We start from the raw sequence: 57671 nt of genomic DNA on the forward strand, positions 1-57671 counted from the left end.
ATGGCTTCTTCAATATTTCCGCTTCCTACTTGACTGCAAGAGCATACCAATTTCCCTATTACAGGTTTGGCTTGAGAGCCACTACCACGCAGTAACATCTCCCGTTTGTCAGACAATTCGATTTTGCTTTCGATCATGGTTTTAAACTCGGCAAATTCATTTTTATCACCCATCAAAATAGCACCAACGAGTAGGTCATTTCGAACCACACATTTTTTATAATATCGTTTTTTCAAATCGGTAAAAACAATTTCTTCATAAGAATCATCGTTTTCTGGAAAGTCAATTTGCCCAATACTACATAAATTGATATCTTCTAGTTTTAAAATATTCATCAGTACAGATCCTTTGTAAAAACTGCTAATATCTCCTGCTATAAAGTTAGCCAAAATATCAGCTTGTTCTTCTGCAGCAGAGGTAATACCAAATAATTGATTATTGAATTCAGCAATTTCGCCAATAGCAAATATATTTGGTTGCGATGATTGAAGGTATTGATTGACTTTTACACCACGTCCGCAGGCTACACCTGTCTCTTTTGCAATCTCGATATTCGGAATAGTACCAATAGTGTAAACGATGGCATTTGCTGTTAATATTCGACCACTTTTAAGACCAATTTCTAGTTCGTTATCATTATCAGTTTCAAAAACAGTACTTACTTCGTTATCAAAATAGATTTGTATATCTCTTAATTGCACTTCTTCGGCCAGTAGTTTACAAGAAATACGGTCGAGTTGACGTTCCATCAATCGGGAAGCACGCTGAATTATAGTAATTTTTACTTTTTTATGTTTTAAAGCTGCTGCTAATTCTAGCCCCAATAATCCACCTCCCACGATAACTACGTGCTGGTCTTGTGATTTTAAATTGGTTCCGTCTAAGTAATTTTTTAAACGGTCTGCATCTTCTTTTCTACGCATAGTAAAGCGTCCTGGTAAATGCAATTGTGCATTTTCTGGTACGAATGGTCTACTACCGGTAGCGAGAATTAAGGAGTCATACGAATGTATAATTCCTTTACTATCAGTAATTAAGTTTTCGTTTTTATTAATGTTGTCAATAGCAACACCAGATTTCATAGTGATATTCAATTTACTAAGAGAATCTGCCTTTATTTTCTGCAAACTATCCCAAGAAAGTTCATCCGTCACGTACTCGGGTAATAAGACGCGGTTGTAAAACGGATTTTCCTCGTTTGAGAATACGATGATTTCATCGGTGGTATTGATCTCGCGATAATTTTGTATGAATCGAAAAGCCGCCGCTCCAGCACCAACAACAGCAATTTTCTCGAAAGCTTTTTCATATTTCACGACAGAAACAGTAGTGAATTTGAAGTCAGGCTCTTTAGAAATTGGATCAACCACTGTATTGGTCAAATTGTTAGCTCTATTTAAATCATTGTCCAATTGCTTCCCCCAGTGCATAGGTAAGAAAACAACACCTTCCTTTATCGTGTCGATTACCTTGGCTTTGACTCGAACTTCTCCATTTTTGCTTTTTACGATAGTGATATCACCATCTTCAATACCCGCCTTAAAGGCATCGATAGGATTTATTTCGAGTAGAGGACTAGGAATATGAGATAAGAGTCGGGATACTTTTCCTGTTTTGGTCATCGTATGCCATTGATCTCTTATACGTCCTGTGGTTAGAATAAACGGAAATTTATCGGTTGGTTGTTCTGAGGTGTTTTCTATAGAAACGGGAAGATTAAAAATCGCCCTTTGCGAAGGTGTATGAAATTTTTTATCGGTAAACAATCGAGGCGTACCTGGATGTCCAAAATCTGGAACAGGCCACTGAAAGGTTCCTTCATTTTTTAAACGGTTGTAGTTTAAGAACGAAATATCTATCGACGTATTTTTTGTTAATGCACAGTATTCTTTGTAAATGTCTTCGGCTGAATTATAATCAAAGCCAGCGAAATTCATTTTTTTTGCAAATCGAATTAATATCTCAATATCCGAAAGAGCTTCTCCAGGAGCATTAATACCTTTTGGTAAATAGGAAATACGTCTTTCAGAATTTGTCATTGTTCCCTCTTTTTCTAACCATCCTGCAGCAGGTAGCAATAAATCGGCAAACTTAGCGGTATCTGATTTATGTGAGATTTCTTGAACGACAACAAATTTTGCATTTGCTAATGCCTTTTCGACCCTACGCGCGTCTGGCATACTCACTAGTGGATTGGTACAAATAATCCAAACAGCTTTCATTTTTCCAGATTCCAATGCATCAAACATTTCGGTAGCAGTTAGACCTGGTTTTTCAGAAATAGAGTCTACTCCCCAAAAATCAGCAACCTCTTGTCGGTGAACCGGATTGGCTAATTCTTTGTGTACAGCTAGTAAATTGGCCATACCACCTACTTCACGGCCGCCCATTGCATTGGGTTGTCCTGTAAGTGAGAAAGGTCCTGAGCCAGGTTTACCTACATGACCTGTTAACAAGGAAAGATTAAGTAGTGCAGTGTTTTTGTCGACTCCAATAGCACTTTGATTTAATCCCATAGCCCATAATGATAGAAAACCTTTGGCTTTGGCGATCATTTCTGCAGCTTGTTTGATTTCGCTAATAGGAATTCCACACAATTGCGAAGCTTTCTCCAATGAAGTAGCAACAACTAGATTTTTATAGGCATTATAGTTCTCTGTGTGGTTCTTGATAAAATCATTGTCGACATAGCCTTTGTCAATCAGACATTTTGCGATCGCATGGTATAAATAAATATCAGTTCCAGGAAGTATTTGCAAATGCAAATCTGCCGTAAGTGCTGAGTCAGTTTTTCTAGGGTCAACAACAATAATTTTTGTTTTAGGATTCTTTTCCTTGTGCTGCTCAATTCTTCTGAAGAGGATTGGGTGGCACCAAGCTGGATTTGCTCCAGTGATCAAAAAAGTATCTGCCAACTCGATATCATCATAAGCAATAGGAACGGAGTCTTCACCAAAAGTTTTTTTATACCCTACTACAGCTGAGCTCATGCAAAGCCGGGAGTTGGTGTCTATATTATTGGTTTTCAAAAAACCTTTCACTAGTTTGTTTACAAGATAATATTCTTCGGTCAAACACTGTCCAGAGACATAAAAACCAACACTATCAGGTCCGTATTTTTTTATAAGCGAAGTAAAGACTGCCGCAGCGCGGTCTAAACCTTCATCCCAGCTCACTCTCTCTTTGGGGTGTGATTTACTCCATCTCATTTCGGGATACAGAATTCTGTCTGAAGTGTCGTTGGCAACATAATGTAAATTCATTCCTTTAGAACAAAGCATCCCTCTATTTACAGGGTGGTCTTTATCTCCTTTTACGCTTACTCCATTATTAGAATCATTGGTTACAATTATTCCACACCCTACACCGCAATAGGAGCAGGTCGTTTTTATTTCTGAATTTTGCATTGATACACTACTTTGTTGTTACTAAAACTTCTTCATTTCTTTCTGATGTTGTAAAAATACGTATTTTTACGTATAAATACGTATATCGATTCGGATTTTTTAAGTTTTTGGAGATAATTGGTATTTTGAGCTGATTATTATAAGTATTGCTTATTATTTCACCTTAGATAATTTATATGGTAATTAAAGCTGCAACAACTTGATAAAATAGATTCTAAATATTCCGTTAGTTCAAAATAAAAGTTCAATGACTAGCAAATTGCTTAAACTGCAGTAAAAAAGTAAATACTTTTTTACTATAGAGTTATTCTCTTTTTCTTGTAGAGTTTAAGTAAAAATACTTAATATATGATTTTTATAGTTGCTTTAATTTTGTATTTACGCTTATTAATCTTTGCCAAAAGACAGTTTTAGCAATGGTTTTGCTACAGTAGAAATTTTGTAACAGAAGCGTATATTTAGTTTCATAAATAACAGCATTAATTGAATACTTGGTATTCACAAAAGCATTGTTCATGAATGAAAATATATTTGACTTTATAGGAGGGAAAACAGGAGATTGGAAAATAACAAAAGCAACAACTCTGATAGGTGATTCTTTACCAAAGGTGACTCACGTTGATAAAATACAAAGTTGTTTGATCAATCGTTTTGAAGGTGATTGGTCTTTAAAAGGGGTAATTAGCAATATGCGCTATACCGATAAATATGAGAAAGAAAAAATGGACGCCAAACAAGAAAAATTGGGCAGAAAAAAAGCAACTCATGCCGCATTTATACCGATTCGAAAAAGTCAAGCTTGGTGGGACCTTGCTCAGGATGAACGTCGACATATTATAGAAAATCAATCCAAACACATGCAACATGGTATGAAGTACTTACCAGCAATTGCCCGACAACTCTATCATTCGAGAGATATAAATGAGCCATTTGACTTTTTAACCTGGTTTGAATTTGCACCCGAAGACGAGCCAGCATTTAACGAGCTACTTAGCATTATGCGCAAATCGGAAGAATGGAAATATGTAGAAAGAGAAATTGACATAAGGATGGTAAGGGTGTAGTGTAACATCCTTTCTACATGCTAATAAGTCTCACTGCTTTTGAAACTAATTTTATGAATATGCAGAAGAGCTGAATAAGCAATGCTTTTTTAATATATCGACATCGAGATCGTAAGTAAGAGCAATTTTTGCACGACCAAAAGCTTCTTTTGAATAATGTAAGCTCGCCTCTTTAATTTCGTTATTATCAATAGTTGCCAATGATGTAAATGCCTTTTGTAAACGCAGCATCACTTCAATAGTACTAGCGCCGTCTCTACAGATAGGTCTAAAAGCATCATCAAACAAATCATCGATTGTAATATTTGGAACTTCAATGCGATCGTATAGTGGTTTAATATTCTTATCGTTTTCCGTTTTTCTATTCCATAAAAAAAGTAATCGTTCCTGACTCCCGATAATTTGTATGGCTGTACCCGGGTCATTGATACCAGGTGATAGTGCCCTGCTAGCAATTTCTGTAAGAGCAATTAATCCAAACCTCGGATCTTCTTCAAACAATCGGGTTGCATCAATTTGTATGGCTTTGTTAACTATTTCACTAATTTTAGAAATGTTCAATTCGTTTTCTGGACTTATGTATGCCAATGGAAAGTTTTCGTGCACAAACTTACCGGGTAGGCAATTGAGTCGCACATTTAGTTTGTTATCTAATGCTAATAATTGCAACGTCTTCATGTCAATCCGTTGCACATAACCAACGGTTGTTGCTAGTACTGGTATTCCATTTGCAAACCCACCCTTGATAGGTAACGCTTGTAAAAATGGATGTTTGATGTAACTTGCTAAAGAGGCAGCTGCCTCTGTTTCGATTTGTTTGATGGTGTGTTCCAACCTTCCTAATCTAGATATACGATCGACCCATCTTAGAAATGTGAGGATTACGACTGTAAATAGTAAAATAGTAGATAGAAAGAGGATGAACCTTCCAGCTTTGCCATAATAACCATTGTTAAGTGCAATAGTGGCAACAATACTAAATATAAAAGCACCAATAAAGGCAGAAAGCGCATTTTGAGATACATCATCTGCAATAATGATTTTAAAAGACCTAGGTGTAGCAATATTACTTGCCGATGTAAAAGCTGATAGCATTGATCCCACAGCAAAGATGGCAATAACTAGCATACTCCCAGAGATGGTGTCAAGTAAACCTTCGATGGAATCCTCCTTGATATCGGGTACGAATTCTTTTAACCCAGTTCCATCAACAAGGTGTGCAATAAGTGCACCACCCACAGATAAGACGCAAAACAGAAGAGGTCTGAACCACAGTTTATTACTAAATTGATCGTAATATTTGAGGAGAGTCTGTTTCATGTACTGCTATTTTTGAAATAATTATTTTCTTAAAAATAGTCAATTAATTCTGTAAAAAATAATTCGAAATAGCTTATATAGCTGAAAAAGTATTTAATACGAAGCAAATTGAACGTTCTTAGCACATAATTAACCTCTTGTTGTTTGGGAAATTCAACCATAATCAGTTAACATACAACTGATTTAATATATACATTCGAATTTTTAGCTAATATCACATTTTGAATAATCGACTCCTAAAACAGAATTTTAAAATTTTAATTTTCAAACAGCGGTATAAAGATTACGATGACATTTTGAAATTCTATATGCTATAAAAATTTTAATTTCTCAGACTGTAATAAGCTTTCTATGGAATTAATTCCGCGATTTTTCGACTTTGTTTATGATGTTTGTTTAACATTCTTGATGACAAAAAATAATCCGATAATGATAAACGGAATACTTAGTAATTGCCCCATGTTCAATAGCATTCCATCTTCAAATTCCGATTGGTTGATTTTTAAGAATTCGATTAATATTCGCATGATAAAGATCAAAGTAATACACAATCCAAAGTAAAATCCTTTACCCAGCTCGTATCTTTTACTTTTATAGATCGAATAAATGACAATAAAAATGATGAAGTACGATATGGCTTCGTATAGTTGCGTAGGGTGTCTTGGAACATTGTCAATTTGTCTAAAAACAAAAGCCCAAGGCATAGTCGTTGGGTTACCAATCATTTCAGAATTCATCAAATTGGCCAGTCTGATAAAAGTAGCTCCCAATGGTGCTACAATTGCAATCAAATCGAGAATCATGATATATTTGATATTAAATTTTTTCGAATACAGGTAGAGCGCAAATAATAGTCCCACCGCACCACCATGACTCGCCAATCCAGCATAGCCTATAAACTGGTAGGTACCAGAACTGTCTTTTTGTATGGGCAGAAAAATTTCGAGAATGTGCTGTGAGAAATAATCAAAATCGTAGAATAGGCAATGTCCCAATCGAGCACCCACAAATATACCTACAATCCCGTAAAGAAATAAAGATTCATGTGCATCCTCACTTAATTTTTGGGTTTTAAAGATTCCTTTGAGTAAGAACATGCATAAAACCAAACCCGAGGCAAATAAGAGACCGTAATACTTTAAAGGGAAACCGTAGAGATTAATTATTTCTGAGTTTACATCCCAGTTGATATATAATGATGTCATATTTTTTACTTTTTTATCGCTTTCAAAAATAGCCAAAATGTTTCAACCACAAAATGTTTTATTAGCATAGCTCAAAATAGCACTACTACTATTAATTTGACAGCAAATAAAAAAGCACATAAAACAAAATGCCGAAATAGAAATACATCTTTTTCGGCTTTTTATGAATTAATAATATGTATGTTAATGCTCTAAGAAATTAATCAAATGTTCTCTGTTGCTATAATAGGTTTCGTGCTCTAAAATTGCTTTACGATTACGAGGACGGTCGTAGGTAATGTCTAATATGTCACCAATTTGTGCACGTGGGCCAGAGGTCATCATTATTACTCGATCTGCCAAGAAAATAGATTCATCAACGTCATGTGTAATCATAATTCCCGTGGTTTTTTCTTTATCCAAAACTTCTAGTAATACATCTTGCAGTTCGCCTCGGGTTAAGGAATCTAACATCCCGAAAGGTTCATCTAATAGTAGAACTTGTGGTTTTAAAGCCAAGGCTCTTGCAATCCCGACACGCTGTTTCATTCCTTGCGATAAATCTTTGGCTTTTTTATCAAATGCTCCATCAAGACCTACTTTGCTTAGATAGTATTTGCAAATATCTTCCCGTTGTTTTTTGGTAGCATTGGCAAATACTTTATCGACACCCAGTTGCACGTTTTCCATAGCGCTCATCCAAGGTAATAAACTTGGCGATTGAAAAATTACGCCACGGTCGGGACCAGGACCTTTTATAGGTGTTCCGTCTAGAATGATTTCACCACTGGTAATGGGATTCAATCCAGCTATCATCGACAATAAAGTTGTTTTTCCGCATCCAGAATGACCGATTATAGAAACAAATTCACCTTCTTTAATTTTTAAATTTAAATTTTCTAATACTACGAAATCTCCTTTTGGAGTAGGGTAGACCTTTGTGATGTTTGACAATTCAAGCATGTACTTTTCAAAACCTTGCAAGTCATGATCGATGGTATTGGTATGTGTGAGTGTTTGTGACATTTTTTTTAATTTTAAAAGAGGGAATAATGCATTTAATAATCATTAATCAATTCTTATCTGCTAATCAAATTTCATTGGAACCAGATCGGGTAGTTCATAATTGGGTAGTTCTATTCCGGCGGTTCTTTCTTTTCCTATTTGCATTAAATATTCGATAATACCATTTCGAAGTGTTTTAAAATTATCATTGTGATTTAGTGCAATTTTATTTCGAGGACGATCAATATTGATATTAAATTCTGGACCTAAAGTCGCTTTGGGACCCGGTCGCAGGGGTATGACTCTGTCTGCCATAAAAACGCCTTCGTCGACATCATTGGTAATCAGTAATGCGGTGCGTTTATCTTCGCTCCAGATAGAGAGAATTTCTTCTTGTAAATTCCCACGTGTCAAGGCATCCAAAGCACCTAGAGGCTCATCCATCAAAATCAGTTCGGGTTTCATGGCCAAAGCTCTCGCAACCGCTACACGCTGGCGCATTCCTCCAGATAGCTCTTTCGGTTTTTTGTTTATGGCATGTGTTAAGTTTACTTTTTCGATAAAACTTCTTACTTGTTCATCTACTTGTTTGCTCGTCCAATCTTTGAATACTGCTCTTACGGCCATGGCTATATTTTCGTACACACTTAACCAAGGGAGTAAGGAGTAGTTTTGAAAAATAATACCACGCTCGTGACTTGTTCCAGAAATGGGTTGCCCTTTGAATAAAATTTCGCCCGAGTCAGGTTCAATTAATCCTGCTAGTAAATTGACCAAAGTTGTTTTTCCGCTTCCAGTAAAACCTACGATGGCTACAAATTCACCTTCTTCTATTTTTAAATTGATATTTGTCAATACTTCGGTTTTATTCTTTCCTTCACCGTAGGATTTACAAACATTTTTTAGTTCTAAATAAGCCATTTTTTTTAGTTTTAAAGTTCTGGTTAAGAAGTTTTTAATTTCTTATTGACTTAGCTTTTTTGCTGTTATTTTCGAAATTAATCTGTAAACGTAAGTAGCTTTTGAAAGATCATCATAATACGATCTAGCATGAATCCGATTATACCAATTACAAACATGGCTACAATAATCTTGGAGTTGGAGTCACTAGAACCATTTTGAAATTCTTCCCAAACAAAAGAACCTAATCCCGGACTTTGGGCTAATAATTCGATAGCAATTAATACCATCCAGGCTACAGAAAGTGTGATACGCAATCCTGTAAAGATCATTGGAAAAGAGGATGGCAGTATGATTTTAAATATTTTTTTGATAGTACCAAGCTGCAATACTTTTGCAACATTCATAAAATCTTTGTCTACAGAGGAAACTCCAACGCTGGTGTTTACCAAAGTGGCCCACATCGAACATAAACCAACACTAATAAAAGAGATCACAAATGATTTCTCTACATCAACATCTGTCAGTACTGTTTTCACAATCATAGAAACCAACAGTAACCAAACGACAGGAGAAACAGGTTTTAAAATCTGTATCAACCAGTTAAAAGAAGTTCGCAAAGTATCACTCAGTCCTAGCACAATTCCGAGTGGAACAGCAATTATGATTGACAATAGAAAACCTGCAAATACCGTTTTTAAACTCGTTTTAATTTGATCGACAAAAGAAGGACGGCCAGTGTATACAATCTCGATTTCGCCATTAGCGGCTCTTTCTTCATTGATGGTTTCATATTTATCAATGAAATCTTGTTTCTTGGTAGCCATAATCTTGTGGTCATCCCACAGTTTGCCCAAAGCCGTTGCTACCATTGCTGGTGAAGGTAGGGAGTTTGGTCTGCAGCTAATATCTCCAGAAGCAATACAATCTTCTAATTTTTTAGCAGCCTCAGGACCTTGATTTTTTAATGTTTTTTCTATTTTCAGGGTAGATTCAACATTATTTAAATAATTTGAAAACGAATGCCATAAAAGAATAAACACCACTACTGATAAAAGAGGGAAAAGAATTCGTTTGAATGCATCTTTAGAATTTTTTCTCACTTCTTCGCCAGTTATTAATCGAATGAGAGGTTCAAGGTATCCCAATCCCATAAATTTTACGGCTTTTATAATTTTAGTTTTCATGTTTCTTAATTTTATAATGTTGGTCTTCAAATAGGTGCTACCAGATCGTAATATAGTAGCCTGCTATTGGTGAAAAAAAATAGGTCTTGATTTAGTTTTATAAAATTGAGGGCGCCGTTGCAACACCCTCAATTATAAAATGTTTGTTAGTTTTTATTACCGATCTTCATACTTTTAATGTATTCTAACGGTTTTTTACCATCATACTGAATGCCATCAATAAAGTCTGAAGAAGCTTCTTTGTAACCGTCTGTGGTTGGAATATCATCTTGAGATAAGTTTCCTTCTTTAACCAACATTTCTGCTGCTTTGGTCCAGATCTCAGGCATATACACTTCCTTGATTTTAGAGGCATACCAATCTGCAGGTTGCGCTTCTGTAATTTGTCCCCAACGTCTCATTTGTGTCATATACCAAACTCCATCAGAGTAGAACGGGTAGGTAGCGTTGTATTTGAAGAATACATTAAAATCTGCTGCATCACGTTTATCTCCTTTTTCATATTCGAAAGTTCCTGTCATAGAGTTTTTTAGTACCGCTTCGTCTGCACCTACATAAGCTGGGCTAGATAAAATTTTGACTGCTTCGTTTCTGTTTTTAGGATCATCCAACCATTTACCAGCTCTAATAAGTGCTTTAGTAATTGCAATTGCTGTATTTGGATTTTTTTCTACGAAAGCTTTTGTCATAACAAACACTTTTTCAGGATGATTTTTCCAAATGTCGCGAGAGGTGATTACTGGAACTCCGATTCCTTTGCTTACTGCTTGTTGGTTCCAAGGCTCTCCTACACAATAACCATTGATTGTTCCAGCTTCAAGCGTTGCAGGCATTTGTGGTGGTGGTGTTACAGACAAAAGTGCTTCGGCATTAATCATACCTTGTACGTTATCTTTGGTATACATACCAGGATTAATTCCTCCTGCTGCCAACCAATAACGCAATTGATAATTATGAGTTGATACAGGGAAAACCATTCCCATCTTAAATGATTTATTACTGTTTTTATATTCCTTAATAACTGGCAGCAAGGCACTAGCACTAATAGGGTGTACAGGTTTACCATCTTTCATGGGTAATGATGGTTTCATTTTTGACCAGACATCGTTTGAAACTGTAATAGCATTACCATTTAAGTCCATTGAAAATGTGGTTACTAACTTAGCTTGTCTTCCAAAACCAACAGCTGCCGCAATTGGTTGTCCTGCCAACATATGAGATCCATCAATTTGTTCGTCGATTACACGGTCCAAAACATTTTTCCAATTCGATTGTGCTTCCAACGTTACAAACAAGCCTTCGTCTTCAAAAAAGCCTTTTTCCTTTGCGATAGCTAAGGGTGCCATATCAGTAAGCTTTATGAAACCCAAAGTAACTTGAGGTTTTTCTAATTTTAATTTTTCAGTAGTTGAGGTGCTCGTTTCTTCTGCAGCTCCTCCTTTTTTTGCTTCATTTTTACAGCTCATAATACTTAAAGCAGTTACAGCAAGTAATGAGATTCTGAATACTAGTTTTTTCATCGTATCTATTTTTTTGTTCTTTATAACTTGATTATTTTTTACTTGAGAAAATCTGCGGGTTGATGTTAACCATTACCCAAGCCCAATTGTTTGTTGTATCTGCATTACCACCTTTTAGTGCTTCCATAGTGCTTGACCCAAACATTTGTGAATATCCTGCGACCACCACTACATCTTTATAAACTTTGTAGGCGGCAGTCAAATCTACTTCTGTACCTAGATAAGAATCTTGTTCAACTGTACCAGCAAAAACTTTATTTGGTGCATAAAATAGGTGAGGAGTCAAAGAAAGATTTACTTTCTTGATTGGGAAATCTAGTTTTAAAGAGATATCCTGTAATCCTACTGAACCAGCATGATTTCCTACGTAGAAGTAATCCATAAAACCATTGAAGGCGTGATTGGTACCAAATAAAGGATTAAATGATTTAACGATTGTACTTGTGCTATTTTGATCTTTACCAGATAAAAATTCATAACCTACTGTTGCCTTTAATTTTGAACTTAGGGCAAATGAAGCATTTGCAGCAGCATTCCAGGCAGAAACTTTATTAGCGCCAATTTTTCCAGTTTGTCCATAAAGACTGAAATCCAAGGCTGCTTTTTTACCCTTATATGTAACATAAGTACCTATAGTCTGATTGTAATTCGTTTCAAGTTCTGCAACTGATTTCAAATATTCTCTTCCAACATTTAATGCCAGGAAGCTAATTCCAACTTTTTCAATATTGGTATGGTACCAAGCGTATTGTAAATTTTTGTGATCTGTTGTATAAGGTGTAGCAGTTGCGACTTTATTTTCGTTATCTGCATTCAATGCAAATCCTAGGTCCAGTTGATTTTTACTGTCTTTGTAAGTGATTAAAGCAGCGTCATGGCTACGACCTTGATTGGCCCAGTCCAATCCTCCAAAAATACGTTGGTTGTCATAAGATATAACTTGGCGCCCAATTTTGGTACTCCAATTTTCGTCAAAACTATATTGTGCCCACCCTTCAAATAAGGCTACACCGTTTACATCACTTTTTGGAATTGTATTACGATCACCCCAAGTACGTAGATTTTGCAAAGCAACCTTCACTTTTAATTTTGAATCGCTGTAATTCAAGTTAACTCTAGAACGCTGACCGACAAAAGAGGTGTGTGTTTCTCCAGCTTTCAATAAACTTCCAAAACCATTTGTGTATTCATAACGGGGTCTGATTTGAATATCGGCATTAAATTCCTGTGCGTAGGTGCTTGCGCTGATTAATCCTAAGACGGAGAATGAAATTGTTTTTAGTAGCTTCATAATACTTGCTTTTAAATGATGTTTGATTTACTTATTTGTTTTTACAAACATACGTACGTATTTATACTTATACGTATTGTAAAATGCAATTAATAAAAGTCTTTTTTACAGCTTTATATGTTGTAAAGCACAATATAAAATAGGCTAAAAAGCAGGTTTTTGATTTAAAGCACTATTTATTAATCATTTAAGTAATTAATTATTGAGAAGTTTCACCATTAAAATTCAAGTAGTTGTACGTAAGTAGATGAATTTTTAATTTTTTGGCAAAAAAAATAGCCCATCAAAGGATGGACTATAGTAAGTAAGTATGGAATTGTTTTAAAAGTGCTTGTGCTCCATAATTTCTACTTGGAGTTTATTAATCTGAGTGATACAGATTTTTTTCCCAACCGTATTGATCAAGGATTCTTTTTTTAAGCTCGAAAAAATTCGAGTAACTTGTTCGTCTGTAGTTCCAGCAAAGTCCGCTATTTCTTTACGGGATAAACTAACATTGATGAGGTTGTTAGTATGTCCAAATTTTTTGAACAGATGTAGTAAGGTGTCGATTACCCTTTCTCGAACGTTCATTTGTGCTATCTTCTTAACTTTGTTTTCGCTCTTATTTAATTCTTCTGCATAAAAAAGCATCATGTCGTAAGTGAATTCCGGAATCGTCTTTAATATTTCCTGCATGATGTCGTTGCTAAAATTGCAAAGAAGACTGTCCTCAATAGCGGCTGCACCAATTAAATAGCGATTTCGTGTTCCAAAACCTCTAAAGCCTACTGTATCACCTTCTACTGCTAGTCTCACAATTTGCTCTTTGCCATAAATACCTGTCTTCAAGATTTTTACTTTTCCTTTATAGAGGAAATACAAACCCTGAATAGGAGCGCCTTCAATCATAAACTGCTGTCCTTTCTTACATGCAAAGGTGTTTTTTTGCAATACAAAATCTTGCATCTTTTCTAGGTGTAAATGTTTTTTAATAAAACAACTAGAATTTTCACAAGTAGCACAGTCAGCATTTAATCGTTTCATTGCGTGATAATTTTTGAAGTTAGGCATGGTTCTATAACAAATTTAATTAAAATTAAGTAGTTGTACTTAAGATGTAATCAATAGATTCTTTTTTAAAAGTCGTTTTGAATATCAGGTAATTATCCTTTCTATTTTTGGCTATCTGTCAAAATAGATTGCTTAATTTTAGTAGATTGATAATTAGCATGTAAAATTGATAGTTTGAAATAATTAGATATAAGATCTATTTCTTATCATTTTCGAATACAAAAGCGCTAAAAAAGTTTATAATATGAATATAAAAAAGCTGGCAGAAATGTAATCCTGCCAGCCTCCATAATTATTATGCTAAATTAAATTATTCGTTCTTTCTATCGATCTGCTTGGCAATTCCGGGTTGGTTTTCATTCATCATTTTGGTGATTGTTATATGCATCCAGATTAGACAGATAGCAGAGAACAACATTACAAAAATCCATGAGCTTGACCATATCCCTGTTACAGTTAATAGGTAACTAAAGATAATCGGACAAAAGAATCCACCCAAGCCTCCTAACAAACCGACCATACCACCAACAACCCCTATTTCGTTAGGAAAATATTCGGGTATGTGTTTGTAAACTGCTGCTTTACCAATACCCCAAGAAACACCAATTAAAATAACCAAAACAAGAAACACCCACATATTAGCATCAAAGTTGATACGAGTTACCCCTTTAGCAATCAATTCCTTTTTGTTTACCGTTTGATTTTGCTCCACAATAATTTTCTGCCAAGATGATTTGGTTGGAAAAATATTTCCTTCTTCTAATTTTTCTGGTTTCGAATCAATCACATATTCTTTGTCATCAATCTTAATACTTTCAGGAGAAATTGCCGTCACCGTACCCTGTTTACCCGCCATGACTCCTGGTCCTGCAGTGGTGATTTCCATTTTAGGAATCATTAATAAACCACTAAGTATTACAGAAGATATTAGTACCCAGTACATAACAGTTCGAGCTCCAAATTTATCAGATAAGTATCCTCCAAAAGCGCGTATTACTCCTGATGGTAAACTAAACATGGTAGCAAACATACCTCCCATAACCAGACTTGTAGAATAGACATTCATAAAATTGGGCAGTAACCATTGTGAGTATGCTACAAAACATCCAAATACTAAGAAGTAGTAGGCTCCAAATCTCCAAACTCTAGGACTTTTTAAAGTGGTAAGCATTTGAGGGACTGTGCGGTTTGATTTTTCTAATTTTTTATTCTCAGCAAAAAACAAGAATAGTAGTCCAATAATTAGTAAAACAGCACCATATACTATAGGTAACATTTTCCATCCATTTGTAGGATCGGCAATTGAGAATTGATTTAATAAAGATGGTGCTACAAATGTAGTAATAGCAGCACCTGCATTCCCCATACCAAAAATCCCTAATGCTCTACCTTGCCATTCTTTTGGATAAAATATAGAAGTGTATCCAATTCCAACAGCAAAGCTGGTTCCCACTAGTCCAAACAAAAAGCTTAAAATAGCAAACATGAAAAAGCTATCGGCCAATGGTAATAGAAAAAGGGGTATAGAGCACAAGAGAAGTAAGGAAGCGAAAACATATTTCCCGCCATATATATCGGTTAGTATTCCAATTGGTAAACGCATAATAGAACCGGTTAAAATTGGTATTCCCAATAACCATCCGACTTGGACTACACTCCAATTAAAAATACCTTTGTCTACTAAGAAGGTTACTAATACACCATTTAATGTCCAGCAAGCAAAACATATAGTGAATGCAAGTGTATTAAGGAATAACATTCGATGCGATTTTGATAGAGAGGTTTTATTTTCCATATGTACTTATATTTTTCATCAAAGATAAGTAGTAAACACTAGTTAAAACCTGCTAAAACGCAGATTACTATTAATTAATACGTATTTTTACGTATAAGTACGTAGACGGTTGTGCTTTTTGAAGTTTTGATAATAATGCAGCCATATTTTGCAATTACTGCAGTAAATTAGGTAGAAACAGGATTGATAGTTTGCAGAAGGAAGTTAAAAGGCTTTATTTAAGCTAAAAATTACCGGATTAGATATAAAAAAGTAGCGCAAACTAGTAGTGGATGGAAAATGTAAAATTACACAAGGAATTCTACTGTTTTAACTTTACTGAATAAAGTTGAGTTATAAAATAAAAAATCCGTCATTTCAAAATCGAAAATTAGTTCAATTTTAAAATGACGGATAGTATATAGTATTGAAAGAGAATTATTTAAAGTAAAGAGTATTCTGTAGCTTTGTTGGATAATTCCATTAAATTTTTAACCTTTAATTTTTTCATTAAGTTGAAACGGTGCACTTCTGCAGTACGTTTCGATATCTCTAGTACCTCTGCGATTTCCTTGTTCCCTTTACCAGATAGTAGCAACTTTAATATTTCTTTTTCTCTTTTGGTAATTGTCAACTCCTCTGCCAAAGGATTTTTCTGTTCGATAGTCCCACCATTAGATAACTGATTGATCAGTATCGACGATATATCACCGGTAAAATATTTACCACCGTTACTTACAGTGTGCAATGCTTTCAAAAATTCTTCTTTACTTGATCCTTTTAGTAAGTACCCGTCAGCTCCTGCATTAATTGCCTTCAATACATATTCTTCAGAATCGTGCATAGAAAGGACTATTGTTTTGACTTGATTACCTGCCTTACGTAGTTTGTCTACGGCTTCTATACCAGTCATATTGGGCATTCGAATATCGATAATTAATAAATCGGGTTTAGTCTCTTCCACAACAGTAAGTGCTTCAAGACCATCGGTTGCTTCACCTACTACTATTATATTTTGTTCTGATTCTAACAAGGATTTTACTCCATCACGCACAAAAACATGGTCGTCTGCCAGAACTACTCGTATAATATCACTCATAATGTACTTAAGTTTAAAATAGAAAGTGTTACGTAGTAAACACTAAAATAAGTCGCAATATACGTAATTATTGATAATACTTGTAGAAAAGTAACACATTGATTCATGATTTGCTTACAGTGAACCTACCATTTATAAGGGAGTAGTTCAAAATTTTTTACTTTTTAGAATAAGATAAAGCGAAGTAATAGAAAACGGTTATCGATATTCATAAGTTATTAGAATACCACAATTAAATAGGGATATTAAAAGTGATACGGGTTCCTTCACCAATAATTGAGTTAAAAAACACTCTTCCATTGATGTACTGTATTCTCTCTTTCATAAATAATAATCCCATCCCAGACTCACTTGTTTTCTTTTGATCAACAGTACTTAGGTCAAAACCGTTACCATTGTCATCGATTGTGATACTTAGTAAATTACTACTGTGTGATAATTGTACTATAATATGCGATGAATCTGCATATTTTATGGCATTGTTAATTGCTTCTTGAGTAAGACGGTACAAATTAATTTCGATCAAGGAATCTAAACGTTGGTCAAAGTCACTTTTATTATAAAAAAGGATATTTTTTCCTGTCAATTTAGAAAGTTCCAATGTTAATTTAGCAAGAGAAGGTACAATACCGTGGTCGCTTAATTCGGGAGGCATTAAGTTGAAAGTTGCCGTTCGAACTCCTTTAATAATGTCGAGGGATAGCTTTTTTAAGTATTCAATTTTCTGAGCCGATTTCTCCCTATCGTCTAGATTAATACTTTCGAGACTGAACTTTAAACCAGTTAACATTTGACCAATACCGTCGTGAATTTCGCGCGCAATGCGATTTTGTTCGTTTTCTTGATTTTCGACAATTCTACTCGAAATAATTTTCTGCTGATTGATTTTTTCCGCAATGTTTTCGGCATTCAAGCGTTCTACTTCTTGCTCTGCATTCTTTCTAACAGTGATGTCAAAACAGATAATCAACAACTCCGATTCTTGTTTTCGAATGGTAACCGGAATAATGGATAAATCAAGCCAAACCGATTCATTACTGTGATTGGTCAAGTTAATTTCGCCGTTCCAACCGCTTTTTTGCTTTTCGGTAATAATTTTATTCAGAAACAGCTGTTCCTTTTCAACAGGAGTTAACACTTCAGAAAATTTCTTTTCGATTTGAAAGGCAGTATAATTGATGAGTTTTGCAAATTTTTCGCCAATGTGTATAATGGTGCCGTCGTTGGCTACGCGGCAATACAACAAAGTATTTTCCATGGCGTAATTAAGTGACTTCAATTCTTTTACTGAATTCTCTTTTGATTCGCTTAATATTTCGGTATTGTAAGCAAGCTTGATTGCTTTTTTTTCAGAGGTTAGTAATTTCGAAATAAGCTCTTCGATATTTTTGTTGGTTGGCTTAAATATGAAATGAAATTCGAGTAACAAAACCATTAAGGTGAACCCCAAAATACCGTACTCTGTATTGCGCTGTAAAGTTACTTTGTGAAAAGCTTCGCGCTCATACTGCCCTACGATCTGGTTCATTTTCTTTAAAAAAACTACCTGATTGTCTAGAACCGTTTTTATTAAAGTTTGATTGTCGTCAGCACTCTTTCCCGACCTTCTGTTTTCGAGTATCCGTTCTGTATTTTGTATGATACTTTTAAAATTGGGATTTATAATTTTATATAAATCCGTCATTTTAGGACTATGTGTTTTAGGCAACTGCAAACTATCGTTACCATAATACAGCCCTATTTGAGTGGACTTCCAAAGGGATAGTGTTTGATTAATGTTGTCAACTTGCTCTTGCGTATTGACAGAATCACTAACTGCGTGAAGTATCAGAATCTCTTTTACTAATTTTTGGCTTAGCATTCTTTGTCTACCCGAAATATTGATTAATCGGGAGTCATCCAATTGCGTATTAATGTTGTACTGAATCAATAACTGACTCAACATTACCGTTATGGCAATCGTTATTAAGGCAAAAATGTAGCGTTGCTTTAATTTTTTAAAATTAATGCTTTTTGTAGATTCAGATTGACTTTTCTTCATAAGCTTATAGTCCTAGAGCCTCTTTGATCAATGCGAAATTATCACTCGTATAATCAATCTTTAATGCGGCAGCATGTCCCTCTTCCGACATTTTATTCCACGTTTTTAGAATAATATTTTTTAATTTTTCCTTATCGTGTTTGGCTACAAAGGGTTCTAAATAAAACTCCAAAAACACCAAGCAAATTACATCTTCAAGTAATTGTGTTTCAGCATCCTTTTTAAGTAATTTTTTTTCTATTAAGAAAGTGACTCTAGCAATGAACTCGTCATCATAACCTGCTTTTTTAAGAATTTCAGCAGTAGTTTGAGCATGGAATTTTTTTAAATCTTCTCTCCATTTTAAGTAACCCACACGATCCATTGGGTAAGAATCACGAGCTATCTTCCAACGACAAATATGTTGCGCTTTGGAGGCTATTTGAACTTCTTCAGAGGCAGAAGGGCAAAAATCCATAAGTCTTGCAAACATTCTATTAGAGTATAATAGTTCTTTTGGAAAACTTATGGATTCGTGTATTTCTATGTTAGGATCTTGTGCATTTTCAGCATCGATCCACTGGCTTGCTTGTTGGAAGGGTGTTGTCATTTGGAGTATTTTTATGATACTTCAAAGATACATATTTAATCGATAAACCCAATCAATACTTCCCCTTCAACAATTTTCACGGGATAAGTAGCAATCGAATAATCGTTTCCGCTCAAGTTTGAACCGTCTACTAGCGAAAAGTTGTTTTTATGCAATGGACAAGCAATTTTAGGAGTGTTGTCGCTAGAACCAATCATTCCCCTAGATAGTACCATTTCCATCTTGTGAGGACATACATTTTGACAAGCGTACCATTCATTTCTTCTTTCGAAATTTATAATAGCAATTTGTTTTCCCTTGTATTTTATGCAACTTCCACCATCTGTTGGGAAATCACTTATTTTTCCAGCTTTGAACCAAAATTTGACATCGTCTAAAGCTACTGTTTCGTATTGGTTTAGTATTTCTTCCATGCTGTTGTATTTTTTTATATGAGTTTTAAGATTTCTTGCTATCATTTAGATGATGCTAGAAAACTTTTTTGAACTATCGTCGGTATTTTTTTTCTAAAATATTTGAAAATCGGATAGAATAGGAGTAGACCGTTGTCAAACTATTTCTAATATTGGGATTTGCTACATTACCAAGCTTTAGGCATTTTTTGATCTCTTAAAACAACGTATTCAATAGTATCGTCACGATCTTCAGAGTTTGAGAAATGACTAAAACGTTTCATCATTTCCGGGTCTTCGATAGCTTGTTTCCATTCGCATTCAAAAGTATCTACTAATGTTTGCATTTCATTTTCAAGTGTTTCGTTGATTCCTAAACTGTCTTCTATAACTACTTTTTTCAGATAATCAAGTCCCCCTTCTAGTTTGTCCAGCCATGTCGCAGTTCGAACCAAAGGTCCTGCTGTACGGATGTAGAACATTAAAAAACGATCCATATATTTGAAAACAGTTTCTTTGTCGATTTGTTCTGCCAAAAGAACGGCATGTTTTGGATTTGCTCCCCCGTTTCCGCAGATGTATAAATTCCATCCACCTTCGACAGCGATTACACCAAAATCTTTTCCTCTAGCTTCGGCACATTCTCTAATACAAGCAGATACACCACCTTTTAATTTATGAGGAGAACGTATTCCTCTGTAACGATTTTCTAGTTCGATTGCAAATGTCGTACTGTCATCCATACCATAGCGACACCAAGCATTCCCCACACAGCTTTTAACAGCTCTTAATGATTTTCCGTACGCATGTCCGCTTTCGAAACCATTATCAATTAATTTTTTCCAAATTGCAGGTAGATCATTAAGTTCAGCACCAAATAAATCTACACGTTGTGCTCCTGTAATTTTGGTATACAAATTGTATTCTTTTGCGACTTCACCAATTACAATCAGTTTCTCTGCAGTGACTTCACCACCAGCCATTCGTGGAACTACAGAATAGGTTCCGTTACGTTGAATATTGGCCAAAAATCGGTCATTTGTATCTTGAGAGGTAATATGTTTGTTGGCAGTATCATTGTAAATACTAGAAAAAATAGATGATAATACAGGACGGCAAACTTCGCAACCATCACCTTTCCCTACTGTTCCTAATACTTCATTATGATTGGTAAACTTGTTGATTTTTACAATATCGAATAACTCTTGTCGGCTGTAAGCAAAATGTTCGCAAACGACATCTTTTACTTCTTTACCAAGTGATTTTTGAGTTTCTTTGACCAAATCGACAACCATAGGTTTGCAACCACCACAACCAGAAGTAGCTTTGGTCGCCTTGATAACATCTCCCAAAGTTTCGCAACTTCCGTCAGTAATAGAACAGCAGATTGCACCTTTGGTAACATTTTCGCAAGAACAAATTACAGCAGTATCCGGTAAGTCCATTGCGCTACCCATCGTAGAACTTTCTCCACCTCGAGATCCTAAAATCAAATCTTCAGGGTTATCAGGAAGTTTCATTCCGTTGCTGTAAATCTGAAATAAAGTATTGTAATCACTAGAATCACCTACCAAAATTCCACCTAATAGTAATTTACCGTCATGAGAAACATTGATTCTTTTATATATACCGTTAAACTTATTTTCATAAACAATTGGAATTCCGTCTTGGTGCTCAATAAAGGGATCTCCAAAACTAGCGACTTCTACACCAATTAATTTTAATTGCGTAGACATATCAATAGTTTCTCTCATGACTTTCTCAGATCCTAAAATCTGATCCGCTACAACTTCAGCCATTTCATATCCAGGAGCTACCAAACCGTAAATCATTTGGTTGTACAAAGCGACTTCCCCAATAGCATAAATACTGCTGTCTGAGGTAAGCATCTTGTTGTCAACAACTATTCCGCCACGAGTACCTACTTCTAGACCTGCGCCTCTTCCTAGTTCATCTCTAGGCTTGATACCAGCTGAGATTACCAGCATGTCTACTTTTAACAGTTCTTCTTTTTCGAACATCATCCCGGTGATACAATCGGTACCATCGATAAATTGAGTCGATTTTTGTAAATGTATTTTTATATTTAATTCTTCTATTTTTGACTGTAGCATGTCGCTGGCTCCTTTGTCTAATTGCCTTGGCATTAAACGGGGTGCAAATTCAACTACATGAGGATTTAATCCCAAATCGCGAACTGCTTTGGCAGCTTCTAGACCTAATAGTCCACCACCAAGTACAGCAGCTTCTGTAGCTCCTTTTTGTTTTATCTTTTTTGCATATGTCATTATTGCATCAAGATCTTCAATTGTTCTATAAACAAATACTCCTTCTTTTTCTACTCCTTGAATAGGGGGTACAAAAGCAGAGGAACCGGTAGCAAGAACTAGATAGTCATAAAAATGTGTTTTTTCTAAATGAGTAGTGATGGTTTTATCTTCCCTGTGAATATCTGTTATTAATTCTGAAGTGTTAAGTATGATATTATTTTCTTCGTACCAATTTGCAGTAGACATCGATAAATCATCAGCTGTTTTTCCTGCAAAATATTCACTTAGATGAACACGGTCGTACGCACGTCTAGGTTCTTCACCGAATACGGTAATTTGATATTTTTCATGTCCATTTTTAGATATAAATTTTTCGCAAAATTTGTATCCTACCATTCCGTTTCCTACTACTATTATTTTCATCATAATATCATTATTAAGTATTACGTAGCAAATATACGTAGTTATACTTAATTAAAATACTAGTATTGCGTATTTGTGTTATTTATTCAGAATTCGCTAATAAAGAGATTGTAAAATGCATTTTTACTATTATTTAAAGCTTTAACTACCGATAATTAGAGTATTATGAGCGCGTTTGAACTAAATTTTAAGCTTATTTAATGCTTTTCCGTATTAAGAGCGTTTTGTTTTTATGAAAATTTAGTCCAAAAAAAATACGTACTTCCCTTTCGATTAAAAGGAAATACGTAGTTTTTATTTTTCGAATAATGTAATAAAAGTCGAAATCGAACCAATTTAAACTATTTATTTTAAGGAATTACTTTTTAATTCCACTGCAATTGTTTTCTTTCTGACCAGTATTTTGAAGGTTTGACTTTAAACGTGTAAAGTGTTTCAAGATCTTCCTGAGATAATTCAAAGTTATTGGCTTTATTATTGTCTTTTACATGTTGCACACTTGATGCACCACTAAGTACGATAAAGGGATCGACTGATTGGATACAAAAGCGCAATGCTATCGCATCAACACCAACTTCATATTTTTTGGCAAGTGCTTCTAGCGTAGTGTACATTTTATAGTAGTGGGGATAATTAGCGTTCGGAAGTAGTCTACCATTTGCCAATGCCTCCTTAATAATAACACGATTTTGATTTTTCTTAATTGTATCAATAATTTCCAATAGACTTTGGTCTAAAATGTTGTAAGTAACTTGAAAAACTTCAAACAAGGGTTTGTTATTATATTCAATTTCTAGTGCTCTTTTTAATATGGCTACTTGATTGTCTCCTGAAACACTTAAGCCGATATGGATGTTTTGTTTTAGTTTAAGTTGTGCCATCTTTTGCAAAACTGCTTCGTCTTCGAGTACACCCGATTCAAAAGTTGCCGAATGAATCTGCAGTGTCGTAAGATTTGGGAATAAAATTTTGGAATCTTCCCACTGCTTAATGAGTTGGTCAACGCTATGATCTTTCAGTTCGTGTATGTTGGCATCGAGTTCAAAATTGGCAGTATAAACATAGCCCCATTTGGTAGCGACTTCAATCGTATCATCCTCTTTTGTTTTTAGCCATTCGCTTACAATCTGTTCGGCTATCCCATAACCAGGAGCCGTATCGTAATAGCGCACTCCTTTTTTATAAGCCGCATTCAAAACTTGAAAAGCTTTCTTTTTAAAAGACTTCAAATCAAAAGCTTCACTAGTTGTATCTCTAATATTGATATAATGGGGACGGCCAATTGCCGCTGTTCCTAGTCCGATTTTTAGGCTTTTCATTTCTTTTATTTTTCAATATAGATCTAAATATAACGATTAATATTGTTACGAACAGCTAGTCTGAGGTCGAAATTATTTATATATAATTTGTAAAGTACGCATTTGCGATTCAATTAAGGCCTATTTTGAATGATGTGGCCATGGTTTTTATTGATGGGATTCTCCTTGCCGACATTTTTGACTACCTTTGCACAAATTATAGAAATGAACTCAAAACACCTTCCTCAAAATATACTTAAGAATTTAGGCATAAGCCAATTGAACGAAATGCAAGAAATGGCGCAAGATGCTATTTTGCACGATAGTAATGTCTTGCTTTTGTCACCAACTGGATCAGGAAAAACACTTGCTTTTTTATTGCCAATTTTAGAATTGTTGCAACCCGAATTTTTGTCTGTACAATGTTTAATATTAGTTCCTTCTCGTGAATTGGGTTTGCAAATCGAGCAAGTTTGGAAAAAAATGGGAACAGATTACAAAGTAAATGTTTGTTACGGGGGACACTCAATAGAAACGGAGATAAAAAACTTAAGTAATCCGCCAGCTGTTTTAATAGGAACACCCGGTAGGATTGCAGATCACATAGAACGCGGAACATTTCGCTTAGATAAAGTACAAACTTTGATATTGGACGAATTTGATAAATCGCTGCAACTGGGATTTCATGAGCAAATGTCTTTTATTATCGGTAAGTTACCTAAATTAAATAAAAGAGTATTGGTATCTGCGACTTCAGATATTGAAATTCCAAAGTACACACGTGTAGTCAATCCAACGATTCTAGATTTTATTCCAGAAGAGGAAGAAGGAGTAGAGAACAACTTAGAAATGAGAATGGTCATTTCTAAAGAAAGAGACAAAATCAATACCTTGTTTAATTTGATTTGTTCTTTAAAATCAGAATCAGCAATTGTATTTTGTAATCATCGCGATGCGGCTGAACGCATCAGTGATACTTTAAATGAGAAAGGTATCTATGCCACTTATTATCATGGTGGAATGGATCAAGACGAAAGAGAACGTTCTTTAACGCAGTTCCGTAACGGAAGTATGAGTTATTTGATTACCACTGATTTAGCAGCTCGTGGATTAGATATTCCAGAGATGAATCACGTAATACATTATCATTTACCATCAAAAGGGGATGAATTCACGCATCGTAACGGTCGTACTGCACGTATGCATGCTACAGGAACGGCATATATCGTTGCAAATGACAGTGAGAAGAAAATGGATTACATTGATTACTCGATGCCAGTTTTAGAAGTAGCGCAAGCTAGTAGTATTCCTAAACCACCTTTGTACCAAACAATTTACATCAGTGGAGGTAAGAAGAACAAGTTAAATAAAATTGATATCGTAGGTTTCTTTTCTCAAAAGGGAAAATTAGAAAAAGGAGACTTAGGATTGATAGAAGTAAAAGACTTTATCTCTTTTGCAGCCGTTAAATTCGGGAAAGTAAATGAGTTGCTTCGTTTGATACGTGATGAGAAAATGAAAGGAAAGAAGTTTAAAATTGAGGTAGCGAGAAAAGTAATAAAGAAAGTCGAAGAATAAATAGCTCACTTAAACCCTATCATGCATATCGATATACAGGATTTTATAAAGCACAAAAAAAACGTTAGTAGATCATTTTCTACTAACGGTTTTTTTATGGAGGTCAAATTTAACTAATCGATTAAACAGTAAAAGCGGCTGTATTGTATACCAATGCAACTTTAAATATATTATTACCTTCCGTTATTCGGCGGCATTGGCTTTTTCCCTTGAAGGGCTGGCTTCTTGGTTGGAATAACCGTTTTCTTGTAAAGCGGTATAAAATAGCTTACCGTATAGTTAAAGCCAACTCCAAAACTTCCGTCATAGGTTCTATTAAAACCAGGGATGTAAAGGTTATCAAAGTCATCTGGCTTTTTGTTGGTGATTAAAGTATTCAAACGAAAGCTGAAACCTACAAAGACATTATTAAAAACTTTAGCTTTTAACCCTGCCACTACTTCAACCCAACTAGCGGTCAATCCTTTAAATTCACGATCGGTGATGATCGTTTCATTCTCGCTAAAATACTGAGAGGTATTATAGATTTTATAGGAATTCAGATTCTGATTAAAAGAGCTAAAACCATATCTCAAACCAATAGAAAGTATATTTTCCATGTTCAACCAGTTTTCATAAGCATTGTAATCAAAACCAGCTTTAAGATAGGATCCCTTGGTTGTAAAGTTCAAGCGAGTATCATCTGTCGTTTTGTTTTCGGTACCTATTTCTGCAGCCAAAAAATATTTTTTATTGTAACGGTAATCAGCTACAAGCTCAATTCCTTTGTAATCTTTATCATAAAACCCACGGCTTAGTTTGAATAAATCTACTCCTACACGCAAACCATAGCGATCAGTTTTAGGAATAGGTACTACTGTGTCGGTCTTGGTAATTGTGCTAGGTTTTAAAACTGTTGCCGGCGGCGGGCTAGATAGTTCTCCTTTTTCAACTGGCTGCGGAATCGGTTTTTTGGAACTCGTTTCTTGTGCCTGAGTTATAAACATTGTAAAAACTAGCGTAATACTAATGATAGATTTGAATGTGTGTTTCATATTCGTTAGTTATTGACCTGTTTAATACCACTACTTCTTGAATCCATTTTTGGTCACTCGCAGGACCATCACTTAATTCAAATGGATTGGTTTGAGTTAATTCGTAATTGATTGCATAACCACAAGCTCTCGAAATAAAAATTTCTGTTCGAGCGTAGAAAAACTCGATGTCATCCTCATTAACAAATAAAGGATCTTCGTTCTCGTAGTTCAAAATAAATTTATATTTTACATTATCGGCCGTTGTTTTCAATGGGATAGAGACAGTGCTGCCATTAATCAAAGTACTACTGCTATAAGTAACACCTTCGGTCATGCCTTCTTCGATAATTGTCAAATCGGTAACCGATTTTAAAGTCGACGGGTCATTAAAATCATAAAAATCAATGATCATAAGAGGAGTAGTATTAGTGTTTGCATCACAAATATCATCCTTTTCACAACTAGAGAAAGTAGCACTAATCGCTAGAAGTACTATTAAAATATATTTCATAATCATTTCGTTTTGAATATTTGTGTCTGTCTCCAAGTCCCTACGACTTAATTTTAGTTACCGTTTTAGCATTTAAACTAAAAGCGGTAACTATATAGGTAACAAACGGCAAATTATTGCTGCTAGTATCTAACTTATCGAAGTTCTAGTAAGACAACGTTTTCTACGTGATGTGTTTGCGGAAACATATCTACAGGACGTACACGAGTTACCTTGTATTTCTCATCCATTAAAGCCAAATCACGTGCTTGTGTGGCAGAGTTACAACTTACATAAACAACTTTTGCTGGTGCAATTTTCATAATTTGCTCAATTACATCTTTATGCATACCATCTCTAGGTGGATCTGTAATAATAACATCTGGCTGTCCGTGTTGTGCAATAAAAGCATCGTTAAAAACCACTTTCATGTCTCCAACAAAAAATTCGCAATTGTCAATATTATTTCGAACTGCATTTGCTTTTGCGTCCTTGATCGCATCAGGCACACTTTCGACACCTATTACTTTCTTTGCTTTTTTCGAAACAAATTGAGCAATCGTTCCAGTACCTGTATACAAGTCATATACCAATTCTTCACCAGTCAATCCTGCAAAGTCACGAGTTATTTTGTATAATTCATAGGCTTGATCAGAATTAGTTTGATAGAATGATTTAGCATTGATACTAAATTTTAATCCTTCCATTTCTTCCAAAATATAGTCACGACCTTTGTACAATTGCACGTTGGTGTCATACAAAGTATCATTTGCTTTATTATTAATCACATAAAGCAATGAAGTGATTTCAGGAAAAGTAATATCTAAATGATCCAAGATCAATTCTCTTTTAGCTTTGTCATCTTCAAAGAACTGAATTAACAACATAATTTCGCCAGTAGAGGCTGTACGCAACATTACCGTTCGCAACAATCCAGAATGTTCTCTAGGATTAAAGAATGTCAAATCATTTGCATTTGCAAAATCGCGAATTTCATTACGTATTGCATTTGACGGATCTTCCTGTAAATGACATTTGTTGATGTCTAGAATCTTGTCCCACATTTTCGGGATATGAAATCCAAGTGCGTTTCTGTTTCCTAAATCTTCTGTGCTGCCAATTTCAGCCTCAGTCAACCATCGGCTGTTAGAGAACGAAAACTCCATTTTATTGCGGTAAAAGAATTTCTTTTCCGATCCTAATATAGGTTCAAATTCAGGTAATTCAACTTTACCAATGCGTTGCAAATGGTTAAGTACTTCATTTTGTTTGTAAAACAATTGTTGGTTGTAATTCATATTTTGCCATTTGCAACCGCCACAAACACCAAAGTGCTCGCAAACTGGCTCCACACGATGCTCAGAAAATTCGTGAAATTTCACTGCCTTTCCTTCATAATATGCCTTACGCTTTTTAAATGTTTGCACATCTACTACATCCCCAGGCACTACATTAGGAATGAATACGACCTTACCATCGGGAGCCTTAGCAACCGAAACGCCTTTTGCACCTGCATCAAGGACTTTTATCTGATGAAAGACAACTTTGTCTGTAATTTTTCTACCCATGGCGCAAAAATAAGGGTTTGTTCGCTTTTTTAAATTCAAATTGCGAAATATTTTCAAAAACTTAGCAAAATTTATTTAATTTTTAATAGTTCTATTGTATCAAGTTCATTAGTTATGCTATTTACAAATAGAATTGGTCACAAATTTGTCTAGATGATGTAGATAATTACAATCAAATGCAAGTTTTGTTGTGTTAGGGCCATAATCCCGCTTTCCGTTACAAATCCTCGTAGTGTTGGCTGTACTAGTACGTTAGTAAAGGAGCTTTTCCCGAAGTATCGGGAGTCGCTCTTTACAAGCAACTAGTACAATGTCAACATTACTGCGGGTTTTCCGCTTCAATCGGGGGCAGGGGAGCTGGGAGTAAATGGTGTTGGTTGTTATTATTTATTCTTAGAAACTATCAATTCATAGTTTACAATAGTTAAAAAATAAAATAGAATGTCAGCACACAATTTACCTGCTAGAATACCAAGTACCGCATTACCAGTAAGTATAGGAAGCCAATACATACAAAACGGGCGAAAAAATAGTATATCGAGTAAGGCCGGATAGCCAAATTCTAAAAGTAAATTTTTAAATAAGTTAGCCACAGCAGCTTTAGCAATAATTTGCTGAGCCGCCTTGGCATTCTTCTTTAATTGATAATATGACATAAAAAGAATTACACCATAAAAAGCAATATATTCGGACAAAGTAATTAAGTAGGCTGTGCTTATGCCATCAAAAAAGTAGCTCAGTTGTGAGCATAGCAAAGCAGTGCTAGTTGCAGCCAACTCTGCATATTTATAGCGATCAAACCATTCTTTAAATTTTGCTTTAGAAAACATAATTAGAAAACACTTTTAAAAGGCAAAAGTACGTATTTCGAAACTTAAACGGTGGAGTAGTTGAGTAACTGCTGGCAATGTAAATGGTGATCAAAAAAAAGAAATTGAGGTAGATTACAAACTAATATGCTAATGCACTAATATGTAATTAATTTATTTGTTGTTGAATGGGTTGGTTTTATATACTATTATACCAAAAATAAGTAGCAGTGCTAATTTTCCAATCAAAAATCCATTACCATAGTTATTCAAATTTTCGAAATGGTATAGAAAAATATTGGTAACAATGTAGAGTAAAAATAAAAGGACAATTAGAGCGGGGTAAAAGATAATTTTTTTCATTTAGTTTTAAAAGCAGGCGGCTATATTTTACTACAACCGCCGTAGGTTTGCTATTTTGTAACAGTTGTTGTAGTTGGGGTATATATACTGAAAGTTAATGCAGCTATTAAACCATTTACAAAACTTTGTTTAGTAACTATTGTGTAATCAGTAGCACCGTCAGCCATTGCGTTAGAATCAGAAACTCCAACAGGTGCTAATCCACCAATTACGTAATGGTTCCATTTTGTAACTTCAGTGCTACCTTGAGCACCCTTACCAACTACGCTTGTGTAAGTAAAACAAGATGATAACGTAATTGAAATAGCAAAAGCAATTGACAAAATTTTGAAAGTTCTTTTCATTCTTTTTAAATTTAAAATTATTTATTGTTGTACCCACTATGAGTTGCAGTAAAGCATTATTTTTCATTCGGTTTCTATGCTTTTCCAAATTTTTCAACGCTAAGCCAAGGTGGTATTTGTGGCTATTTGGTGAGTCGAAATTTTTGATAATTGAGTTTCCAAAATCAGTTCAAATAATACTGAGTCAGGTGCTTTTTCAAAAATTCAAATATAGAATTTATTCTTACAAAATAGTGGTTAACTTATAAATTTATAATAATTAATATTTAAAGAATTTATCTATACACTGCAAAATAAATAAGCATAAAAAAAGAGGCTTCATAGCCTCTTTTATCGTTCATTCACAATTGTAATTTTTTAAGTGACTTCATCTTATATAGATGCTATTCCCCATATTATCAAATAAATAACTAGCGCAGTTTCCTTAATATATTTCAGATCTAATTATAAATGGTCTTTTTTATTTTACCGTATGGCGAACGATGACTTCATTGTCTAAAATTACATTTGTTGACCAAATAAATTTTGCATCCTCATTTGCATTATCAAAAATATCGGTAAAATTGGTATAGGATGGCTTATTATCTACCCCAATTGTTTCATTTGTAAATTCAGTTGCATTAGGCCAATCGCTATCGTCAAATGCTTCATTTTGCCAGTTAGACGGTGTTTTCCAATGTAATGCGTAATAGGTAGCGGCATCATCAGAATCTTTTGTATTGCAATTTTCACTTAAACGTAACGGTCCTTTTTCTGTAACACAAGCAAGATCTTTTATTGGAGCGGTATAGAAGGTTTGCGCTTTCCAACCGGAATTGGTTGTAGCGATTATTTCATTCTTTGCATCTTTAAATACAGCTACCATTCCGCCGTCTCCGGGATGGAAAGCTTTTCCTCTATTACTCTCAGAGCCCAGACCACTATTTTCTTCCCAATCGACCAATTTCATTGCAATCGTAAAAGGCCTGCTTACCTTAAAGCGAACAATATTCGAATTAAATTCTGTAAACGGAACATTGTCTTTTGCAACCGGAACGCCGTTGATATACATTTCAAAGTAGTTATCTGCAAATACAAAGGCAGTAATAATTTCGCCATCATCATCCACTTCGATTACATCAGATCCGTCGAGAGCTTGTAAAGCTTCTTGGGCAGACTTATAGGTAACCTTTGTGCAGGGATTGTACAAATCTGAGGCAAATGGAAATGTATTATCTGTAAAATTAACGACTGCTGGTACAGTCCAAATGCTACCGTCTACTGCAGTAGATTTCCCCATAGGTGCTTTTCGTCCGCGTTCGCATTCAAATATGTTTTCAGTCAAAACTTCAGCAGGACCTTGAGATACACTTGCTGTTCCTTTATAACTTTCAAGACCAGATTGGACGGTTTTCGTACTGTTTTTACAAGAAGTAAGTACAGTAATTGCAATCGCTACAGTTGTAATTATCTTATAAACATTTTTCATATCTTTTATATTTTAGTGTCTGTAAATGTTAATGTGGTTCTGTCAATAATTTTTGTTGCTCCAATCGCATTCATAAATTTGTTGTAATCGACTTCTACGGAGCTGCTTTTTGGTAAAGCAACTGGCACTTCTGCCAAGGCATACAAAGCAATTGTATAAGTGTGCTTGCCCTTTCCTTGGGAACATGGCGATGTATAAGAAATCGCATTACCATCCTTGTTAGCTCCCATATACCAACTACCATTATTGGCCATTTTATACGGAATCTCAGTAATAGTAGGATCAATATTCCACAGTAACAAATAAGAGTTAATTTCGGTCTTATCGTCTTTTTTGGGATAGTGATACATAACAACTGCCAACGATTTTGTACCTGCAGGAACATTCTCCCAAGCCAATGGTATTGAGTTTTCGACACCTTCGACTTTTTCTTCACATTTAAAAGCGTCCAGTAATTCGCCATTTTCTATCGCTTTACTGGTTAATTTAAAACTGGGATTTACAGTTTTGAAATGGTCATGATTGACATTAGTCAAATTACTTCTACTGTCTTTACATGATAAAACAGTTAGGAGTAGAACCGGAAGTAAATATTTTATAGTTTTCATTATTTTCTAGGTTTGTAATTTTCAATTTTTTTAGTACCATTAGGATATATAAACTCATAAGTATATTGATCAGAGTTGTCCCAATTGTATTTGATAACATAGCTTTTTGAATCTAAAATATAGGTTAATTCATAAGCATTTGTTCCCAAAGAGGTGAAGTTAGTAATTTTGGCGCCACGCAGTGGCTTCAATGCGGGTCTTAACTCTTGTGTTCTGGGTTGTGGTGAGACTTGATTTTCTGGCGCTTGTGTATTCGGATCTAATTTCACCTCTCCTCTCATGCTTGCAATAAAATAAGGATACTCCTTAATGGTGTGGTATTCATAGGAGCCGTCTTTATTTAGCTTTCCTAAGTATTCGTCTAGTTGTTTGGTTTTTTCACCATATACAGGAAAACCATCCATCGCGTACGCAATAGGATTTCCTTTGCCTACTTGATCCTGCAAATGCAAAGGTGGCAAATGGTAGTGGTAATCATCTGCCCGGCCACAATGTCCGCCCCATTGGTCTAATTCACCTATTGCATTGGTATCTTCGCCTCGGTTATTTAAGGGGTTGAAAATCGGAATTCCGTTTACAGCTACTGCTATGGCACCTTTTAACAAATTGGTTTTTGTAGATAACGGATTTTCAGCCATTTTGGGATGCAGAGGAATGGCCCAACTGTTAGTCCCTGTATAGTTCTGATTAATAGGAACTTGTTGTTGCCAGTTGGTGATGCCTACCATCATATCATGCGAAGGCAAGCCATTTGATGAGATGTATAAAAAATCATCGTCTGAATGTGTGGTAACGCCTTCAAATTTTTCGAAAAAAGCACGCATCAAGGTCAAATCGTTTTCTGGAACAGTAGTAAGTATGCTTGTTTTGTTAGTATTATTGTTCTTGCAGGAAGCAAACAAAAGGATAGCAGCACCAATACAACCATACGACAAGTGAACAATCCTTTTCTGCTTAAACAATTGGATTAATGAGAATGATAGAAGGACACCGCCAAAAAGAATAAGCGCTAAATTTAAATAAGAGAAGGCAGGTTCTGTTATAGTTTGAGTAGCATTTAATGAATGAATAAAAGCAGTTGTATCTTTAATATATTTTTGATCTTCACTGCTAAAATCAGATATGGGATAGGTCTTTATCATGTGATTACGGTCGATCAGCCAAACGTTGTTTTTGTCCGATTTCAAAAAATCAGCTTCAATGGATGGTGCATCGGTTGTAAAGTTCCATTCTTTGAGTGGTGTTCCGTGTCCGACTGTATGAGCAGACAATCGCAGTAAATTTGCGATTAGAAAAATTAGTAATAAACTCTTTTTCATAATTTATAATTTCATAAGTATGGTTAACGTTTACTTTAGCACTATATATATAGACGCAGTGTACTTACAATTCATGCGTAGTATTTTGAGTTTTAATTGATTTAGTTGATTATGATTGTTTTCAAAATATTAATTGTGCTGTTTTATATTTGCTCGATGGGAGGGAAGTAGTTGTGACTTTTGCTATAAAAGACCCAAGTAAAATTAGGCATAACTCACAATAAAAAAAGAGACCGTTGAGGCCTCTTTCGTTAAAATGTATGTATTTTTATGAATAGCTACTACAGAGCCGCTTGTTAAAAAAATGAATATCCAAATATTAAGGACATCGAATTGTAATCTGAAAACCATAATCGCTCATCTCCCAACAGTTCACGAGTGGTGTGTAATCGAATCTCCGTGCTGTAACGATCCTTGTATTTGTAACCCAGTCCTAAACCAATGTTACCTCTTGTATTTATTTTTAGGTCTGTAAAATTAGTTCCATCAGGTCTCTGATACTTTATTGAGGAATTGGAACTTAATTCAACAATGTAAGAAGCGTTGACGAAAAGTTTTGAATTCTCGTTAAGAAAAAAGTAATGACGTAAACTAACTGGAAATTCAATAGATGAATAAGTAATCTTTGCGGTTAATTTTCCTTCGATTACATAGTCCGCGTTTATAGTTTTTTCAGATTTATAATTCCTCAAAGTTGGCTCAAAAGTTATTGCCCATTTATTTTTATTAAAAGGTAAAATAAATTCGGCCTCAATTCCTAGACCCAACCCTGTATTATTACCAAAATCCACGTATCTTTTGTCTTCATATTGCACTTGTGCGTCTGCCGATGAACTGTTAATACGAGGTCTAACGGTCAAATTAAAAAGATCTTTTTTTTCTTTTACTTCAAAACTGGTAAACTCCTTATTATTACATCCATTGAAATCGATAAAATACCGAACCAGATCATTCTTTTTATAACTAACCTTTTCAATTTTTGAAGTTTTGAAAGTAGGGCAATTTAACTCTATCCAAAGTTGTTTTCTAAATTCGTTATTTTCCCCAAATTTGTGCTCAGTGTTTTTGTACCTCTTATGAATCAATTGTTGAACTCCACTATCATTTTTACTGTAAAAATATCTAATCAAATTATTTTCAGCATACTGATATAAGTTTGCTTCACCTTCAACTAAAACTTTTAAAAGCAGGTCTTCCTCTTGAAATACAGGATTTTTATCAGCACTGAGATAGGTAATGTTATCGCTTGAACGGTCTATTTTTACAGTCCTGCGTATGTACTTCGAAACAGAATCAATACTGAATTCTTTAATTGATTTGATAAGTGTAATTTTGGATTCACTATTCTCCGCCAATTTATATTCAAATTCGGTAGGATTGTTTTTCCAATCCATATTTTTGATTAAGCAATTTATTTTTTGATCTCTATTATCAATAAAATAACCTTTATCAAAAGAAATTTGTGAGTAACAATTGATACCCAAAATTAGGGCAAAAAGTAAGAGTAGTTTTGTTTTCATTTGCGTTTTAGGGATATTGCATACTATAGAGTATCAACAATTTTAATGATTGTAATTATCGAATGTTTTACGCACTTTATAATTACTAACAAGCAAATAGTTGAAATGCTTTATTAATACTAGCGCGTTTTATGACGGCAAATATAGGTAAAGTTATAAGTTAATTAGTACGGCTATCCTTGTAATTTCGATTAAAATTCATCTCTCTTATTCAGAGAATTTATTTAGAACAATCATTGCTCTTTGGGCATCTTTTGTAGCTACAAATATATGATCGTGATAAAATCCTGCAACAACATTACAACTAATTTCTTCTTCGGTCAAAGCCTTTGAGAACGCTGCAGTTAGTCCAACGGCTTCCAAAGAGGAATGAACAGTTAAAGTAATCCACGAAGCAATCATCGAATACTCCAAATTTAACTGATCTGCAATTTCTTTTTTCAGAATAATGGTAATACTTTCTTCTTCCCTAAAGAACATTAAAATATCAGACAAATTTAAATTATCCAAATTCTCAACTTTGCAAAATACAAATTCGCCTTCATTTTTCTTTGGCTTCATTGTTTTTAAAAGTAATTCTAGTTGTGTCTCTCCATTCATATTTGATTTGATTTTTACAGCTAATGTTATAGCGCTTAAGGTAAATAATTTAGATCGAAAAATTTATAAACGATAAAATTGGGCTAAAATACAAATCGTACTAAATAAGTACTACAATTTTAATTCTAATTTTAAAATTGTAGTTCATTTGTTGAAATACTAATCATTTCAAACGTTATACCATATCTACAAATCTTCAAATCCATTGCCTAAAGATTTTTCGTCCATTCCTACAAAAGAGTAATGCCTCGGTAGATACCAAGCCATAGTTTGCATTACTATCCTATAATGCTCTGCATTTTCAAAATTATTTGGTGTCACATTAAATACTAGATCCTGTGAAGCTTTTTTATCATCTTTTTGATGTCTCATTAATAATACAACTTTTGGAGTGTCAACACCATTCAGTTTTAAATATTCTCTTAGAAGTTTTCTTGCAGTACGAGGCAATATTTTTTCTGAAGGTTGTCCAATTATTACTTCTTCATTTTCAGAGATAGTTTCGTCATTAGTGTCTTTAGAAAACGGTGTTTTTTCGGTAATATAAAATGAATTGTTCAAATGTAAATTTAAAATATCTCCATGGGAAAGCACCCAGTCTGCGCTCGAGTCGGTTGGATTTATTACTACTCCAAATCCTGACTCAAGTAAAAAATCATCTTTCATATTTTCTATTACAAAACATTGAAAGCTTTTGTTAGGTTCAGGTAAAAATAACTGAAAATAAGGGAAACCATCTGGTCCAGTGATTATCTGTGGTTCACCACAACAAAAACTGGCCTTTGATAGGTTAGATAAAAATGATGTACTCCAGTTCTCATCTCTTTCTTCCTGCGGAATTTGTACGAGTTGCAAAAGTGTATTTGTTTTATCCAAATCACCTAGATAAGGTGCTGTTCTATCTTCCTCTTTTTGATTGGATTCTTGCAACTAATCTTTCTTTTTAAAAAAGTTAAATATTCCCATTTTATTACTGATATTATTTTTTGAGCTGAATTTTCTGAAAACGTGAATTTACCACAAAATATTTAATTATTCTTACAAATCAATTATTCTGTTTGATACTATACATAAAAAAACCTCGTTGTAGAAAACGAGGTTTAATATAAAATGGTCGAAATTTTATTTTTTTAGATATTCTTTAATTCCGTAGCTCGCAACCACACCTTCACCTGTGGCGGCAGCAACTTGTGCAATCGCGCCAAAACGACAATCACCAGCGGCAAAAATCCCTTCAACACTAGTTTGATTAAGGTTTTTGGTCAAAATGTGACCACTATTAGAAAGATTTAGAAATCCTTCAAAAACTTTGGTATTGGGTAGCAGTCCAATAAAGGTAAAGACACCATCGGCTTTTACTTCTCCGTCTTCATTTGTTTCGTTATCGGTATAGATTAGCTTGTCAAAGTTGCCTTCGCTATCGGCGATAAATTCTTTTGGTTTTTTATTGAGGTGGACTTCAATATTTTTAAAAGTATCTAGCTTTTCAGTATATATTTCGTCCGCAGAGAATTTTTCGCTTCGGTGTATGATTGTCACTTTTTTACAAAAGCCAGCAAGAAACATCCCCTCTTCGAGTGCACTATTTCCGCCCCCAATTACAATAACTTCCTTGTCTCGGTAGAAAGCACCATCACAAGTGGCGCAGTAGTGAATACCCGATCCTATTAATTCTGCCTCTCCCGGAATCCCGAGGGTGCGGTACGTACTACCGGTGCTTATCACTATCGATTTGGCTCTGTATTCATCGGATTTGGTATGGACTTTAAAAAAAGTACCCGATCTCTCGATACTAACAATTTCGACACCCGTTTCGATTTTTGCTCCCAAGGTCGAGGCTTGCTCTTCCATACGATCCATCAAATCGGGACCCGAAACTACTTTAAAACCCGGATAATTTTCTATTTTCTTGGTGATAAAAGCATTTCCGCCAATATTTTTCTTTTCGAGAATGATGCTATCAAAACGATCTCTTTGTGCATAGATAGCAGTCGTCAAGCCCGATGCGCCACCACCTACAATCAGTACATCATAAATGCGGGTATCGGTCACTTTATCGATTTCTAGTAATTCCGTTAATTTTGTATTGTCAGGGTTGGAGTAGGGAGTGCCATTGACAAGAATCGTTGGTATGATTCGCTTGCCTTTATTAACTTCCATCACATAGTCGCTAGCACCTTCTGTGTTTTCTACATCGATGAACTCAAAGTTGATTTGGTTGTCTTGTAAAAAACGTTTGGCTCGGCGACAATCGGGGCACCAATCGGCACCATATAATTTTACAGTTCCTTGTTTGTTGATTCCCAAAATAGCTGCAAGCTCATGATTTTGTGGGTTACTGTGCACGGCCTCGTTGATCACCACAGTCGGAATAATTCTTTTTCCCTTATTATATTCTTCTACCAGTTTGGAAGCGTCGGGAGTGATATCGAGATTGATGTATTCAAATTCAATATTGTTCTGAGTAAAAAAGCTTTTAGTTCTTCGACAATCTGGGCACCATTCTGCACCGTACATTTTGATTTTTTGTGACATATCTTTCTTTGTGAATTTGTAGATTAAGGTTCTTGGGGTATTTATTGTAGCTGTTAAGTTATGAAAAAAAGATCAAAGTTGTTTTGTCGCAGTACAAAATCGCTGTAGCAAGCTTTGATCATTTTAAACTGTTTCCTGCACTTTGTGTCATTTTTAAAGTAGACGTTACAATATAGTAAACCTTACATTTTGAGATGTTTTAAATTCTTTTGACTGCCATATTTGCCGAACCTGTCAGGCAGCGCTCGTTGTACTGATGGAAACCCTTGCCGAAGGATGCCGATTTTAATTTTCGAATAAAACAGCCATTTTTTGAATACTTCTTTTAAAAATGGGGTTTTTGGCGTAGTTTCTGCAATAAACAAGCTAATTAAGTTTAAACTAAGATCTTTTAATCAAAAATAAGATTTTACAAATTGAAAAAAATATGACTCAAGTTAAAGAAAACAACACGGTTAAAGTACATTACACAGGAAAGCTAGCAGACGGACAAGTATTTGATACATCTGAAGGTAAAGATCCTATTGCATTTACTTTGGGACAAGGAAGTTTGATTCCTGGTTTTGAAAAAGGCCTTATTGATATGAAAGTAAATGAGAAAAAAACAATAAATATTACTAAGGAAGATGCTTATGGTGATCCTCGCGAAGATTTGATTATCGAGGTTCCTAAAAGTGAATTACCTGAAGATATGGCTCCAGAAGTGGGAATGGGATTGGTTTCTAGAACTCCAGAAGGACAAGAAATGAATTTATTGGTTATAGAAGTAAAACCAGAATCGGTAGTACTTGATGGTAATCACCCATTGGCTGGTAAAGACCTTATTTTTGACCTTGAAGTTGTTGAAATTTCATAAGGATCCAAATTATATTAAAAAGAAGCCTGACAGTTATTTGTATACTGTCAGGCTTTTTTTGTTGCAATTATTTCTGTTTGTATTCTTTTTCTAAATATTCTCTGTTTTCAAAATAAAGAAATTAAAAGGCAAGTGTGCTGATGGCATTTGTAATAATCGGTTCCATGACGAGGTATCCTTTTTTATTGGGATGCACATTATCTTCGGAATAATCCAAAGGCAATCCTTTTTTATCATCTACTAGAGCGTCGTAATAATTCACAAACAGAATATCATTGTCAGTTGCGTAGCTTTCGATAAGTTGATTTAGAGCTATAATAGTCTCGGCTGGTTTTTCGGTTGGGTTCCAATAAAAGTAGTTGGAGGGTAAAACAGAACAAAGCAAAACTTCGATTTTGTTTGCCTTTGCCAGTTCGACCATGGAAACAATATTGTCCATAATCATTTTTAAGGTCGATTTGCCTGTGTTTCCGGCAATATCATTACCTCCAGCGAGAATTACAACTGCTCTTGGTTTTAATTGGATAACATCGGCTCTAAAACGCAAAAGCAACTGCGGACTCGTTTGTCCGCTGATACCTCTGTTGATGTATTCTTTTCGAGAAAAAAAATCAGGCTGCTCTTTGCTCCAAAATTCGGTTATAGAATCTCCTATGAAAACAATTCTATTTTCGGAAGGTAGAGGAGAAGGTAGAGCTGTATTTTCTTGCTGGTATTTTTGTAAATAAGCCCAGTCGGAATTTATAGAGGGATTGGCCATATCTTAATCAAATAAATCAGATGATAAGTAACGGTCTCCACGGTCGCAAATAATGGCTACGATAACACCAGATTCCAATTGATTGGCAATTTTGACCGCTACTGCTACAGATCCTCCGCTACTCATACCGGCAAAGACTCCTTCTTCGGTTGCGAGGCGTTTGGTCATTTCGCGCGCTTCTTCTTCAGAAACGTCTATTGTTTGATCCACTTTGGACGGATCGAAAATTTTTGGTAAATATTCTTGAGGCCATTTTCTAATTCCAGGAATTTGAGAACCATCACTTGGCTGCGCTCCTACAATCTGGATGTCTGGATTTTGTTCCTTCAAAAAAGTAGAAGTTCCCATAATCGTACCTGTCGTTCCCATGGCAGAAACAAAATGGGTAACTGTGCCTTCTGTATCTCTCCAAATTTCTGGTCCGGTTGTGTTGTAGTGTGCTTTCCAGTTATCATCATTTGCAAATTGGTTTAGCATGATGTAACCCCCTTCGGCCACTTTTTGATCGGCATAATCACGAGATCCTATAATTCCTGTTTCTGCAGGAGTCAAGATCACGGTAGCACCGTAAGCACGCATTGTTTGGGTACGTTCCTTTGTTGAGTTTTCAGGAAGTACGAGTTCAATATCGATTCCCAATATTTGCGCTATCATCGCGAGTGCAATACCAGTATTCCCACTAGTGGCTTCGATTAGTTTGTCTCCTTTTTTAATTTCGCCACGATCCATAGCGCCTTTGATCATGTAATAGGCAGCTCTGTCTTTAACGCTTCCTCCAGGATTATTTCCTTCGAGTTTTAAAAGTAACTTTACGTTTTTATTTTTAACTAAATTGACTGATTCTACTAATGGCGTGTTGCCGATTAAGTCAATTAATTTTTGAGATTTCATAATAGTGTAATTATAATATTGTTTTTGAAGAGGAGAGTAGCAACGGATACATTTCGAATCGCAAATCAGTCTAGTGTATCAAATTTAGAGAATTTGATAATTTTTTACAGATTTATTTAAAAAACGAAAACGAACACAGTGCAAAATTATAAACCTACCTCTTTCCTTTTTTATTTCATTTCTTTAATTTTCACTTCGGTAGTGGTAGTGTTTAATACAATCGATCTTGGCGGAATAGATTTGGTCACCCAAGCATTTCCTCCAACAATACTGCTTTTTCCAATAACAGTTTCCCCACCCAAGATGGTAGCGTTTGCATAGATACAAACATACTCTTGCACGGTAGGATGTCTCTTGGCGTCTTTCATGTCTTTGCTTACACTCAATGCTCCTAGAGTTACCCCTTGGTAAATTTTTACGTATTTTTCGATAACGGTTGTTTCTCCAATTACAATTCCGGTAGCATGGTCAATAAAGAATGGAGATTCGATATTTGCACCCGCGTGTATATCGGTTCCTGTGATCTTGTGTGCGTACTCACTCATCAGTCTAGAAAACAAAAGTAAATCTAGCATGTACAATTCATGACTCAGGCGGTAAATAGCGATGGCATAAAAACCAGGGTAGCCAAGATATACTTCTTCTATGCTGTTGGATGCAGGATCGTTTTCTAGAATAAAATTAGCATCTTGATTGAGCTGTTCTAAAACATGTGGTAATCGTATCGAAAATTTTTCCCAAAGAGTACAGCAAAGGTTATCTGGTTTTTTACAGGCGATGGTAGCAATTGTTTTGAATAGTTGTTCAAGTTCATCAATACTATCATCTAACTCTGCATTGGAGTCAAATAAAGTATAGAACAATTTTTCTGTAAAAGTTTCTGTCAAAGTTTTAATACCATAGTTGATATCGAGGTGACTTTTTAGCGCAATGATTTTTTGGATAATCAGATCTTTTGTCATGATTATAAATTTGAAAGGTTAAGTGATAAAAATAAGAAAGGATGAATTTTAGCAACAAGAGCAACAATACAAAAAGATGTGTTGCCGAAAGGAACTTGAACTAGTAGAATGAAGTAATAGCATTTTTTGACTTTCCTTAAAATTATGCTTTACAAATATATCGAACTATTTTCGATAAACTGTTAGAATTAAAATAAGATTTAACAAATGCAAACTCCTATTGCATTCGATAAAAGTGACTGCATCTTTTGTCTTTTTTTTATCGAAAATAAGGACATTAAAATCCAGTTTTTAAACTGATAAAACAAATCCTTTTTTCTGGCGTAAAAAAGCATTAAAATCAGCTTCTTTTTTTTCGAATAAAATAGAACTAATAACTGTTAAAATAAATGGTTTAGTTTTAATTCACTATTTTTGAAATCTGATCAAAATTAAATGAAAATTATTCAAATTGTACTAATGGTTTTAGCTGTTTTAGTTTTGCTGTTAGGTAAGGGGAGTGGTGATGAAATCATCTATTTAAAAGTAGGCGCTGTTATTGTATTTATGTTTAGCATGATGCGACTTAGTGCCAAAACGCCAAGTAAAAATCAAAATAAAGAAGAAGAAGATGTTCAATAAAGGAGATAAGGTTTCAGTACTAGATGATGCAATCGACGGAATCGTTTTAGCAGTCAAAAATACGCAAGTTGAGATCGAAACTACAGATGGATTTGTGATGACATTTTCCGTCAACGAGTTGATTAAAATAAACGATTCCAGTAGTTTAGATGATTCTATTAAAAGGATTAATATAGGTGCCGTTCAAAAGGAAAAAGAGATTCCAAAACCACGCTCATTTGTCAAAGAACGCAAAAATCGGAATGAACAACCGGCTCCGGAATTTGATTTGCACATTGAGAAGTTGGTAAAAAGCAGCCGCGGAATGTCAAACTATGATATACTAACGATACAGGCGGAAACGGCTCAAAGACATATCGAGTTCGCTATAAAAAACCGAATTCCAAAGATTGTTTTTATTCATGGTGTGGGTGAAGGCGTGTTGAAATCGGAGCTTGATTTTTTGTTAGGCCGTTATGATAATATCGATTTCCAAGAGGCCAATTATCAAAAATACGGGCAGGGTGCAACCGAAGTTTACATTCGCCAAAGTAAGAATTAAAACCGTGTTTTTGTAGCAAAAAAAGAGGCTCATTTTCAATGGAAAATGAGCCTCTTTTGTTATTGATTTGACCTACTGAAAAGTTGTTTATTTGGTCGTTGTAAGTGTTCCTAAAACATACGAATCTCCCAGAATAAAACTGCTATTACTTTTCTTTAAAGTCGCTTTTTTAAGCGTTATTGTATGTACAAAAGCATTCGTTCCGTTGGTAGTTGTAGTCACTTCGATGATTCCACTAGTACCACTTACACCTGCTACTCCAGACCACTCTTCACTTAAAACAGGACTTGTTGGCGTCTGTGTATTGCAGAAGTACGAAGCGCTTAAGAGGCCTTTAAAGTAGCGATAAGTCAATTTATTTGTGGTCGTTCCTATAAGTCCAGATCTAGGTGAGCCAGCGGTAGTTACTTCATTTACAATCAATGCAGGGTCGATATCAAGCATGATAGCCTCATAACTTTTGTAGTCGTAAATCACATTTGAGCTACTACACTGCGTCAAGATTTTTTCAAAGTTAAAAGGTAAAGTCGTAGCGGTTGTCACATAAGATCCAAAAGCAAGCGTACTGTATTTTAACTCGCCATTGCTAGTAGAAAATACAACATTTTTAAAATTGATAAGGTGGTTGTAACCCGTGATTACGGTACTATTTGTAAGTTCACCTGCTTCTTTTTTAGATGTAGTAATGATTTCGATTGTACCTGAAGTCGCATACCATTGGTCCAGAATAGTGGGAGTTGCTGGCTGAATGGTCTCGCAAATGTTGTCTGCTGTTGCTGTACCATTGTAAAAGCGGTAAACCAATCGATTGTCAGTCGTGCTAATATCTAGCGTTGTTGGGGATCCATCAACTGTAGGATCGTTTGCAAAATAAATAGAATCTACTTCAAGTAGTAAAGCTTCTTTATCATTCAATTTGTAGATAATATCGTTCTCAGAGCAGCTGTAGGTGTCATAATCTTCAAAATCAATAGTTTCTTGAACTAAGTCTCCATCGTTACAGCTAGTCATAAGTAGTATAATGGCCAAAAGGCTGGTAATTCGTTTCATTATGTTTATAATTTGGTACAAAAATAGCGAAAAAAATGGCAAAAGATAGGGATGAAATCACAATTGATATTTCATAACTTTGCAGTAATGAAAAAAATATACCTCGATAACGCCTCTACTACTTCTATTCGTCCAGAAGTTGTACAAGAAATGACCAAAATTATGCTAGAAGATTATGGTAATCCATCCTCTACGCACAGCTTGGGTCGCCATAGTAAAAGTATTTTGGAGCTTTCTAGAAAAGCAATTGCAAAGAGTATCAATGCTACTGCAGCCGAAATTATTTTTACATCATCAGCTACAGAAGCTAATAATTGGATTTTGAGAGCAGCTGTAACCGATATAAAAGTGACGAGAATAATCACTAGTAGGATGGAGCATCATGCTGTACTGCACGTAATTCAACAATTGAAAAGAGAATTTGCAATTGAGGTGGAGTATGTTAAGACTAAGCTAGATGGTACAATTGATCTTACACATTTAGTAGAGCTGCTGTCTGGAGAAGGCAAAACATTAGTTAGTTTAATGCATGTAAATAATGAGACAGGTGTAATTCTGGATCTAGAGCGTGTAGGGATGTTGTGTAGAGAATATGGCGTTTTATTCCATTCAGATACCGTTCAATCTATAGGAAAAATCAAAATTGATCTACAATCTATTTCGATTGATTTTCTAGTTGCTTCAGCTCATAAGTTTCACGGTCCCAAAGGAATTGGTTTTGCTTTTGTAAAAAAGAATTCAGGTTTGCAGCCTTTAATTTATGGGGGAGAGCAAGAAAAAGGACTGCGTGCAGGTACAGAACCAGTGCATCAAATTGCTGGTATGGCCAAAGCTCTTACAATGTCAATAGACAACCAAGAGGCAGAAATGCTTCAAATTGCAGCATTAAAATGCTATTTGATAGCACAACTTACAACTACGTTTCCTGATGCTACATTTAATGGAGGAACTGTCGGTATAGCTACCATATTAAATGTTTTATTACCATTTTCGAAAGATAAAACGGCGATGATATTGTTTCATTTGGATATGAAAGGTATTGCTGTTTCGCGCGGAAGTGCTTGCCAGAGTGGTAGCATACGTCCTTCGCACGTACTCGCAGAGATGCTGTCGGATGATGATCTAAAGAAGCCAAATCTTCGCATTTCACTAAGTCATTACAATACCATAGAAGATATTGACGGACTTATTGATGGGTTAAAGAGTCTTTAAATATTTGGTGTTTTCTGTGATTTTGTAATGAAAATTAGTTGTAACGGTTTGATTTACAAAGAAAAGGAGCTTTAATCTAGTAATGATTAAAGCTCCTTTTGTATAATTTTGCAATTCTAATATTTAGAATTCTTCTGTTACATCAATATCTGGATTGTTACGTTTTGCTTTTAGCTTTTCCTTGATAATAATTTCTCGGTGCTTCGCTGTTCCCATCAAACCAATCATCATAATGATAGCAGTCAAAAGGATTACTTGTATAATTAGAGACTTGTTTACAAACGGCAATACGCTATCTGGAGCGATAGAAAGGAATAATAATATGGTTATTAAACCTCGTGGAGCAACAAACAAAAGCGGGAAAATAGGCATTCTCGATGCCAGCAGTTGTACAAAACGCAGCAAAAATATAGCGGCAACAATAGCTAGTGCCCACAGAATAGTATCAGAATTAACAATTTCGGACGTTTTGATTAAGTAACCAAACAGCAGAAAGAATAAAGCTCTAATAACAAATGTGGCCTCAACAGTAAGTTCTTTAAATTTTGCAACTTCCTTATTTAAAAGGTCTAAGCGGAAGCTTTTTGTCCATTTTAGATGGGTGATTTCATCTAGATTACCAATAGCAAGACCAAATACCAAGATGAAAATTAAAGCGGGTAGGTGGAAAATTTTAGATATTTCGTAAATTAAAATAACCAATAAAATGATAGGTACAAATTTAATATGGTGGTCAATTTTGTTTAATAAAAATGAAAGTAAGAATGTTGCAATGATAGAAATGATGACAATTATCAAAATTTCTAGAGAGAAATAACCAAATGTTTCGAGTCCAAAATCAACATTATATACAATAAAATTGAAGAAAATTACTCCAAAAATATCAGACATACTGCTTTCATAAATGGTGAATTCCTTTTGGTCTGAGGTCAAATTGCGCACACTAGGTATCGCAATTGCACTACTGATTACGCAAAACGGAATCGCATTGGTCAAACAGGTTTTAAAATCATAGCCTCCATAATAATGAAAGGCGTATGCCAGAGCGAATGCCATGACAAGTAAAGGCAGCAATGCACCGAGCACCGACTTTTTGATGAGTCCGATCTTCGATCTGTTGAGTTCTAGTTCTAATGCGCCTTCAAGTACAATTAATATTAAACCTATAGTACCTAGAATCGGCAAAGTAGAGCTCAGATCGGGTATAGGGATATCAAAAAAAACAGTTACTTCTTTAACGATCCAGCCCAGCAACAAAAGTAAAATTACTGATGGTATTTTGGTGAAACTGGCGGTTAAATCAAATAAATAGGCAATTAATAATAGTATGCAAAGCGATATAATGATGGTCATATGAAATCGTTAGGTTAAAAAACCTCCTAAAAGGTGGATGTAAGATAGCATTTTAGGATGTCATAACATAAAAAAAAATAATTTTAGTTTTTATTTGTGCATTTTATAATGTAAAAAGTTACCTAATTTTATACTTTTTTAAAGACCTAGATTATAGAATACGAATTTTTGCAAACATTGTAATAATTTATGAGAACATCACTGAAAGCGAAACGCGAAGCACAGATAATTGCACTATTAAATGAATCTTTTGGTGAGAATGAATCTTGGAGAAATCTAGAAGATAATTTAGAACCACTAGTAGAACTTATACGACTGGTTCGACCATCGCAGCCCAAAAAAGTTTTAACCGTTGATTTGCGGGACATCATTTCTTTTTTAAAAGCAAACGATTATTGTCGTCAACAATTTTCAATCTACATAAAAGCAATTTTAAAAGACAGGAAATTTAATAAAATTCTTGCCGATGCAGGAATTTTGCAAGATGTCGATTTTATATTTGAAGTAAAAAAGAGGCTGATTGCTAAGGTATTGCCTAATCAACCACAAAAGCATACCCTTGAATTTGTGTTGAATCAAGTATTCTACTTGTCTAATGATTTTATATGGGTAGACAAAATCCCGACTGAGCAACTTGAAGAGTTGTGTGACTTGTTAGAATTCGAATCAATTTATGATAATATTGAGTCCAAGTCAGTATTCTCAGAGTTGTCGGTAGCTGCTTTCCTTATATCACAACGTATTAGTGGAAGAGCATTGGAAACAGAAGTTATCAAAATGGTTCCCGAATATGACGATTTTGAAAGTCCGTTTTCTGCCTTCGAAAATGAATTATTGCAAATAGGAGGTGAGATTATAAAATCGGACAAGCATTATTTTCCATCCGACAATCAGTCCTACGCACAATTGCTTGTGCTACTGAAACACTGTGAAGGTTTTATAGATAAGGCTTTTCACAACAGTTCGAAATATGGAATTTCACTGCGCGTGAATCAAAATTTATTAAAAATCAGGCAGCAGTTAGCGCGTATTAAGTTTATCATTTCCTTATTTATAGTTGATAATGAAGCAGATAAGAAGAACAATGCGATAGCACTCTCGTTGAAATTAATCAAAATCAACTGCTTCAAAAATAATATTCGAAAGTTTATTTCTGAAAGTACCCAACTGATATCTTACGAGATAACACAGCATGCAGCCAAAACGGGTGAAAAATACATAACCGAGACGAGAACAGAATATTTTAAAATGTTCAAGAATGCCTTAGGTGGAGGATTTATTGTAGGTATCTTGTGTATTATCAAAGTGTTATTGTCAAAAGTAGATACAAGTATCTTTGGTCATGCCTTCCTTTATAGTATGAATTATTCTTTTGGGTTTATAGCTATTTATATCATGGGATTTACTCTGGCCACAAAACAGCCCGCTATGACTGCCTCTGCACTCATAAAAGCACTTGAAGCGGGAATAGTTAAAAAGGGTAAGAAAACAGAGAAGTACAGTGCATTTGCTATTCTTTTTGCCCGTGTATTCCGTTCACAATTTATAGCCTTTGTCGGGAATGTTATCATGGCTTTTCCGGTTTCATTACTAGGAATCTGGTTGATAGATTACGCTTTCGATTACAATATTGCGGCACAAAAATGGAAAACATTAATTACAGATTTAAGTCCAGTTGATTCTTTGGCTATTCTACATGCTGCAATTGCAGGGCTATTTTTGTTTTTATCCGGAATTATTTCGGGAAGTATTAGTAATAGAGACAAACACCATCAAGTATATTTTCGAATTACAGAACACCCTTTACTTAAAAAGCGACTAGGAAAGCAACGTACCTTGAAGCTAGCACAGTGGTACGAGCACAAATGGGCAGGTATTATTTCTAATTTTTGGTTCGGAATCTTTATGGGGAGTACGGGTTCTATAGGTTTGTTTTTATGGTTGAACTTAGATGTTAGACACATTACTTTCGCCAGTGGAAATTTAGCTTTGGCATTGTACGGCGCCAACTATCAAGTAACCGACTCGATGTTGATTTGGGGTATACTAGGTATCGGAATCATTGGATTGGTCAATTTTATGGTAAGTTTCAGTCTTTCATTAGGACTGGCTTTCCGCTCTAGAGCTATCTCCATCTTTGAATTACGATTTATAACGGCATCGGTACTCAATCACTTTAAATTTTCGCCACTGAGCTTTTTCTTTCCAATAGAAGAACAAACAAAATCAGAAGTAGTACAAGGCTTCTTAAAGGTAGAGGAGAAAAAATAATCCCCGGAAAAAGCAATAGTGCTAATTACGTAAAATGATGAATTTGGTAATTTATATCACCTTAGAAGCAATATATAATTAAAAAAGAATAGATCGCAAGCTAGAAGTTATATAGCTTGCGATTTATCCTTTTTATTTTATTTAAGTTAGTTAAATTAACTTAGGGCGAAGTAATTAATTTTAGGATATTAATTTTCATAGAGCCTAAGGCGATTTCGCACTGTATGCAATTCAGTCTTTAGGGCGTCTATTTTTTTAAGCAAGTTCAAAACAACATCAATTCCCTCAATATTGACGTCTAATTCTTGATGCATTCGTATGATTTTTTCGATTTCGTGTAGTGAATCCTGATGAATGTAACTCATTTCTGCAATCTCTTCTATATCAATCAAGCCACTGTCGCTCAGATTATAAAAGAAAGACAAATTAACTTTATAGTGAATGCAAAGGGTATCAAGTGGAATAAAATTTTCGGTACTCATATCTTATAGTTTAGAGAGTTCTGTAAATAATTCTGTTTGCTTTTCTGTCAAATCAGTCGGAATAGCAATATTGTAGCTTACGTATAAGTTACCAAACTGACCTTCTTTTTTGTAAACAGGAAAACCTTTTCCTTTCAGTTTGACCTGTGTTCCGTTTTGTGTACCTGGCGCAACTTTTAGTTTTACCTTACCGTCAAAAGTGGGAATGGTGATATCGCCACCCAATACAGCGGTATATAAATCTAGATCTACCGTAGTATACAAATTTTCTTTATCGCGTTTGAACTGGGCATCATTATTTATAGAAAATGTAATGTATAAATCTCCTTTTGGGCCGCCATTCTGTCCTTCCGACCCATGACCGGGAATTTTAATGATTTGACCGTTTTCAACACCAGCAGGAATGGTGAGTCGAATGTTTTTGCCGTTTACGGTCAGTGTCCTTTTATTGTCTTCAAAGACATCTTTTAAATCTAGCTGCAATTCGGCATTGTAATCTTGTCCTTTATAAGATCTTTGACCGCCACCTTGTCTAGCAGAACCGCCACCACCAAACACAGATTCAAAAAAATCTGAATAATCTTGACCGCCTGATTGCGCATTGCCAAAGCCGCCACCTGCATTACTGTATTGCTTCTGCTGCGATTGCTGTTTGTTGATTTCGTCAGCATGTTCCCAATTTTCACCGTGCTGATCGTATTTTTTACGATTTTCAGGATTGCTCAACACCTCGTTGGCTTCATTGAGTTCCTTAAATTTTTGTTCGGCTACCTTATCGTTAGGATTCAAATCCGGATGGTACTTACGAGCCATTTTTCGATACGCTTTTTTGATCTCAGCTTCGGTAGCTTTTTTATCAATTTGTAAGACTTTGTAGTAATCTATAAAAGGCATAATCTATTTATTTTTAGTTAAAAAAAAGGATTGTAGCATGCTTTAGTAGGTGAGAATTGCAATTGTTTGTAGTAGGTGTCAACTCTCATCGCTCTTTCAAATTTAAGGAAAAATCACTGGTTAAACGACTGTAAAAAATATTATTTGTCGGAGGTCATGGTATTGGGTACAAGTAATCTATAAATAAACTTAAGTCATTGTTAATGTGCGAATTGAGTTTGAATTTATCTTTGTCTTTTAATCTTAATTAAAAAAAAGTACCTTTGCGCCACTTTATAAAACGTCTCTTTAGGACGATTTTCAATTTAAAATAAAAAATGAAACAGTATTTTAACCTTTTCGACTTTAGCCAAAAAGTAGATTACAGAACAGAAATTTTAGCAGGCTTAACCGTTGCAATGACCATGATTCCAGAATCCTTATCCTTTGCAATTTTAGCAGGATTTCCTCCATTGATGGGGTTGTATGCTGCTTTTATCATGGGAATCGTAACCGCTATTTTTGGTGGACGTCCAGGATTGGTTTCGGGTGGAGCAGGAGCTACAGTGATTGTTTTGATCGCTTTGATGAAGTCTCACGGACTAGAATATGTCTTCGCAGCCGTTGCGCTCGCGGGAGTCTTTCAAATATTCGTTGGACTTTTTAAACTCGGAAAATTTATTCGCTTAGTACCACAACCCGTAATGTACGGATTCGTAAACGGTTTGGCGGTCATTATATTTATGTCACAATTAGAGCAGTTCAAAACCGTGGTCAATGGCCAAACCGAGTGGCTTTCTGGTACTCCTTTATATGTCATGGCGGGATTAGTGGCCTTGACAGTGGGAATTGTATTGATATTGCCCCGATTTACAAAAGCTATTCCGGCCTCGCTTGTCGCGATTGTAGTAGTGTTTGGAATCGTTTTAGGTTTTGGAATCGAAACTAAAACAGTAGCTGATATCGCGTCTGTAAGCGGTGGTTTACCTCCTTTTCATATTCCGAATATCGAATGGAGTTGGGCTACTTTACAAGTGATTGCTCCGTATGCCTTAATCATGGGATCGGTAGGTTTGACCGAAGGATTGTTGACTTTGAATCTTGTTGACGAAATTACAGGGACAAAAGGAAGCGGAAACAGAGAGTGTATCGCGCAAGGTGGTGCCAATTTATTAAACGGTTTCTTCTTTGGTATGGGTGGTTGTCCTATGATCGCACAAACTTTGGTGAACTTATCTGCAGGATCAAGAGCGCGACTGTCTGGAATTGTAGCGGCATTGACCATCTTGATAATTGTATTGGTAGGAGCGCCTGTGATCGAGCTATTGCCAATGGCAGCGCTAGTAGGGGTGATGATCATGGTGGCAATAGGAACTTTTGAGTGGATTAGTTTTCGAATAATCAACAAAATGCCAAAACAAGATATTTTTGTGGGAGTGCTAGTGGCTGTGATAACAATTATGCTGCACAATTTGGCGCTAGCAGTTTTGATCGGAGTAATTATTTCGGCTCTTGTTTTTGCTTGGGAAAGTGCCAAACGCATCCGTGCTAAGAAATATGTTGATGATCAAGGAGTGAAGCATTACGAAATCTACGGACCGCTTTTCTTTGCGTCAACTACCGCTTTTGGAGAGAAGTTTGATGTTTTTAATGATCCTAACGAGGTAGTTATAGATTTTAAAGAAAGCAAAATTGCCGACATGAGTGCGATTGATGCAGTGAATAAAATTACAGAGCGTTATGCTAAAGAGGGTAAAAAGTTGCATTTGCGTCATTTAAGTCCTGATTGTCGTCAGCTATTGCAAAACGCGGAAGGAATCATTGATGTCAACATTCTAGAGGATCCGAATTATAAAGTAGCAATCGACTAGAAAATTTAATATAACCAATAACCACCATTTCTTTAATTAGAAAATGGTGGTTTTTTATTGGGGCACGTTCCTTCAGTTTGCTTTGTCGTTCCTTCTCGCAACTTCGGGCTGGGCTATACACTATATCTTTTGTACAGTCCCGAAAAGGCGGGACTGTACAAAAGGATGCCGTTTCTATCCCTCGTGCGCTTCACGAGACTACTCAGTAGTTTGATGATAATATGCTAAGATTAGAAAAGACTTTTTATGCTATAATGACAAAGGAAGTTGATATCATTTCGGTAATACAGCAACGGTTTTTGGATTATTCGTTTAGATCAGCGGGTTGTATTTTATGTCAAGACTTCGAAAGTTCCATCCTTGCTGATAAATATTTCTTTGTTTAAGGAATCTGGTTTTGAATTTCCTTCGAAACAAGAACAAGATGCAGGATATTCACAACTATACAATATGGATACTTTTACTTGATTTCCTTGTGCATTTTCAACATCACTTATAACAACTATTTCTAGCTCGTCAAAAGTAGCCCAGCCTCCATTATTACAAAAGTCCAATGGGTTAAATAGTCGAATGTTCTTTTTTATATGAGACTTGATTACTTCCTTGTCGAGCATGTTTTAGTTTTTGGATTGAAAAAAGCAAATTTAATGATTTAAAAGAGATATTGAAGTTATAGTTTTTGATTGTGGATAGAGTTGTCCTGAAAGATTTCTTTATTTGGAAAATTGTGGTTTATTTAGGAACGTCCCTTCAGTTTGCTTAGTTGTTCCTCCTCACAACTTCGGGTCTGGCTATACATTATCTCATCTGTGCCGTCCCGAAAAGTAGGTACTGCAGAAAAGGATGCCGTTTCTATCCCTCATACGACACAAGTATGTTTACGACGTTGAATGATTATACTAATAAATAGGGAGCTAATGGAGAATTGTGCTGTAATTCACTATTTAAACTTAACTAATTCTACGCGTCTGTTTTTTGCTTTATTTGCCTCTGTGTCATTTGGGGCCACAGGTTTTTCTGAACCAAAACCAACCGACTTCAAACGCTTTATGTCAATACCTTTAGCTGTTAAAGTATTCATGACCGTATTTGCTCTTTGATCAGATAATTGTTTGTTTTTTGAAGCAGAACCCGTATTGTCTGTATGACCTTCAATTGAAATGTCCAAACTTTGATTAGATGATAAAAGTGCATATATTTCATTTACAATAGCTTGTCCTTCCGGTTTTAATGTAGCTTTGTCTGTCTCAAAATTGATGTTTAATATTGCTTTACCATCTGCATTTAATTCATCTAACATTTCTTTGGAGGTGTATTTTTTAATAGTTTGTCTAAAGTTCTCCAATTCCATAATGAATATTTCTCCTTGAGCAGAGTTTGACTGTACTGTAATCACGTAGCTTTTGTCATTATTTTTAAAAGCATAAAGAGTAATAGGATTGCGATCTTCCGATATGCCAAATGATCTTTGTTTACCAGTAAACATGTTTTCTTTATTCTTTTCTCGAATGCTATCGACAGTGGGAATGGTGCCTTCATGAATTTTTTTAGCACCTAGATCATTAAAATAGCCTAAAACACTTTTGTCAAAATAACGTTGATTAAATCCATTGTCAGAAAAATGAATTACACCTAATTTTCCCTCCGTGACAAAAAATCCATCTCCGTTATAATTTTGCATTTTTTCAAAAGGAAAAAATTCAGAAAGTCCTTCTTTTTCATTTGATATAGTTAAACCTTCGGGTGCAGTTATAAAGGGATAATCACCAATATTCTTTAAATCTGGCATTTCGTCCCAGTTGATATTATTATCACCAACTTTATCAGGATTTGAAATTTCTGTTTGTTGTTCTGTTGTTGGCTGCTCGATTTCGTTCTTCTCTTCTTTATTATCTTTGCAAGAAAATAATATAACGGCAATTACAAGTAGTGAAATGCTATTTTTCATTTTTTACTTCATTAAATAAAATATTCTTTTTCGTACGATCGTTGTTAATATCATCTGAATGAAACATTCCGATATTTCAATCAAATGTAGTACAAGTTGTTTAAATAAAGTATGTTTTTGTTTTTCTTATTTCTTACGATAATTATAGTTAATAGTTTAGTAACAACATCTTAACGAACCGCTAACCATATTAATACAAGTAATTTTTCCGCAAGATAATTGGGATGTGCAGTTATTTGCAGTACTTATTAGGTTGTTTCAAACAATTAATTCGCTATAACGGTTGATAATAATTTTTAATGCAGTAATTCCAATTCTTTTCGTTTTACTTCGTCAGTTTGTTTTTTTTGGGCCCAATAGGGTTCGTTAATGCTTTTTTTCAATGTAACTTCTGTAATCAACCCATCGCCATCATCTTCTGTCCAAGAAAGTATTTTGTACGGAAAAGCTTTTTCAACTTCGATAGAAAGTTTTCGATCATAGGACACATACTGAATGTTGTACTTTAATGTAATTGCTGTTTCGGTTTTGCTGATGGTAGCTTTGGTAGCTTCTAACTTTTTGTAAGCAAAGCGACTGTAAATAGTAGAAAAAATCATATCCACTTCGCCAAGAGGCAATTGTCCTTGATTGAGCCTTAAACGTGTCATTAATTCTTCTTCTAACATCGCTACCGGTATATCGTCTTCTGTATCACCATCAGCTTCAAAGTAAGAGAATTGTTGAGTATGGTATTTTTTGCCTTTTAGATTCAGCTGCGTATAGGTGTGACCGCACCATTCCTGAATGCTAGTACTCGATTTTAAAGTATTGGGATATTTTTGGGAATCTATTGGTGTAAAAGTCGAAGTTAAAATCGAATAATCATAAATACCTGTGGTGAATTTTCGAACATTATTTAATTTCATTACCGATACATTATCATTACCGGCATCCTCAGGTTTATCTAGTTTTACTTGTTTGCTGTTTGAGAAAGGTTCTGTAACAAAAACCAATACCACTTCGCCATTTCGAATCTCTCCATAACGCGATTGTTTTAAGTCATAACTATTTAGCTCTGCTTTTCCACTATACCAATAGTCATTGAACTGTTTGGTAGTAGGTGGAGTACTAGTTTGTGCTGTGGGTAGCTTCTCATCCTTTTTGCAAGCATACAAAGAAAATACAGTTAGTAAAAGCACTGTTAGTAGCTGGAGTTTTCTGCTTCTTAGTATCGATATCGTCATGGTGATAATTGAATTTGCTGTGATCATAATTTACTAATTTACAAAATATAAGTGAGTTATGATGTAGCGTGTAACTACTGCTAGCGGCTTTAGTTTTTAATTATTCAGATTTATCGGTTTTCTAAGATCCTTAATGGTGTTTATGGTACAGGTAGAACTCATTGAGTTTATACTTATCATCATAATTTGAGAACGTTAGAATCGTTACTAGTAGTAATACATTATACTTGATAAAATTACTGATCTTACGTAAGGGATAGGAGTAGAAATCCTTGTGGGGCGGGCATTTATACTCCACAAGATTGCAACGTATAGCCCGACCTGACCCGAAGCTTCGGGATTACGGAGGGTTACGCCCAAATTAGTCCTTTCACATATGCTATTATTTATTTGGCAGCAGTCCATAAAAAAACCACTTATGAAGTACATAAGTGGTTTACTATATAAGGTAGAGGTTCTACATTTTTTTCATTTGATCTTTCATCATTTTGATTTGATCTTTTAGCATGTTTTGTTTGTCAAGCCTTTTTGCTTCATTTAATAGGTTGGTTGCTTCTAGTTTACGTCTTCTAGTCATGGCTACACCAGCTAGGTTAAGTTTGGCAACGGCTAAATCCATGTCCATAGACAATCCCAATTCGATTGCTTTTTTGAAATACTTCTCTGCTTGTGTCAAATTAGTTTGAGAAAGCATGATACCGTGAAGGTAATTGAAGTATCCTTGTTGTTTTTGTACCAAAGCTGTTTCTGGATTCTTTATAAAGGACAACATTTTGGTTGCTCCTGGAAAATCTTGTTTTCTTAATTTTAAGAAGGCAAGTAGGATGAATTCATTTTTAAAATAAAAGAATATAGGGATGATAGAGAGAAGAATCAAGAAGATTCCGTTACCAATATTGTGTTCTGTAAATTGCCAAACGCTAGTAATTAAGATCAATCCAGCGATAATAAGTTTGATATTTTTGTGAAACATAAGTTTGTATGTATTTTTAAGTCCACAAAGATAGTAAAATCACTAGTATAGTAGCAAAACAATAGTCAAATCTATATAGTGACTGATTATGAGTACTTTTACTGTGTTTAAAGGCTGTTTTTGATTTCCAATTGAGTTTTGTAAGTGTATAATGTAGTTCGTTTGAAGGGGTAATAGTACCTAGTTAAAACATTATTAAAATATTTTTAATAAACTGCTTGGTAGAAAAAAAAGTCTTTGTATATTTGCACTCGGTTTCAAAAGAACAACAAGACATATAAATAAGATTTAAAGATACAAAGCAATGAGCAAAAGAACGTTTCAACCATCGAAAAGAAAAAGAAGAAATAAGCACGGATTTATGGACAGAATGGCTTCTGCGAATGGAAGAAAAGTTCTTGCTAGAAGAAGAGCTAAAGGAAGACATAAACTGACTGTATCTTCTGATCCAAGACACAAAAAATAATGTTTTAATTAACATGCATAAGGCGTTACTTTTTTTAGTATCGCCTTTTTTTATACCTAGTCGGGTAAATTTTAAAGAACTTGTTTATCTTTAGACCATTACCCGGAAAACATTTATAAAATCACACCTTAATTATATAAAAATGCCGAAAGACACATCGATTAAATCCGTTTTAATAATAGGTTCAGGTCCAATTGTAATTGGTCAAGCTTGTGAATTTGATTATGCAGGTTCTCAATCTGCACGATCTATTCGTGAGGAAGGGATAGAAGTTATCTTGATAAACTCTAACCCAGCTACTATTATGACCGATCCATCTATGGCGGATCATATTTATTTGAAGCCTTTAACTACTAAATCAATTATCGAAATCCTTAAAGAGCATCCTCAAATTGATGCTGTTTTACCTACAATGGGTGGACAAACGGCTTTAAACTTATGTTTGGAAGCTGATGAAAAAGGGATTTGGAATGATTTTGGAGTAAAAATGATTGGTGTTGATGTGAACGCCATTAATATTACCGAAGACAGAGAGCAGTTTAAACAATTGCTTAAAAGAATTGATGTGCCTACTGCACCTGCAGAAATTTGTACATCATACCTAAGAGGTAAAGAAATTGCTCAAGAATTTGGTTTCCCTTTAGTAATTCGTCCTTCATTTACTTTAGGAGGTACTGGAGCTTCTATCGTGTACAAACCAGAAGATTTTGATAGATTATTAACGCAAGGTCTTGAAGCTTCTCCAATTCACGAAGTATTGATTGACAAAGCGTTGATGGGATGGAAAGAATATGAACTAGAACTTTTAAGAGATAAAAATGACAACGTAGTGATTATCTGTTCGATCGAAAATATGGACCCAATGGGAATTCATACTGGAGATTCGATCACAGTAGCACCAGCGATGACATTGTCAGATACTACTTTCCAAAAATTACGTGATTACGCGATCTTAATGATGCGTAGTATCGGAAATTTTGCAGGAGGATGTAACGTGCAGTTTGCGGTATCACCAGACGAAAAAGAAGATATCGTTGCGATTGAAATCAATCCTCGTGTATCTCGTTCATCTGCCTTGGCTTCTAAAGCTACAGGGTACCCAATTGCTAAGATTGCAACCAAACTTGCTTTAGGATACAACTTAGATGAGTTGCAAAACCAAATTACAAAATCAACTTCGGCGTTGTTTGAACCAACATTGGATTACGTTATCGTAAAAATTCCACGTTGGAATTTTGATAAATTTGAAGGGTCTGACAGAACTTTAGGTTTGCAAATGA

At 35.0% G+C, this 57671-nt stretch carries 49 protein-coding genes (2 of these 49 running past the window's edge); 10 read left to right on the forward strand and 39 right to left on the reverse strand.

Features of this window, described 5'->3' with window-relative positions:
• A protein-coding gene (locus tag LXH21_RS13240) for a nitrate reductase (RefSeq protein WP_239866660.1) crosses the window boundary here: on the reverse strand, nucleotides 1-3407 show its 5' portion. The gene continues 109 nt to the left of window position 1, outside the view; 3407 of the gene's 3516 nt are visible here — the first part of the coding sequence; the start codon lies at nucleotides 3405-3407; its stop codon lies beyond the left edge, outside the window.
• A 515-nt stretch (nucleotides 3408-3922) separates the two neighbouring features.
• Here LXH21_RS13240 and LXH21_RS13245 point away from each other — a divergent pair.
• The gene (locus LXH21_RS13245) at nucleotides 3923-4471 is read left to right on the forward strand and encodes a chlorite dismutase family protein (RefSeq protein ID WP_239866662.1); all 549 of its coding nucleotides are present in this window, start codon (nucleotides 3923-3925) and stop codon (nucleotides 4469-4471) included.
• A 51-nt stretch (nucleotides 4472-4522) separates the two neighbouring features.
• Here the strand turns inward: LXH21_RS13245 and LXH21_RS13250 are convergent, their stop codons facing one another.
• From LXH21_RS13250 to LXH21_RS13320, 15 genes are all read right to left on the reverse strand, one after another.
• Nucleotides 4523-5791 carry a DUF2254 domain-containing protein gene (locus tag LXH21_RS13250; RefSeq protein WP_239866664.1) on the reverse strand — a complete coding sequence of 423 codons (1269 nt, stop codon included), beginning with the start codon at nucleotides 5789-5791 and terminating at the stop codon, nucleotides 4523-4525.
• A 383-nt stretch (nucleotides 5792-6174) separates the two neighbouring features.
• A complete protein-coding gene (lgt, locus tag LXH21_RS13255) occupies nucleotides 6175-6996 on the reverse strand; it encodes a prolipoprotein diacylglyceryl transferase (protein ID WP_239866666.1) in 822 nt (273 codons plus the stop codon).
• Nucleotides 6997-7179: 183 nt separating this feature from the next.
• On the reverse strand, nucleotides 7180-7938 hold the full coding sequence (locus LXH21_RS13260; protein ID WP_394799579.1) for an ABC transporter ATP-binding protein: 759 nt from the start codon (nucleotides 7936-7938) through the stop codon (nucleotides 7180-7182).
• Between the two features lie 123 nt (nucleotides 7939-8061).
• Complete coding sequence (locus LXH21_RS13265) at nucleotides 8062-8901, reverse strand: ABC transporter ATP-binding protein (RefSeq protein WP_239866671.1); 840 nt, start codon at nucleotides 8899-8901, stop codon at nucleotides 8062-8064.
• 77 nt (nucleotides 8902-8978) lie between these two features.
• Nucleotides 8979-10067, reverse strand: a complete 1089-nt coding sequence (locus LXH21_RS13270) for an ABC transporter permease (RefSeq protein ID WP_239866673.1) — start codon at nucleotides 10065-10067, stop codon at nucleotides 8979-8981.
• Between the two features lie 146 nt (nucleotides 10068-10213).
• Nucleotides 10214-11587, reverse strand: coding sequence for a CmpA/NrtA family ABC transporter substrate-binding protein (locus tag LXH21_RS13275; RefSeq protein ID WP_239866675.1), 1374 nt, complete (start codon nucleotides 11585-11587; stop codon nucleotides 10214-10216).
• Between the two features lie 31 nt (nucleotides 11588-11618).
• The gene (locus LXH21_RS13280; RefSeq protein ID WP_239866677.1) at nucleotides 11619-12878 is read right to left on the reverse strand and encodes an alginate export family protein; all 1260 of its coding nucleotides are present in this window, start codon (nucleotides 12876-12878) and stop codon (nucleotides 11619-11621) included.
• A 321-nt stretch (nucleotides 12879-13199) separates the two neighbouring features.
• Nucleotides 13200-13904 (reverse strand): Crp/Fnr family transcriptional regulator, encoded by a 705-nt coding sequence (locus LXH21_RS13285; RefSeq protein ID WP_239866679.1) that lies wholly within the window; start codon nucleotides 13902-13904, stop codon nucleotides 13200-13202.
• A 337-nt stretch (nucleotides 13905-14241) separates the two neighbouring features.
• Complete coding sequence (locus LXH21_RS13290) at nucleotides 14242-15726, reverse strand: MFS transporter (protein WP_239866681.1); 1485 nt, start codon at nucleotides 15724-15726, stop codon at nucleotides 14242-14244.
• A 421-nt stretch (nucleotides 15727-16147) separates the two neighbouring features.
• Nucleotides 16148-16804: a response regulator transcription factor gene (locus tag LXH21_RS13295; protein WP_239866683.1), complete on the reverse strand. Its 657-nt coding sequence runs from the start codon at nucleotides 16802-16804 to the stop codon at nucleotides 16148-16150.
• 232 nt (nucleotides 16805-17036) lie between these two features.
• Nucleotides 17037-18845, reverse strand: coding sequence for a sensor histidine kinase (locus tag LXH21_RS13300; RefSeq protein WP_239866685.1), 1809 nt, complete (start codon nucleotides 18843-18845; stop codon nucleotides 17037-17039).
• A 4-nt stretch (nucleotides 18846-18849) separates the two neighbouring features.
• The gene (locus LXH21_RS13305; protein WP_239866687.1) at nucleotides 18850-19434 is read right to left on the reverse strand and encodes a DUF4202 domain-containing protein; all 585 of its coding nucleotides are present in this window, start codon (nucleotides 19432-19434) and stop codon (nucleotides 18850-18852) included.
• Between the two features lie 35 nt (nucleotides 19435-19469).
• Nucleotides 19470-19847, reverse strand: coding sequence for a nitrite reductase small subunit NirD (gene nirD / locus LXH21_RS13310; protein WP_239866688.1), 378 nt, complete (start codon nucleotides 19845-19847; stop codon nucleotides 19470-19472).
• Between the two features lie 167 nt (nucleotides 19848-20014).
• The gene (gene nirB, locus LXH21_RS13315) at nucleotides 20015-22522 is read right to left on the reverse strand and encodes a nitrite reductase large subunit NirB (RefSeq protein ID WP_239866690.1); all 2508 of its coding nucleotides are present in this window, start codon (nucleotides 22520-22522) and stop codon (nucleotides 20015-20017) included.
• A 362-nt stretch (nucleotides 22523-22884) separates the two neighbouring features.
• Entirely contained in the window at nucleotides 22885-23838 is a 954-nt protein-coding gene (locus LXH21_RS13320) for an aldo/keto reductase (RefSeq protein ID WP_239866693.1), read from the reverse strand.
• Between the two features lie 204 nt (nucleotides 23839-24042).
• On the opposite strand from LXH21_RS13320, the gene LXH21_RS13325 reads away from it, so the two are divergent.
• Nucleotides 24043-25395: a DEAD/DEAH box helicase gene (locus tag LXH21_RS13325; protein ID WP_239866694.1), complete on the forward strand. Its 1353-nt coding sequence runs from the start codon at nucleotides 24043-24045 to the stop codon at nucleotides 25393-25395.
• Between the two features lie 173 nt (nucleotides 25396-25568).
• Here the strand turns inward: LXH21_RS13325 and LXH21_RS13330 are convergent, their stop codons facing one another.
• From LXH21_RS13330 to LXH21_RS13385, 12 genes are all read right to left on the reverse strand, one after another.
• Nucleotides 25569-26429 carry a DUF6048 family protein gene (locus tag LXH21_RS13330; protein WP_239866696.1) on the reverse strand — a complete coding sequence of 287 codons (861 nt, stop codon included), beginning with the start codon at nucleotides 26427-26429 and terminating at the stop codon, nucleotides 25569-25571.
• Complete coding sequence (locus LXH21_RS13335) at nucleotides 26401-26922, reverse strand: DUF6452 family protein (protein WP_239866698.1); 522 nt, start codon at nucleotides 26920-26922, stop codon at nucleotides 26401-26403. The genes LXH21_RS13330 and LXH21_RS13335 overlap by 29 nt, the downstream gene beginning before the upstream one ends.
• 134 nt (nucleotides 26923-27056) lie before the next feature.
• On the reverse strand, nucleotides 27057-28469 hold the full coding sequence (gene rlmD, locus LXH21_RS13340) for a 23S rRNA (uracil(1939)-C(5))-methyltransferase RlmD (protein ID WP_239866700.1): 1413 nt from the start codon (nucleotides 28467-28469) through the stop codon (nucleotides 27057-27059).
• 383 nt (nucleotides 28470-28852) lie between these two features.
• Nucleotides 28853-29299, reverse strand: a complete 447-nt coding sequence (locus LXH21_RS13345; RefSeq protein WP_239866709.1) for a hypothetical protein — start codon at nucleotides 29297-29299, stop codon at nucleotides 28853-28855.
• 392 nt (nucleotides 29300-29691) lie between these two features.
• The gene (locus tag LXH21_RS13350) at nucleotides 29692-29985 is read right to left on the reverse strand and encodes a Bor family protein (RefSeq protein WP_239866711.1); all 294 of its coding nucleotides are present in this window, start codon (nucleotides 29983-29985) and stop codon (nucleotides 29692-29694) included.
• A gap of 460 nt (nucleotides 29986-30445) precedes the next feature.
• A complete protein-coding gene (locus LXH21_RS13355) occupies nucleotides 30446-31453 on the reverse strand; it encodes a hypothetical protein (protein ID WP_239866713.1) in 1008 nt (335 codons plus the stop codon).
• 5 nt (nucleotides 31454-31458) lie between these two features.
• The gene (locus LXH21_RS13360; protein WP_239866714.1) at nucleotides 31459-32061 is read right to left on the reverse strand and encodes a YbhB/YbcL family Raf kinase inhibitor-like protein; all 603 of its coding nucleotides are present in this window, start codon (nucleotides 32059-32061) and stop codon (nucleotides 31459-31461) included.
• Nucleotides 32061-33380, reverse strand: a complete 1320-nt coding sequence (locus LXH21_RS13365) for a YHYH protein (RefSeq protein WP_239866716.1) — start codon at nucleotides 33378-33380, stop codon at nucleotides 32061-32063. Before LXH21_RS13365 ends, LXH21_RS13360 begins: the two co-directional genes overlap by 1 nt.
• 296 nt (nucleotides 33381-33676) lie before the next feature.
• Nucleotides 33677-34900, reverse strand: coding sequence for a tRNA modification GTPase (locus tag LXH21_RS13370; RefSeq protein ID WP_239866718.1), 1224 nt, complete (start codon nucleotides 34898-34900; stop codon nucleotides 33677-33679).
• A 207-nt stretch (nucleotides 34901-35107) separates the two neighbouring features.
• Nucleotides 35108-35500, reverse strand: a complete 393-nt coding sequence (locus tag LXH21_RS13375) for an ACT domain-containing protein (RefSeq protein ID WP_239866720.1) — start codon at nucleotides 35498-35500, stop codon at nucleotides 35108-35110.
• 186 nt (nucleotides 35501-35686) lie between these two features.
• Entirely contained in the window at nucleotides 35687-36430 is a 744-nt protein-coding gene (locus LXH21_RS13380) for a hypothetical protein (RefSeq protein WP_239866722.1), read from the reverse strand.
• 192 nt (nucleotides 36431-36622) lie between these two features.
• The gene (locus LXH21_RS13385) at nucleotides 36623-38035 is read right to left on the reverse strand and encodes an FAD-dependent oxidoreductase (RefSeq protein ID WP_239866724.1); all 1413 of its coding nucleotides are present in this window, start codon (nucleotides 38033-38035) and stop codon (nucleotides 36623-36625) included.
• A 427-nt stretch (nucleotides 38036-38462) separates the two neighbouring features.
• Here LXH21_RS13385 and LXH21_RS13390 point away from each other — a divergent pair, with 427 nt between their 5' ends.
• On the forward strand, nucleotides 38463-38891 hold the full coding sequence (locus LXH21_RS13390) for an FKBP-type peptidyl-prolyl cis-trans isomerase (RefSeq protein WP_239866726.1): 429 nt from the start codon (nucleotides 38463-38465) through the stop codon (nucleotides 38889-38891).
• A gap of 121 nt (nucleotides 38892-39012) precedes the next feature.
• Here LXH21_RS13390 and LXH21_RS13395 read toward each other — a convergent pair whose 3' ends face one another.
• The 3 genes from LXH21_RS13395 to LXH21_RS13405 all read right to left on the reverse strand — a co-directional run bounded on the left by LXH21_RS13395 (nucleotide 39013) and on the right by LXH21_RS13405 (nucleotide 41504).
• Nucleotides 39013-39651: a GDSL-type esterase/lipase family protein gene (locus tag LXH21_RS13395; RefSeq protein ID WP_239866729.1), complete on the reverse strand. Its 639-nt coding sequence runs from the start codon at nucleotides 39649-39651 to the stop codon at nucleotides 39013-39015.
• Nucleotides 39652-39654: 3 nt separating this feature from the next.
• Complete coding sequence (gene cysM, locus LXH21_RS13400; RefSeq protein ID WP_239866731.1) at nucleotides 39655-40542, reverse strand: cysteine synthase CysM; 888 nt, start codon at nucleotides 40540-40542, stop codon at nucleotides 39655-39657.
• A 170-nt stretch (nucleotides 40543-40712) separates the two neighbouring features.
• Entirely contained in the window at nucleotides 40713-41504 is a 792-nt protein-coding gene (locus tag LXH21_RS13405) for a serine O-acetyltransferase (RefSeq protein ID WP_239866733.1), read from the reverse strand.
• 435 nt (nucleotides 41505-41939) lie between these two features.
• Between LXH21_RS13405 and LXH21_RS13410 the strand changes: the two genes are divergently transcribed.
• Entirely contained in the window at nucleotides 41940-42125 is a 186-nt protein-coding gene (locus LXH21_RS13410) for a hypothetical protein (RefSeq protein WP_239866735.1), read from the forward strand.
• Nucleotides 42115-42666, forward strand: a complete 552-nt coding sequence (locus tag LXH21_RS13415) for a Smr/MutS family protein (protein ID WP_239866736.1) — start codon at nucleotides 42115-42117, stop codon at nucleotides 42664-42666. The genes LXH21_RS13410 and LXH21_RS13415 overlap by 11 nt, the downstream gene beginning before the upstream one ends.
• Before the next feature lie 87 nt (nucleotides 42667-42753).
• Here the strand turns inward: LXH21_RS13415 and LXH21_RS13420 are convergent, their stop codons facing one another.
• Nucleotides 42754-43716 carry a hypothetical protein gene (locus tag LXH21_RS13420; RefSeq protein ID WP_239866738.1) on the reverse strand — a complete coding sequence of 321 codons (963 nt, stop codon included), beginning with the start codon at nucleotides 43714-43716 and terminating at the stop codon, nucleotides 42754-42756.
• 87 nt (nucleotides 43717-43803) lie between these two features.
• Here LXH21_RS13420 and LXH21_RS13425 point away from each other — a divergent pair, with 87 nt between their 5' ends.
• Nucleotides 43804-44928, forward strand: a complete 1125-nt coding sequence (locus LXH21_RS13425) for a cysteine desulfurase family protein (protein WP_239866740.1) — start codon at nucleotides 43804-43806, stop codon at nucleotides 44926-44928.
• A 123-nt stretch (nucleotides 44929-45051) separates the two neighbouring features.
• On the opposite strand, the gene LXH21_RS13430 is transcribed toward LXH21_RS13425, so the two are convergent.
• Nucleotides 45052-46281: a cation:proton antiporter gene (locus tag LXH21_RS13430; protein ID WP_239866742.1), complete on the reverse strand. Its 1230-nt coding sequence runs from the start codon at nucleotides 46279-46281 to the stop codon at nucleotides 45052-45054.
• Nucleotides 46282-46470: 189 nt separating this feature from the next.
• Here LXH21_RS13430 and LXH21_RS13435 point away from each other — a divergent pair, with 189 nt between their 5' ends.
• Nucleotides 46471-48552, forward strand: coding sequence for a site-specific recombinase (locus tag LXH21_RS13435; protein WP_239866744.1), 2082 nt, complete (start codon nucleotides 46471-46473; stop codon nucleotides 48550-48552).
• 188 nt (nucleotides 48553-48740) lie between these two features.
• Here LXH21_RS13435 and LXH21_RS13440 read toward each other — a convergent pair whose 3' ends face one another.
• Nucleotides 48741-49034 carry a chaperone modulator CbpM gene (locus LXH21_RS13440; RefSeq protein ID WP_239866746.1) on the reverse strand — a complete coding sequence of 98 codons (294 nt, stop codon included), beginning with the start codon at nucleotides 49032-49034 and terminating at the stop codon, nucleotides 48741-48743.
• Nucleotides 49035-49037: 3 nt separating this feature from the next.
• The gene (locus LXH21_RS13445) at nucleotides 49038-49928 is read right to left on the reverse strand and encodes a DnaJ C-terminal domain-containing protein (protein WP_239866747.1); all 891 of its coding nucleotides are present in this window, start codon (nucleotides 49926-49928) and stop codon (nucleotides 49038-49040) included.
• Between the two features lie 317 nt (nucleotides 49929-50245).
• Between LXH21_RS13445 and LXH21_RS13450 the strand changes: the two genes are divergently transcribed.
• Nucleotides 50246-51778: a SulP family inorganic anion transporter gene (locus tag LXH21_RS13450; protein ID WP_239866749.1), complete on the forward strand. Its 1533-nt coding sequence runs from the start codon at nucleotides 50246-50248 to the stop codon at nucleotides 51776-51778.
• A gap of 332 nt (nucleotides 51779-52110) precedes the next feature.
• Here LXH21_RS13450 and LXH21_RS13455 read toward each other — a convergent pair whose 3' ends face one another.
• The 4 genes from LXH21_RS13455 to LXH21_RS13470 all read right to left on the reverse strand — a co-directional run bounded on the left by LXH21_RS13455 (nucleotide 52111) and on the right by LXH21_RS13470 (nucleotide 55925).
• Nucleotides 52111-52392 (reverse strand): hypothetical protein, encoded by a 282-nt coding sequence (locus LXH21_RS13455; protein WP_239866751.1) that lies wholly within the window; start codon nucleotides 52390-52392, stop codon nucleotides 52111-52113.
• A 326-nt stretch (nucleotides 52393-52718) separates the two neighbouring features.
• Nucleotides 52719-53726 carry an OmpA family protein gene (locus tag LXH21_RS13460; protein WP_239866753.1) on the reverse strand — a complete coding sequence of 336 codons (1008 nt, stop codon included), beginning with the start codon at nucleotides 53724-53726 and terminating at the stop codon, nucleotides 52719-52721.
• A 296-nt stretch (nucleotides 53727-54022) separates the two neighbouring features.
• Nucleotides 54023-54979 carry a septum formation inhibitor Maf gene (locus tag LXH21_RS13465; protein ID WP_239866755.1) on the reverse strand — a complete coding sequence of 319 codons (957 nt, stop codon included), beginning with the start codon at nucleotides 54977-54979 and terminating at the stop codon, nucleotides 54023-54025.
• 430 nt (nucleotides 54980-55409) lie between these two features.
• Entirely contained in the window at nucleotides 55410-55925 is a 516-nt protein-coding gene (locus tag LXH21_RS13470) for a DUF2892 domain-containing protein (RefSeq protein WP_239866757.1), read from the reverse strand.
• A 304-nt stretch (nucleotides 55926-56229) separates the two neighbouring features.
• Here LXH21_RS13470 and rpmH point away from each other — a divergent pair, with 304 nt between their 5' ends.
• Both rpmH and carB read left to right on the forward strand, forming a co-directional pair.
• The gene (gene rpmH / locus LXH21_RS13475) at nucleotides 56230-56391 is read left to right on the forward strand and encodes a 50S ribosomal protein L34 (protein ID WP_239866767.1); all 162 of its coding nucleotides are present in this window, start codon (nucleotides 56230-56232) and stop codon (nucleotides 56389-56391) included.
• A 142-nt stretch (nucleotides 56392-56533) separates the two neighbouring features.
• Nucleotides 56534-57671, forward strand: the beginning of a protein-coding gene (gene carB, locus LXH21_RS13480) for a carbamoyl-phosphate synthase large subunit (RefSeq protein ID WP_239866776.1). The gene runs 1715 nt beyond the window's last position; only the first 1138 of its 2853 coding nucleotides appear in the window; the start codon lies at nucleotides 56534-56536; the stop codon falls past the right edge of the window.

Origin of the sequence: Flavobacterium algicola, from assembly GCF_022399565.1 — a bacterium.
GTDB lineage: Bacteria > Bacteroidota > Bacteroidia > Flavobacteriales > Flavobacteriaceae > Flavobacterium > Flavobacterium algicola.

Bases quoted from the DNA above. Each gene is read 5' to 3' on its own strand.
- LXH21_RS13445 (WP_239866747.1), bottom strand. From the start codon at position 49,928: ATGCCTTTTATAGATTACTACAAAGTCTTACAAATTGATAAAAAAGCT.
- LXH21_RS13325 (WP_239866694.1), top strand. From the start codon at position 24,043: ATGAACTCAAAACACCTTCCTCAAAATATACTTAAGAATTTAGGCATA.
- LXH21_RS13295 (WP_239866683.1), bottom strand. From the start codon at position 16,804: ATGAGTGATATTATACGAGTAGTTCTGGCAGACGACCATGTTTTTGTG.
- LXH21_RS13260 (WP_394799579.1), bottom strand. From the start codon at position 7,938: ATGCTTGAATTGTCAAACATCACAAAGGTCTACCCTACTCCAAAAGGA.
- LXH21_RS13280 (WP_239866677.1), bottom strand. From the start codon at position 12,878: ATGAAGCTACTAAAAACAATTTCATTCTCCGTCTTAGGATTAATCAGC.
- lgt (WP_239866666.1), bottom strand. From the start codon at position 6,996: ATGACATCATTATATATCAACTGGGATGTAAACTCAGAAATAATTAAT.
- LXH21_RS13455 (WP_239866751.1), bottom strand. From the start codon at position 52,392: ATGCTCGACAAGGAAGTAATCAAGTCTCATATAAAAAAGAACATTCGA.
- LXH21_RS13300 (WP_239866685.1), bottom strand. From the start codon at position 18,845: ATGAAGAAAAGTCAATCTGAATCTACAAAAAGCATTAATTTTAAAAAA.
- LXH21_RS13435 (WP_239866744.1), top strand. From the start codon at position 46,471: ATGAGAACATCACTGAAAGCGAAACGCGAAGCACAGATAATTGCACTA.
- LXH21_RS13410 (WP_239866735.1), top strand. From the start codon at position 41,940: ATGAAAATTATTCAAATTGTACTAATGGTTTTAGCTGTTTTAGTTTTG.
- LXH21_RS13270 (WP_239866673.1), bottom strand. From the start codon at position 10,067: ATGAAAACTAAAATTATAAAAGCCGTAAAATTTATGGGATTGGGATAC.
- LXH21_RS13250 (WP_239866664.1), bottom strand. From the start codon at position 5,791: ATGAAACAGACTCTCCTCAAATATTACGATCAATTTAGTAATAAACTG.
- LXH21_RS13335 (WP_239866698.1), bottom strand. From the start codon at position 26,922: ATGAAATATATTTTAATAGTACTTCTAGCGATTAGTGCTACTTTCTCT.
- rlmD (WP_239866700.1), bottom strand. From the start codon at position 28,469: ATGGGTAGAAAAATTACAGACAAAGTTGTCTTTCATCAGATAAAAGTC.
- nirD (WP_239866688.1), bottom strand. From the start codon at position 19,847: ATGGAAGAAATACTAAACCAATACGAAACAGTAGCTTTAGACGATGTC.
- LXH21_RS13390 (WP_239866726.1), top strand. From the start codon at position 38,463: ATGACTCAAGTTAAAGAAAACAACACGGTTAAAGTACATTACACAGGA.
- LXH21_RS13290 (WP_239866681.1), bottom strand. From the start codon at position 15,726: ATGGAAAATAAAACCTCTCTATCAAAATCGCATCGAATGTTATTCCTT.
- LXH21_RS13415 (WP_239866736.1), top strand. From the start codon at position 42,115: ATGTTCAATAAAGGAGATAAGGTTTCAGTACTAGATGATGCAATCGAC.
- LXH21_RS13275 (WP_239866675.1), bottom strand. From the start codon at position 11,587: ATGAAAAAACTAGTATTCAGAATCTCATTACTTGCTGTAACTGCTTTA.
- LXH21_RS13420 (WP_239866738.1), bottom strand. From the start codon at position 43,716: ATGAAACGAATTACCAGCCTTTTGGCCATTATACTACTTATGACTAGC.
- cysM (WP_239866731.1), bottom strand. From the start codon at position 40,542: ATGAAATCTCAAAAATTAATTGACTTAATCGGCAACACGCCATTAGTA.
- LXH21_RS13305 (WP_239866687.1), bottom strand. From the start codon at position 19,434: ATGACAACACCCTTCCAACAAGCAAGCCAGTGGATCGATGCTGAAAAT.
- LXH21_RS13470 (WP_239866757.1), bottom strand. From the start codon at position 55,925: ATGTTTCACAAAAATATCAAACTTATTATCGCTGGATTGATCTTAATT.
- LXH21_RS13355 (WP_239866713.1), bottom strand. From the start codon at position 31,453: ATGAAAAATGTTTATAAGATAATTACAACTGTAGCGATTGCAATTACT.
- LXH21_RS13460 (WP_239866753.1), bottom strand. From the start codon at position 53,726: ATGAAAAATAGCATTTCACTACTTGTAATTGCCGTTATATTATTTTCT.
- LXH21_RS13350 (WP_239866711.1), bottom strand. From the start codon at position 29,985: ATGAAAAGAACTTTCAAAATTTTGTCAATTGCTTTTGCTATTTCAATT.
- LXH21_RS13285 (WP_239866679.1), bottom strand. From the start codon at position 13,904: ATGAAACGATTAAATGCTGACTGTGCTACTTGTGAAAATTCTAGTTGT.
- rpmH (WP_239866767.1), top strand. From the start codon at position 56,230: ATGAGCAAAAGAACGTTTCAACCATCGAAAAGAAAAAGAAGAAATAAG.
- LXH21_RS13385 (WP_239866724.1), bottom strand. From the start codon at position 38,035: ATGTCACAAAAAATCAAAATGTACGGTGCAGAATGGTGCCCAGATTGT.
- LXH21_RS13365 (WP_239866716.1), bottom strand. From the start codon at position 33,380: ATGAAAAAGAGTTTATTACTAATTTTTCTAATCGCAAATTTACTGCGA.
- LXH21_RS13430 (WP_239866742.1), bottom strand. From the start codon at position 46,281: ATGACCATCATTATATCGCTTTGCATACTATTATTAATTGCCTATTTA.
- LXH21_RS13265 (WP_239866671.1), bottom strand. From the start codon at position 8,901: ATGGCTTATTTAGAACTAAAAAATGTTTGTAAATCCTACGGTGAAGGA.
- LXH21_RS13375 (WP_239866720.1), bottom strand. From the start codon at position 35,500: ATGAATGGAGAGACACAACTAGAATTACTTTTAAAAACAATGAAGCCA.
- LXH21_RS13245 (WP_239866662.1), top strand. From the start codon at position 3,923: ATGAATGAAAATATATTTGACTTTATAGGAGGGAAAACAGGAGATTGG.
- LXH21_RS13450 (WP_239866749.1), top strand. From the start codon at position 50,246: ATGAAACAGTATTTTAACCTTTTCGACTTTAGCCAAAAAGTAGATTAC.
- LXH21_RS13330 (WP_239866696.1), bottom strand. From the start codon at position 26,429: ATGAAACACACATTCAAATCTATCATTAGTATTACGCTAGTTTTTACA.
- LXH21_RS13395 (WP_239866729.1), bottom strand. From the start codon at position 39,651: ATGGCCAATCCCTCTATAAATTCCGACTGGGCTTATTTACAAAAATAC.
- LXH21_RS13465 (WP_239866755.1), bottom strand. From the start codon at position 54,979: ATGATCACAGCAAATTCAATTATCACCATGACGATATCGATACTAAGA.
- nirB (WP_239866690.1), bottom strand. From the start codon at position 22,522: ATGATGAAAATAATAGTAGTAGGAAACGGAATGGTAGGATACAAATTT.
- LXH21_RS13440 (WP_239866746.1), bottom strand. From the start codon at position 49,034: ATGAGTACCGAAAATTTTATTCCACTTGATACCCTTTGCATTCACTAT.
- LXH21_RS13320 (WP_239866693.1), bottom strand. From the start codon at position 23,838: ATGAAAAGCCTAAAAATCGGACTAGGAACAGCGGCAATTGGCCGTCCC.
- LXH21_RS13345 (WP_239866709.1), bottom strand. From the start codon at position 29,299: ATGTTTTCTAAAGCAAAATTTAAAGAATGGTTTGATCGCTATAAATAT.
- LXH21_RS13360 (WP_239866714.1), bottom strand. From the start codon at position 32,061: ATGAAAACTATAAAATATTTACTTCCGGTTCTACTCCTAACTGTTTTA.
- LXH21_RS13425 (WP_239866740.1), top strand. From the start codon at position 43,804: ATGAAAAAAATATACCTCGATAACGCCTCTACTACTTCTATTCGTCCA.
- LXH21_RS13405 (WP_239866733.1), bottom strand. From the start codon at position 41,504: ATGACAAAAGATCTGATTATCCAAAAAATCATTGCGCTAAAAAGTCAC.
- LXH21_RS13370 (WP_239866718.1), bottom strand. From the start codon at position 34,900: ATGAAAACAAAACTACTCTTACTTTTTGCCCTAATTTTGGGTATCAAT.